Genomic DNA, 57,671 nt, shown 5'->3' on the forward strand with positions numbered 1-57,671 from the left:
TCTTCCATTATACTCCAGATCGTTTATCTCTGTGCGATGGTTGTGTGATTGCACGCTTAGAGTCATTGACTGTCTATGATGAAGAGGAAAAGCACTATCAATTAGGAAAGCCGGTTCGTACTGAATTAAGAGATATGGATGTAGTTCTTTTGCGCCAAGACCCGCCTTTTGATCTCAATTATATCACCACAACACATTTATTAGAACGTATTCATCCAGAAACACTTGTTGTGAATGATCCAGCATGGGTACGCAACAGTCCGGAGAAAATTTTTGTGACAGAATTTTCTGATTTGATGCCTGAAACGTTAATTACCAAAGATATTGAAGAAATAACTGCTTTTAGAGAAACATTTGGCGATATTATTGTGAAACCCCTTTATGGAAATGGGGGCGCTGGTGTTTTTTATTTAAAACAAGATGATCGCAATTTAGCATCGTTGTTGGAAATGTTTGCTGATATTTATCGTGAGCCTTTTATTGTTCAGCGTTATTTAGAGGCAGTACGAAAAGGAGATAAACGGATTATTTTGCTTGATGGTACGCCTGTTGGAGCCATTAATCGAATTCCGACAAAAACAGATGTGCGTTCTAATATGCATGTTGGAGGTCGTGCGGAAAATGTTGCGTTAACAAAACGTGATTATGAAATTTGTGAACGCATTGGTCCAGCCTTAAAGGAACGTGGTCTTCTGTTTGTGGGAATTGATGTGATTGGAGATTATATAACAGAAATCAATGTAACATCTCCTACAGGAATTCGTGAAATTAAACGCTTCTGTGATACAGATATTGCACATCTGTTTTGGGATATTGTTGAGTTCAAACGTTCAAATTAATTTATACAGGATTCAATCATGGTTTTGTTAAAAAAATGATCCATGTTGTTTTTTTATTTTGTTATGTTGCAAATGTGAACTAGAATGACTGTATGGTATACATTAAGAGGTTTTTATCCTCAATTTTTAGGGAGTTTATAGATGAGCAGAGTTTTATCAATTGGAGTGGGATTGATTTTTTCATTACTGCTATCAGCAAATGTAGGCAATGCACGAGATCAAATACAAGTTACTGGCTCATCTACAGTTTTACCTTATCAAAAGATTGTCGCTGAGACATTTGGGGAAATTTATCCTCATTTTAAGGTTCCTGTTATCGAATCGGGTGGAACAGGAGCGGGTATTAAGGAATTTTGCCGTGGTATTGGGGAGAATACCGTTGATATTGTGAATGCTTCACGAGCAATGAAATCGAGTGAATTGCAGTCTTGTTTTGAGGCTGGTGTGAAAGATATTGAGGAAATACGCATTGGATATGATGGCATTGTTTTTGCAACAGATATAAAAGGTCCTGATTGGAAATTACGGCCAGTAGATGTTTATAAAGCCCTTGCAGCTCGCGTTATTATAGATGGGAAGTTGCAGCCCAATAATGTTTTGAAATGGAGTGCTGTCAATAGTGCTCTTCCTGATTGGACGATAACAGCCTATATTCCTGGAGAAAAGCATGGAACGCGTGAAGTTTTTGAGGAAAAATTACTTGCTGTGGGCTGTAAAGAGAGTGGGGCAGTTGAGGTGATGAAGTCTTTAGGGATGGATGATAAGAAGATACATGCTGCTTGTATTGCGGTCCGTAAGGATGGAAAAGCGGTTGATATTGATGGTGATTATTCTGAAACATTGGCGCGTCTAACTTCAAATAAAACAGGGGTTGGCATTTTTGGTTTGTCTTTTTATCAAAATAATGCTGATAGGTTAAAGGTTGCCGATATTAATGGTTTTGCGCCAACAGTTGAGACAATTTCTAGTGGACAATATCCAGTTTCTCGTCCACTTTTTTTCTATATTAAGAAAGCACATTTAGATATTATTCCAGGTTTGCGAGAGTACGTTGACTTTTTCCTTTCTGAACAAATGATTGGTCCAGATAGTCCTTTGGCTGAATATGGTTTGATTGTTGCTCCTGAAAAAGAGCGCCAAGCACAGCGTTCTAATTTTTCTGCTGGTCGAATCATGATGTTGAAATAATTTTTATTGTCGTTTCAGAGTAAGAGTTTTCGGTGCTATTTTTTATAAAAACTGAAAGATAAAATGCGCATTTCCTTCATTGTTTTTTTGTTATTTCTTTTTGGATTTTGTGGCTTTTGTGTTTCTTATATGCGAGCACGTACTCTCGAATACAAACAACATAAAATGCATTCTCGTGCGTATTATTATGGCTGGTGGACTTTTTTGATCACTGTTATTCCAGCTTTTATTTTTTTAATTTTGTGGGATGCTGGGAGTATAATTTATTTAGAATATAATGCCTCTCGAGAACTTGGGGTGTATAGTGCGCATATAACAGAACCTGTCAATCATGAGCTGCTTTGGGAGATACTTCAAAATCTCGTCAAAATAATTCATTGCTTTGAAGGGGATCTCTCCACCGCTTCCTATAAGGAAGTGCAGGCACAATTACTTGCAAAAGGATTAATGTTGCCTCATGAAGCATCGGATGATGTATTCAAAATAGCGCGGTCATGGATTTTTTCTTCTCAAAAGCTTCAATTTATTGGTCATGGTTTCCTTTTTGCTATTGCCTCCTTTGGTTTTATCTATGGAATAATACAAATTGCACCTCATCAACGTGCGCGCAATAAGGTTGAATCTTTAATTATTATTGGATTGGCGTGTGCTTCTATCGTGGCAGTTTTGACGACAATAGCCATTGCACTTTCTCTGCTCTTTCAGACAATAAGCTTTTTTCAGTCTGTATCCTTTTCAAATTTCTTTTTAGGAACGGTTTGGGATCCGCGTTTTTCCGCAAGCGGTTCAAGCGATGAAGTTGGACAATTTGGTTTAATACCGCTCCTTGCTGGTACACTTTATATTGCATTTGTTGCTATGTTCTTTGCTGTACCTATAGGATTATTTTCAGCTCTTTATATGGCAGAGTATGCTTCTGCGCGATTGCGAGCAATTATAAAACCATTATTGGAAGTTCTTGCTGGCATCCCAACCATTGTTTATGGTTTTTTTGCTTTGAAGGTTGTCGGACCATTTTTACGTGACTTGTCTGTTTCTCTTTCAGGTGGGGGCGGTTTTATTATGGCACAAAGTGTTTTGACTGCTGGTGTTGTGATGGGAATTATGTTGATTCCTTTTGTTTCTTCTTTGTCGGATGATGTTATTACGGCTGTTCCACGCATATTACGTGAAGGTTCTTATGGTTTAGGTGCAACGCAATCTGAAACAATTAAAAAAGTCGTTATACCTGCAGCACTTCCAGGGATTATGGGGGCCATTTTGTTGACAGCATCGCGTGCAATTGGTGAAACAATGATTGTGGTTTTGGCGGCAGGTGTTGCAGCAAACTTAACACTCAATCCTTTCGAAGCAATGACCACCATGACAGTTAAAATTGTTAATCAATTGACCGGTGATTTTGAGTTTAATTCTCCACAAACTTTGGTGGCTTTTGCTTTGGGAATGACACTCTTTGTGATGACGCTCTTGATGAATATTCTAGCTCTTTATATTGTGCGTAGATATCGGGAACAATATGAATGAATGAAGATTTTTTCCCTCGTCGCAATATTAGTCTTAAGCGTCGGTATAGGGCTGAACGTCGTTTTCGTGCCTATGGTTTGATTTCTATTTTTATTGGTCTGTTTTTTTTATTTGCGCTTTTATGGTCGATTATGAGTCAAGGCTATACAGCTTTTTTTCAAAGTGAAATGACATTATCGATTTATTTGGATGAAAAGATTATTGATCCAAGTGGTCAACGTCAAACAAAACCACAAGTCCTCATAACCGCGAATTATCCGCTTCTTGTACGCAATGCTTTAGCAAAAAAACTCGGTGTTAATCAAAATGATCATGCTTCTCTGCGGGACATTAACCGTATGTTTTCAAATGGTGTACGTGTTCAACTGCGTGAAATGGTGACAAAAAATCCAAAACTGATCGGCACAATACAAAAAATCAAAGTTTTGGCAGCCGCGGATATTGATTCTGCTTATAAAGGGCAGATTGATCTGCATGTAGCAGAAAAAAACCGTAAAGTTTCTAATCGACAAGTAGAATGGATAAAGCGTTTAGCGCATGATGGTACGCTTTATAAGACATTTAATATTGGTTTTTTTACATTTGGCGCTTCAAGTCGTCCTGAGACTGCGGGATTAGGCGTTGCGATCATTGGATCTCTTTATATGATAGGCGTCGTTTTATTGGTGTCACTACCGATAGGCATAGCAACGGCTCTTTATTTAGAAGAATATGCACGCAAAAATAAATTTACAGACTTTATTGAGGTTAATATCAATAACCTTGCTGCTGTTCCTTCGATTGTTTTTGGTCTTTTAGGACTTGCGGTTTTTGTTAATTTTTTAGGATTACCACGTTCAGCCTCTTTTGTTGGTGGTCTTGTTTTAGCGCTCATGACTCTTCCCACAATCATTATTGCAACACGTTCTGCTTTGCGGGCTGTTCCTCTCTCTATTCGTGCAGCAGCTTTAGGGTTAGGGGCATCAAAAACACAAATGATTTTTCATCATGTTGTTCCTTTAGCAGCGCCTGGTATTTTGACTGGTACGATTATTGGAGTCGCTCAGGCTTTGGGTGAAACAGCACCTTTGCTTTTGATTGGAATGGTTGCTTTTGTTGTGAATATTCCTACAACGCCCATGGATCCGGCAACAGCTTTACCGGTTCAAATTTTTATGTGGGCGGGTGAAGCAGAGCGCGCTTTTGTTGAAAAGACATCGGGGGCTATTATTGTCTTAATGATTTTTCTTGCGATCATGAATATTTCTGCAGTTTTTTTACGTCGACGGTTTGAACGCCGCCAGTAATTTAAATAAAATAACAACTTTGATAAGATTTTTGTAAGGTGAGTTTTTGTTATGAAGATTAAAATGCGTGGTCAGGATGTAAAGGTTTCTTATGGGGATAAAGAAGCACTTCATGGTATTACCCTTGATATTCCTGAACATCAAGTCACAGCTTTGATTGGTCCCTCAGGATGTGGAAAATCGACTTTTTTGCGTTGTTTTAACCGGATGAATGATACGATTGAAGGGGCTAAAATAACGGGTCTTATCACTTTAGATGGAGAGAATATTTATGACCAGAGAATTGATGTTGTAGAATTACGGGCCCGTGTTGGAATGGTTTTTCAAAAGCCTAGTCCTTTTCCAAAATCTATATTTGAAAATGTTGCCTATGGTCCGCGCATTCATGGTTTGGTAAAAACGCGTTCTGAATTGCATGATGTGGTTGAAAAGAGTTTGAGGCAGGCTGGTTTATTTGAAGAAGTAAAAGACCGTCTTCATGATCTTGGAACAAGTTTATCGGGAGGACAACAACAGCGTCTGTGTATTGCGCGTGCCATTGCGGTTAGTCCTGAAGTTATTTTGATGGATGAACCCTGTTCAGCTCTTGATCCCATTGCAACGGCTCGGATTGAAGAGCTTATCGATGCGTTGCGGCAAAATTATACAATTGTTATCGTAACACATTCCATGCAACAGGCAGCACGTGTTTCTCAATATACGGCCATGTTTCATTTAGGGCATTTGGTTGAAGTTGGTGCAACTGAAATAATCTTCACTTCACCAAAAGAACAACGGACGCAAGATTATATTACGGGGCGTTTTGGATAGGTGAATTGAGGAGTGTAAGATATGTCTATGAACCATACCGTTCGTTCTTATGATGCAGAGCTAAAATATCTAAAAGCAAGAATTACAGAAATGGGGCACCATGCGGAAAGAATGATTGAACGTTCTGTTGCATCGGTTGTCTGTAGTGATCTTCAACTTGCAACAGCAGTGATTGCTGATGATTTGTTTTTAGATGAAGCAGAACGTGATATTGATGAAAAAGCGGTTGCTATTATTTGCAAGCGTCAACCAATGGCTGTAGATTTGCGTGAAATTATTGGAGCCATTCGTATTTCTTCTGATCTTGAGCGGATTGGGGATATGGCTAAAAACATTGCTAAAAGGACAGTTGCCCTTTCAGAAATACGTCAGTCCGCCTCCTTTTATCATGGGCTTGAAACAATTACAGCTTTAGCTCTCAATCAATTAAAAGAAGTTTTAGATGCTTATACGAGTCGTCGATTAGAGCGTGTTGACGCTGTGCGTGAGCGTGATGAGAAGATTGATGCTTTGTATACTTCTCTTTTTCGTGAACTTTTGACATACATGATGGAAGATATGCGCAATATTACGGTTTGTACGCACTTACTGTTTTGTTTAAAGAATATTGAACGAATTGGTGATCATGTTACCAATATTGCTGAAATGTTGCATTATATCATAACGGGTTATCATATGTCTTCTGATCGTCCTCGCGATGACCTTACGTATAAAGTTGGTGTAGGTGAGAAGAAAAGAGATTAAATTTTTCTGAGATTTTTAAAATTCGCTTGTAGATACAGTGAGCATTTTTTTTTACAATACAGAAGCTTTAAAAAGGACATAATACCATATGATGAAGAAACACATAGAAGCACCAAAGAGTTTTTTAGGCTAACATGGCAAATTGTTAAGTATTGATTTGACATTTTTGTATACTGGATGATACCATCATCTGGATTATAGTGGTTTTTTTTGATCATTTTGTTAAAAATTATATTAAAGGGGGGATCTGTGTTATTTTTTCAATATTGATGCAAAGAGTTTTGATATCCAAATCTTTTTCGTGTTTAGAATGAGCAGTCATATTATTTTATTGCGATTGAAACATGTGGGTTCTCTAGGCCTATATTGTGCTACGAGGAGTGACAATATTGATCTATAAATTAAGAGTATTTTATTTTTTATTTTGCATAGATAGTTTTTGATTACCACTTGTATTAAAATTTTACTGAGTGGTAACAGTTAGCTGTATACTTTATTGAGAGATACACCTAAAGCTCATTTTAAAATTTGAATAGCTCAGAGATTACAGGAATGTGTTGCCTAAAATGAAAAAAAATCGTTGGAATGTCTTTGTTACCTGTTGCGTAGCACCCCTGGTTGTTGTGGGGTGTGCTGCAAATCATTTAGATTCTGGAAAAGTAAATAATAAGAAGACAAAAACAGTTACGTACCCATTGACAGAGCGCCAATGCCTTATGCGCGCGATGTATTTTGAATCAAATCGCTCAAGTCGTGAAGGAATGATTGCCGTTGGGACGGTTGTTATGAATCGTGTTAATTCAACCGCTTATCCCAAGACAATTTGTGGTGTTGTTGGTCAATATAAGCAATTTGCGCCTGGTGTTTTAACGCGTCCTATGACGGAGAAAGCATCTGTTTCTCGTGTAAGAGAAGCTGCTGATGCAGTTTTACGGGGTGAACGAGATAAGAAAGTTAAACACGCTAAGTTTTTTCATACCGCTGGTTTATCTTTTCCTTATAAAAACATGCACTATGTTCATGTTGCAGGGGGGAATGCTTTTTATGAAAAGCGATCCCGCGATGGATCACTTCAAGTTCCTACGGATAATCGTCCTTATGATGTTGCTTACGCCTTTGCTCAGGAACGTTCTGGTTATGCACCAAGCTTTATCGATGAAGGCTTAGAAAGTAAGGGAGTAAAGGCAGAGAAAAGTACCTCTCCTTCAACAGCAGTAGCACAGTCTAAGACGGGACAACCTATGTCTTTTGCTATGATCCAGCTTGATAAAGTTCCCATTCCAGCCTATGCGCCTCGACCTCTAGCGAGGAAAGAGGAAAATAAAACAATTATGACGTTGCCTTCATCAGATCAGTTAAATGCAATTGTTGCAATGTTAGAAAAACGACACAGAAACTGGTAAGTTTTTGCGCGACCGAAGAAGAGTCTTACACCCCATTGCGGTTTATGAATTAAGTAAACTCTTTAGTAAGAGTAATACGCATAAATAGACGTAGAGAAAGAATTGATAAGGATCTAGAAAAATAATTTAGAATATGGTGGCGTAAGAATACATTTTATTTAAAGAAGGGTATAGGTAATGTATTTTGATATTCATGAGACAATTTCGCCTGAAATGCTTAATCGTCTTGCAGAAGTTACGGTAAAAGTAGGGTTAAATTTACAAGAGGGGCAGGATCTTGTTTTGACTGCTCCAGTTTCAGCATTACCTCTTGTTCGGCGTATTGCATATCATGCTTATAAGGTTGGTGTTGGTGTCATTACACCAATTTTTAGTGATGATATGTTATCGCTTACACGTTTTGAAAATGCCCATACGGCTAGTTTTGATAGTGCCCCTTCTTGGCTCTATGAGGGAATGGCGAAGGCTTTTGAAAATGGGGCCGCACGTTTAGCGATTGTTGGTGATAATCCGTTACTCCTTTCCAATCAAGATTTTGATAAGATTGCGCGATTAAATAAAGCCACTTCAATGGCTTATCAGCCGGCACTCAAGAAAATATCGAATTTTGCTATCAATTGGTCGATTGTTGCTTATCCAACAGCAGGATGGGCTGAGGCAATGTTTCCTTCTTTACCGCTTAATGAGGCGATTAAAAAATTAGCTGATGCAATTTTTTTTGCTTCACGTGTTACAGGAGAAGATCCGGTGCAGGCGTGGACTGTTCATAACGCAAATTTGAAGAAACGGTCATCTTGGCTTAATGAACAGCGTTTTTCTGCTTTGCACTTTACAGGACCAGGGACTGATTTAACAGTTGGTTTGGCAGATGATCATGAATGGCATGGGGGTGCATCCGTTGCAAAAAATGGTGTTGTTTGTAATCCTAATATTCCGACAGAGGAAGTTTTTACGACTCCTCATGCTTATAGGGTTGAAGGCTTTGTTCGCTCAACAAAGCCTCTTTCCTATCAAGGAACATTGATTGATAATATTGAAGTGCGTTTTGAAGCAGGGCGCATTGTTGAGGCCAGAGCATCAACAGGTCAGGAAGTTTTACAGCAGGTTTTACAAAGTGATGAGGGGGCAAGCCGATTGGGTGAAGTTGCCCTTGTGCCTCATTCTTCACCAATTTCTAAGAGTGAGCTCCTTTTTTATAATACCTTATTTGATGAAAATGCAGCCTGTCACATTGCTTTAGGACAGTGTTATTCCAAATGCTTTTTAGATGGAGCATCATTAACATCAGAAGAGATTACAGCGCGTGGTGGTAATAAAAGTGTTATTCATATTGACTGGATGATTGGTTCTGGTGAAATTGACATAGATGGTATTACGCAGGATGGTGTAAGAGTTCCTATCTTTCGTAAGGGCGAATGGGCTTAATTCTGTTATGCTGTAAAAGTAAAACACGTCATTTGAGGTTGATAGGTCTCCTTGACAGGGCAAGTGTTTCTAGGGTACGTAGATGAATATTCAAGATAGGGCTTGATCGTGTAAAAGCTTTCGTTAAATGAGTTACATGAGTATGAAGCCAAATAAAGTTCATTCAACAAGAATCACGGTTATTTACAGGACAGATGGGATAAGTTTTTATTCTTTGAGGATGGGGAAGGGATCAATTGCTCAGTGATACGACTGGAAAGTGCATAATTATTAAAGAGGAGTGATGCCAGAGCTTCCTGAAGTAGAGACAGTTCGTCGTGGACTTAAGTCTGTTGTTACTGATGCAAAGATAGTATCTGTCAAACTTAATCGTAGAGATTTGCGCTTTCCTTTCCCTGAGGACTTTTCTGAACGGCTTATTGGTAGAAAAATTTTAGAACTTGGTCGGCGGGCGAAATATTTATTATTTCACCTTTCTCAGGATGAAACGATTTTAAGCCATTTAGGAATGTCGGGGTCATGGCGTGTAGAGAATGATCTTTTAAGAAAAACTTTTTCAACGACCAATAAATTGGTTAAGCATGATCATTTTATTATGGATATTCAGACAAGGAATGGTGAAGTTTACCATCTTATTTATAATGATGTGCGTCGCTTTGGGTTTATGCTTTTAGTTGATACGGACAAGCTTTATAAACATCCGCTTTTAAATAAGCTAGGGCTTGAACCTATGAGTGATGCGTTTTCTGGTCGCTATTTACAAAAGGCTTTTGTAAATAAAAAAATGTCTCTCAAGGGGGTTTTACTGGATCAGTCTATCGTTGCGGGGCTTGGAAATATTTATGTTTGCGAGGCACTTTGGCGGAGTCGTTTGTCTCCACAGCGTGATGCATTTACATTAGCATCAAAAACGGTATATGCACGTGAGTTTTCCGATTCTTTAGCACAGAATATACGAAATGTGATTTCTGAAGCTATTTTATCTGGTGGCTCTTCTTTGCGTGATTATGTGCATATAGATGGTTCCCTTGGGTATTTTCAACATACTTTTTCAGTTTATGGACGAGAAGGTAAGGAATGTTTGGAATGTGGAACGCCTATACTACGTATTTTACAGGCTGGGCGTTCAAGTTTTTACTGCTCACAGTGTCAAAAATGAATAAGATATCTTGCAAAATCCTACAAGAGGCTTAAAGTTGGGTTCTTACAATTATATAAATATATGAGGCTTGAGAGGTTTTTTTATGCTGAATAAAGTACTAACACATCTTGATGGAAATATAGAAAAGAGCCTTGAACGCCTTTTTTCTTTTTTACGCTTTCAATCGATCTCTACAGACTCGGCTTATAAGGACGCATGTCGTCAAGCCGCTGATTGGTTAGTAGAGGATTTAAAAAGCATTGGTTTTGAGGCATCACGGCGTGATACACCAGGGCATCCAATGGTTGTTGGGCATCATCCAGGACCTTCAGAGGATTGTTTACATGTATTGTTTTATGGACATTATGATGTTCAACCTGTTGATCCGTTGAGTTTATGGGAGGATGATCCATTTACACCTTCTTTAAAAGAGAGAGATGGAGAAAAAGTTATTTGTGCTCGCGGCGCTTCTGATGATAAAGGTCAGTTGATGACATTTATTGAAGCGTGTCGTGCCTATAAGAAAGAAACAGGACAGCTTCCTGTTAAAGTGACTATTTTATGTGAAGGTGAGGAAGAGTGCGCTTCTCCTTCTCTTATTCCTTTTTTAAAAGCAAATAAAGATGAACTTAAGGCAGATTATGCATTGGTTTGTGATACATCCATGTGGGACGCGAATACACCCTCTATTGCTCTTTCTCTTCGGGGAATTATGGCGGAAGAGATTATTATTACAGCAGCGAATTGTGATTTGCATTCTGGTTATTTTGGGGGTGTAGCAGCCAATCCCATTCGTATTTTAGCAAAAATTTTGGCAGGACTTCACGATGAAAATAATAAGGTGACACTTCCTGGTTTTTATGAAGGTGTAGAAGAAACACCTCCACATATTTTACAATCATGGAATGCACTTAATTGTACTGCTGAAAATTTGCTTGGTCCTATCGGTCTTTCCGTTCCAGCAGGTGAAAAAGGACGAAACATTTTAGAGCTTGTGTGGGCACGTCCTACCATGGAATTTAATGGTATTAGTGGGGGCTATGAAGGGGAAGGGATGAAAACGGTTATTGCCTCTCAAGCGAGTGCAAAAGTATCATGTCGTTTAGTCCATAAGCAAGATCCAGAGAAAATACGCCAGGCGCTGCGTGATTACGTACGGAGCTCAATTCCTGCTGATTGTACGGTTGAATTTAAGAATTATGGTTCTTCTCCAGCACTTCAGTTGTCTGAAGATTCATCTTTTATCAAGGAGGCGAAGGATGCTTTATCACAAGAGTGGGAAGTTCCTGCTGTCTTGACAGCCATGGGGGGGTCGATTCCAATTGTTGCCGATTTTCGGTCAATTCTTGGTATGGAAACTCTTTTGGTTGGTTTTGGATTGGCTGATGACCGTATTCATTCGCCTAATGAAAAGTATAATCTAAAATCGTTTCATAAGGGGCAGAGGTCTTGGGCGCGCATTCTTACCGCTTTAGCAAAGAGGAGGGTGAATGGCTGAGATTCGCGTCCATCAAGGTGATTTGCCAAACCTAGACAATTATAAAACTGATGCTATTGCGATTGATACTGAGACTTTAGGATTACAACCACATCGTGATCGTTTGTGTGTTGTTCAGATTTCTTCTGGAGATGGGACTGCTGATATTATACAAATTGCTAAAGGACAAAAAAGTGCTCCTAATTTGGTCAAGCTTCTTAAAGATAACGCCGTCACAAAAATATTCCATTTTGGGCGTTTTGATCTTGCTATTTTAGCGCATACATTTGGTGTTATGCCAGAGGCTGTTTTTTGTACAAAAATCGCTTCAAAGCTCACACGTACCTATACGGATCGTCATGGATTGAAAGAAATTTGTAATGAATTGCTGAATGTGAATATCTCTAAACAGCAACAATCTTCGGATTGGGCGGCAGAAACGTTATCACAGGCACAAATTGAATATGCTGCATCGGATGTGTTATATTTGCATCGTTTAAAGGTTATATTTGAAGAACGTTTAAGACGCGAAGAGCGAGAAAATGTTGCCAAGGCATGCTTTCAATTTTTGCCTATGAGAGCTAAGCTTGACCTTTTAGGATGGGCGGAAGTTGATATTTTTGCCCATAGCTAACTTTAAAAATTGGCTTTTAATAGAAGTGAAGATGCAAGAGGACAAAATGCTGATATTGTGGGCGTTTTGTCCTTTTTTCTCTCATCTTTGATAACATAAGTGCTCTTTGATTTGAAGTTGAGGCAATAAAAGCTCTTTTAAAGAGAGGCTAGGAATATATGGTGGGTTGAAAGGCTTAAATCTCTAAAATTGGTATACAGCCTAATAGGGAGAGAATATGAAGCAATCAATGTAAAAACAATTCTCATTCTTATCATCACTAATTCTATTTTACGCCTTTCAAAAGTATCTACAGCAATATCTATTAAGGAATGCAGATTACGTATTGCCTCTGCTTTTATTTTTCACATTCTTTAGCGGAGTCACGCCCCTCAAGCAAAATACTCTCCTAAACGAAATATATTTGGGGTGCTCATTCATGTGTTTTTTTTAAGAAAGCTTTCTTAAGGCATCCACACCCATGACACGGCAGCGTTCATGAATGTGATATAACGATAAAGCTTCCAATATGATATAAAATCTATTGAGCACCACTATTTTTATGCTTATGGAGTTAAAAGCCACTACCATCACATATTTTGTCAACACCCAATTTTGTGACAAACCTTGGTACTCTTCATAAGAGGCGTTTTAAATTGTACAGTTTCACTCTACTTAAGCGTGCCCACTTGTAATATGCACAAATAATAAATGGTTTTGGTTAATTCAACATAAGAGAATTTTATGCTATTTGGGGGGATAATTCAATATAGATAACGCCATATTATCATTATAAATCAAAATGTTGTAGACTTAAGATATAAAAAATGATCACGATTATACTGAGCAATACAAAGAATGATATCTAGAAACAAGTTAGCAAAAGCATGCTTTTGTTCAAGTCAAAATATTATAATCACTTGCGTTTAAAGGGATTCATAAGAAAAAGTACCTTTTTCAAGACTTTTATCCATATATCAACTTCATTTATGATATGGAGGCGGATAATTTAACTTAATTGTACCATGAACAAATTTGAAATGGGATAAGCTTGTGATACTGAGAGCACTCATTCAATAGGGGGAATAATAAATTATACCTATAAATCAATAGGTTGATATGATACCTGTGACCTTTATTGTCCCACAGACGATACTTCGTGCTTTTATTCATTGCCAAACAAGTGTTTTCTATGTTGATTAGGCAGGGTAATTTGCATTTATTTTAAAATTAAAATGCTCCAAAGCTGTGTTTTTTTCAGAATTCTCACTTTTTATCTATAAACATGCTATTTTTTCTGGAAATTGGCAATGAAGACGCTAGGTAAAATCCATTATGGATATTTCTACGAGGTTAAATTTATGAACATAAAATATTTTATTACAGCTTTTGCTACTCTTTCTTCAATCTCTTTTGCTCAAGGGTCAGGCCTTTCGTCTTCTCACAAGTTTATAGAGGGCATATCTGCTGTTGTTCTTCCTAAAGATCTTTTTTTTAGGGAACAGTTGAGCAAGATCTTATCTGAAGTTGTTCAAATGGAACTTTCTTGCATAAATAACAGTCAATGCATGACAGCAGCGAAGTTAGTACCTGTGTCACATTCTGGTAAAAAAAAGTTTCCAAAACCTAAAAAAAGACCAGAAAAAAAAAGCCGGCCAAACTTATTTGAACGAAGTCCAATGAGTTATTAAAAAGTAAGAAAGCAACACCAGAAAGTTTATGTCTGGGAATTGAATAAAGGAGATATTGTTTATCGCTTTAAAACAGGGGGAGTTATTTATTTGCGAAGGGTATTATGATTATCTGCGGGGAATGAATGGTGCTGTTTGGGAAAGATAAGGGTAGGGAGGTTTTGGTGAAAGAATCCACTGTAGAATGGCGCCTGCCCGTTATAAATTTCATTGAATTATATAACGTGGAGATTTTGGATTATTCTATTATGTATGTCACAAATTCTCTCATTTGAAGTTTGGTTATATAAAGGCATATAAATCCCCTTTATTTAAGTGTTTTTAGGATACGAGTTGGATCAACAATAGGATTTGGTCCATACGCCCTTGAGTTAAGTAAATCACATGAGTGGGAAAACTAAGACAAGCCCGTTTAGCAAGAATTTTGGTTGTTTGCTGGCAGGTTTCAATTATAGACAAAATATTTTTTGTTTGTCTGTGATTTAAAATATCAGAGAGCTTTTCTGCCAAATTCATGATTTGTAAAGCAAGGTTTTGTTTGAAAACTTTAAGAAAAAGACTCTCATTTTTTCAGCTTGAGGGAGGTTTTCATATAAGTTTCAATGTTTATAAATTGTTTTTTCAATTTAGTTTATAAAGAGGATGAAATTGAGTGCCGACAAAGAAGGTTGAAGCTTTGAAAAAAGAATTTCTATAGGGTTGAGATAAAAAAGGTCAATCTTTCAAAAACAATAAATGCTTAAAGTAAAAACAAAGAGCGGGTAAATTGAATATGATTTTGTTGTAATCCATGAAGTATTTAAAACTTTGTTTATGTGCGGATACATCCTTTATAATAAAAAACTCTCAAAGAGCTATGCGTATTTTGTCTTCCAAATAATGAGCTAAACACATTGTTTGTATAAATATTTGTATGAATTTAAATGGCACAGTTGCATTTGACTTGTTCTCAAGATCGTAATAGTTTTCTCACTGTCCTTGATATTAAGAGCTCTCATAAGAAGTCATTTTAAACTTTTTTACGGTTTTACACGCACACACCTGCTCGTTTGTAATGTGGAAGTGGGTGGTTTTGGTTACTTTAAATAAAATGATTTAAGATGAGAGTATCTTTTCCATAGACAATAGCACATGCTTTCTACGGTGATGCCATAGTTTTTTTTAAATGCGTAAAGAAGAAAAATGTGGCGAGAGGAACGCATTTGTGCATGGGTATCGTTTCATTTTCATTGGCTACAGATCAAGCAATTAAGAGCACTTTGATTGGATTTTTGTTTTTTTTATAAGTGTATCATTTTTACTACAGATATCTGAAGTTTGGGCTCTATATGACATGACGTGTTCAAATAAATATTCAGCTATGGAGAAAAAATATGAATATGAAATGGTTAATAACAGCTTCTGCTTTCGCTTTTGTTTCAGTTTCAGCGGCGCAAGCAGCAGATGTTATTGTTCCCCCAAATCCAACACCGGTTGCTCCCGTTATTGTTGCTCCAACTTTTTCTTGGACAGGTTTTTACGTTGGTGGGCAGATTGGTGGTTTTTCGGGTAAAACGAAGATGGATATTCTTGCTAAAGGACAAAGGATTCCAGTAAATAATGATTATTTACCTAAATTATCTGGTTTTATGGGTGGTCTTTACGGAGGTTCCAATATCGATCTCGGCAATGGCCTTATTTTAGGTGTCGATACAGATATCATGTGGTCTAATAAAGATGACAAAAAGACAGGAGAAACATTTGTCATTACTCCAGATCAGTTCAGTTATATTAAGAAGATATTAAAAGACGCTTCAATTAATATTGATGAAAAGGCACTCAAAAATGGTGCTAAACGAACACACAGTTTCACTTTTAAAGAAAAGTGGGCTGGTGCAACGCGGGTACGTATTGGTTTTGCTGCTGAACGTATTATGCCTTATGTTGCTGGTGGTATTGCTTATACACAGCTTCAAGATAATATATCGATTTCCATAACAGGCAAAGATTCAGACAAAGATTCAGAGAAAGTCATAGCTTCTGGTGCTCTGTCCGATGAGACAAAGACCCTTGTTGGTTACACCCTTGGGGCTGGTGTTGATTTAGCTATGACCAATAATATTATTGTCCGTGCGGAATATCGTTACTCCGATTTTGGTAAAAAGAAATTCTCAAATGATAAATATGAGACTTCTTACAAAACCAATGATTTCCGTGTTGGTGTTGCTTACAAATTCTAACAGATGATCAGTTAAATAACAAAGAGGCTCTGTCAAGGAGAGAGCCTCTATCATTTTAATGTTGCTATATTATCACACATCCCATATTTTATCGTAGATATGAAAAAGGATTATTAGGGTTTTATTTAAAAAATTTTATAAACAATAAACAAAAATTACATTTAAAATCAATAATTTATTTATATTCACAGTTTATAGTTTCCCGTATAAAACGAAATTATGAAGTGATTATATCCTCGGCAAACTCTCCATTTCCTGTGACTGTGTCATTTTTACTACAGCTTTTCTCCGTGTTATCTTGTAGCACTGTGCTCATAATAAATTAGGAGCAAAGTTTATGAATATAAAATCTTTAGTAACAACTTCTGTTATCGCTATAGCTACAGCTTCTGCAGCACAAGCTGCTGATGTTATCATCCCTCGTGAAACAGCCCCAGCAGTGATTACAGCAGCCCCTGCCTATTCTTGGACAGGTTTTTATATCGGTGGTCAAGTTGGAAACTTTTCAAGTAAAGTTGATATATATGATTCAGAATCAAAAAAGAAAATTTCAGATAAAGATTGGACAGCTAAGCCTTCCGGTTTTATGGGTGGTATCTATGTAGGCTCTAACGTAGATCTTGGAAATGGTATTATTCTAGGTGTTGAAACCGATGCAGTCTGGGCAGACCGCGAAGAATCAAAAAGCTCTTCAACAGTCATTGGGACAGATGGTCTTGCTGATTTTAAAGATGAGCTTACAGCAGCTAAAGCTACGTATGCTTCAGGGAAAAAAATCGATGATATCAAGACGGATGACAAACGTGTAGAGGGGTTCTCTTTAAAAGAAAAATGGTCTGGTGCTACACGCGTTCGCGTTGGTTTTGCAGCGGTTGATCGTATTATGCCTTATGTTGCTGGTGGTATTGCTTATACACAGCTGCAGTGGGTCGATTTCCTTAAGGCAGAAACAGCTGGTGGTACTGAAGTCGCTTCTGCTAAGCTATCTGATCACTCAAAAACGTTTGTTGGTTTCACCATTGGTGGTGGTGTTGATTTCGCAATGACAGACAATGTTCTGTTGCGTGCTGAATACCGTTACTCAGACTACGGTAAAAAAGCATTTAAAAAGGATGGGGATAAAGTAGCTTACAGAACCAATGATTTCCGTGTTGGTGTTGCTTACAAATTCTAATTTCATAAAAACAAAGTTATAATTATGAAATAAATCTTTCAGAGGCTCTGTCAAAGATAGAGCCTCTACTTTTTCTGTGCTATATTATCACACATCCTATATTTATTTACGGATGTAAAAGATACTCTTCTTTTCTTAAAAATTTCTCATAAACGATAGATAATAATCACGCTGTGTATTCAAAGTTTTATCTATGTTTATAACCTGCAATTTCTTATACGAAGTGAAACTATGCAGTGATTTTATTTTGGATCATTCTCCATTTTTTATGATTATATTATTTTTTCACGACAAGGTTTCTTCGTTTAAACTTATAATACAGTGCTCATAAATAATTACCCAATTAAAAAATCCATTAAGCTCTTTCAGAAAGTTTCTAACCATTGCTGGTGTTTTTTTACAACGCTCAATATCAACTATAATACATTTCTTATTAATTGCTTGGTATGAAATATTGCCTATTGTACATCAGACTGAGTTCTCTCTTTCTTGTGGCCAATTTAGAGAGGCTATGCAATCAAATTCAAGTTTAGATTTAATGTTCTTACCCCATCTGTCGATAGAAAAGAAAGGGATCATGCCACCGCTTTGGGGAGAGAGCTTGTAGATTTTTTAGTTAGAGGATTAAAGTCGTAGGCATTGGCAATAAAAAGAAAAATAGCAAACCTCTTCAAGAGAGATATTTTCGACACTTTTATTACCAATATAAGTTTTCATCATAGTTTTTCAAAGTTCGTCATAAGAAAAAAACATATTCTTTACTATAGTAGCAATTATAAATTTATCATTATTGTTTTTTATTTCATGTGCAATTTCCCTATGGTGTAAATCACACTTTTGTTCTTGAAAAATTATTTTTGTTTTTAGAAAGAGGAGAGATGTCTTCAGGGATTCTCGTATTTTCGCAAATATAGGTTAATCCACAAATCTCGGTATATCTAGAAATCTTAACTTTACGTAAACTTCAGGATTTCCGTAAACTTGATCACAGATTTTAGAATAAAGATATATTTTTTACATTATCATAAACACGAGCATAATCATACCCTCAGTAATTATCATTATAAGATAGTTTTCTTCTTTTCAATATAACCACCTAGATCATCAGCCTTGATATAACCAAAATCACTTAAGGCACAAAAGTGGTGTAAAGTAATGCCATAAAAAGTAAGGGTTTTATTCGTAAATTTGTATTTTTACAGACTCTTGTTTATTAACAAGTACAGTTTTATTTACCATGTTAGAGGGCATTCTAGTGTTTTTTTTGATATAGTTTTCATAGTGAAATCATTGTCGTGATTTAAATTTTCCATTAACACTCTATAAGGAATACTGGGTGTTAGAAAACATGACATATAGTCCGTTACTATGCTGTTTTATTGTCAATTAACTTATGCATTTCTTAAATATTTTTTTCAAATCGATAGCTTAAAAATGTCCTCTATTCTAGTCAGTTTTTTCTATCAATTTTTATAGCTATAATTTTCTATAAATGGCTTGTGTATTTTTTTAATTTTTGCTTTTTATAAGATTAGAAATATTCTTATTCACGTACCTTAACGCCTAAAAGCATTACAACGCCTTCTAAAGGAAACCATAGTCCTTTTTTGGGGGGGTAGATACTGCATTACCATTCATAGTATTATTGTTGATGGGGGCAGGCATATAAAGAAGAGCTCCATAGCAGCAGTCACAGATCCTTATATTGGAAGATGTATAAGTCTTGCTAATATCCAGATTTTAATCAAGCAATTGACCAAGGTTTATTTGGATAAAGGCTATGTTACAGCGCGTTTTTATATTCCAGATCAAGATATCAAAAACAGTAAGACGCTCAAGCTTGTTGTTGTTGAGGGAAAGCTTTCGGATATTTATTACAATAGTTTTCCGGCTTCTGCTTACAATAATGTTGTGTGGAGTGCTTTTCCGGGGCTTAAAGGCCATATTCTCAATATGCGCGATATTGAACAGGGGCTTGATCAAATCAACAGGCTTTTTTAGCGCACGCTCAAAGTGAGCTTCTTTCGGGTGGTGAAGAGGGGAGCACCATTGTCAATATTAACAATCAATCGGATAAAGCTTTTAAGGTTACTGTTTTCCATGATAATTTAGGACAATCTTCCACGGGTTACGCCCGGTATTATGCGGGTTTAAAGCTAGAAAATATTTTAAGTCTCAATGATGCATGGGATTTTGGTTATCAACGGAGTCAAACAGATTATTGGAGTGGGAGTAAGCAAGAAGGCCATAGCAATAACATTTCAGCAAGTGTAAGTATCTCATACGGTTATTGGACCTTCGGTTTGAATGGCACTGTTTATAATTACCAAAGCATTATCCATGGCAATTTTACAGATATTGAGACGACAGGGGGTTCCAGTGAGTTACATGCCAGTACAAGTAGGGTTCTCCACCGCGATAGTGTTTCTTTGACGACTTTGAATTTAGCTCTTTCCTACAAAATAACCAACAATTACCTTCTTGGGAATAAAATTGAAGAGGGGAGCCGCCAATATAGTGTTGCCAATTTGAGGATATCACATTCTCGTCAGATGTTAGGAAAAACCTGGATTTTTGATATTAGTTATTTGCAAGGACTTTCGCTTTTTCATTCGATTAAAAAAACTGCTCCAGGAGCGGGGATACAGAGCCTCAATTTGCCAAATTTACTGGTACGATCAGTGTCATGATGCCCTTTCAGGTGAGTGGGTGGAATTTTGTCTTAAACAATTTTTTCAGTGGGCAATATTCACCGCAATAATTTATTGGCGGCAGAGCAGATATCTTTTGGGGGTGCTTCCAATGTTCGTGGCACGCGTGAGAGTTTTATTTTTAGCAATAACAGTTTTTTATCCGTAATGACTTGAGGCTGCGTACCATTCCGTGGCGCAACAATGGGGTTCTTAAAAAGACTTTTGGAGAACGTCGCCCTTATATTGGCTTGGACTATGGTCGTGTTTTTGCACAACCTTTGTATGATTTTACAAGCCGGCACCATCGTTATATTTGCTAGCTCCCAATGTCGCCAGACCTTGCTTAAGACGGTTCATAAGAGACATTTTTTAGTCTTTTTTATATAGTCTTTTCCTACCACTACAGCCCTGCTTTTGATGTGAAAGAAAATTTTTTTATTGATTTTAAGATAAACAGATTTGAAATAAAAGAATCTTACGATGTTCGAAGCTATCATTCAACATGCAAAACAGCAAATTATCATTATAAATCAATTTATTGTCATGAATGAACAGCTTGCCGGTTGGACTAGCGAGTGTTAAGCTTGCAGGGAGTATGATTTCTCTTGATGCCAGTTATTCCATATTTTCTGAAGCACATTTAAGCACAAAAAGTCAGACACATTTTTGCGCTTTTGTTTTTTATGATTTCAGATACAAATAGAACATTAAAGATATACTATGTTATTAAATAGATGAAACTTTGATGGTATTTGGGTAAAAAAGTCAATGATTATTTTACTATTTGGGCTGGCATTGATTTATCAATGATAAGCAATATTCTGTTATGTGTAGAATACTGTTATTAAGTTTAGGTAAAATAAATTTATAAAAAATATTACTATTAACAGTTATACGAAAATTGAATGAAAATGGACCCAACTTTAAGACACATAATTTTAGTATGATTTAGTTGATAAATTTTCATTAAGTGCAAAATTAAATAGTTAAGAAGCCTTGTTTTCATAATTTCTTTATTTTTTTGTGAGTGTGTCATTTTTGCTACAGATATTTCAAAAAAGATGCTCTATATACATTTCATTTTGGATATTTGGAGAGATTTTATGAATACAAAACGTTTAATAACAGCGTCTATTTTTTCTTTAATTTCAGCATCGACAGCGCTAGCTGCTGATGTACTGATTCCTCATCAGACAGCACCATCAACTCCTTCTTCTACTATTGTTGCGCCCACTTTTTCATGGACGGGGCTTTATTTGGGTGTCCAGGCTGGTGGCTTTTCGAGCAAGTCCGATATGGCTCTTGTCGATCAAGAAAAGGGTTTTCCACTGGATAAAGAGTTCTCTCCTAAACTTTCAGGTTTTGCTGGTGGTTTTTATGCAGGGTCTAATATTGATCTAGGTGACAGCTTTATTTTTGGTATCGATACAGATTTAATGATATCTGGAAAAAAACACACAAAGACTATTAATATAGGTACAGATGATAACGTTACAGTAGAAAAATCAGTGGGAAGATTCCGCAAATCAGCAGCAGCAAAAACTTCATCACAAACAACGGGGACACAAACACAAGGCACTACGGGAGTAGCACTTAATCCGTTGGTACCAGAAAAAACAACATCAGCCTCAGGGACTTCACCAGCGTCAGCTGCAGGATCTCCAGCAGCAGGCGCAAGAGCTCCATCATCTCAAACAGTAGAAACTAGCAGTCCTGGTAATGTTAATTCTACAATACAAGGAAAAACAGTGACGGTGGGAGGAGAACCAGGAGTTTCAACAGCATCATTAAAAACGCAATCTGCATCGCCAACGATGCAATCAGGCTCTGCCAAACAAGTGATGAGAACAGTACCATCGTCATCGGCATCATCGGCAAGAACAGATGCACGACAATCATCCGTAACAGTGGGAGAAACTGGATCAAGTTTAGCTGCATCTAAACCAACACCTGCACTTACTGGCACAGGAGCAGGAAGTCAAACATCAGGAGTAGCAGCCTCCTCTGTCTCACCAACAAAATCAGAAACAAGTCAGACAGTAGTAAAGTCTCCTACATCAGGACAACCATCGTTAGCGGAAAGAACAGTGCCAGCCGGGCCACTTACACTCGCGAGATCAGGATCATCTAATGGGTCAGAGACAAAAGCCTCCAACGGAACAAGTGGAACCCAACACGGGGGGCATCATAGTGCCCATGGTAGTGGACATTCTAATCCGCATGGTGCGTCTCACCCAGGTGGTCATGGCTCTGGTGCTAACCCACACGGTTCACATGGTGCTAACCCACATGCTTCCCGTCCTCATGGAGCACAGAGTGTACAAGCGGCGGATAAGAGTGATTCCAGCGTATATGGTATAGAGCAAATGAAAAAGATGGCTTCTGAACTTGGTCTTGAACAAGGAGATGAAGTTGAAACTTTAAATCATACTTTCAAGCAGAATTGGGGTGGTGCTACACGGGTACGTATCGGTTTTGCTGCTGATCGCTTTATGCCTTATCTTGCGGGTGGTATTGCTTATGGTCAGTTTCAAGACACTGTATCAGTATCTGTTAAGGGTGAGGATGGAACCGTTGTTTCTTCTAGAAACTTAACCGATGAAACTAAAACCATGATTGGTTACACTCTTGGTGGTGGCGTTGATTTCTCAGTGCTGGATAATGTGATTGTGCGTGCAGAATATCGTTACTCCGATTTTGGTAAAAAGAAACTTGCAAAGGAAAAACTTGAAATTAACTACAAAACCAATGATTTCCGCGTTGGTGTAGCTTATAAATTCTAATCTATTTTATAAGAGTGAATTTTTAAGAGGCTCCACTATCAGTGGAGCCTATATTTTTTTAGGATCATTTTTTAGTTTCTTTTTTTGCAAATTTCATGATAAAGCCCATAAAGTGTGATGATATATTTTCTTGATCGCTGCTTAATACGAATGATAAGCTCGGCTTTCCCTATAGATAAAAACCAGAGTTGCAGAGTTCAGGGAAGTTATGCAAAAATGAAATCGTAAAAGTGGACAGGAATATTTCACAATGACTGTGAAAAATGAAACAATAGATTATTCAAAAACTCTTTATCTCCCACAGACAAATTTTCCTATGCGTGCAGGGCTTCCGCAAAAAGAGCTTGAGTTAATGGCGCGTTGGGAAAATATAGGACTTTATGCACAATTGCGCCAACAAGCAAAAGATCGTCCATTTTATATTCTTCATGATGGCCCACCTTATGCAAATGGCCATATTCATATCGGGCATGCTTTAAATAAAGTTCTAAAGGATGTGGTTGTCCGTTCATTTCAAATGCGGGGGTTTAATGCAAATTATGTCCCTGGTTGGGATTGCCATGGGCTTCCAATTGAATGGAAAATTGAAGAAAAATATCGCGCACAAGGAAAAAATAAGGACGAGGTTCCTCTTAATGAGTTTCGTCAAGAATGCCGTGAATTTGCACAACATTGGGTAAGCATTCAAAGTGAAGAATTTAAACGCCTTGGTGTCGTGGGAGATTTTAAGGCACCTTATACCACAATGGCTTTTCAAGCAGAAGCACGCATTGCGAGTGAATTAATAAAATTTGCGATGTCAGATCAGATTTATCGTGGTTCTAAGCCGGTGATGTGGTCTGTTGTGGAGCGTACAGCTTTGGCAGAGGCAGAGATTGAATATCATGATCATGAATCAGAGGTGATTTGGGTTAAATTTCCGATTTTTGAAGCAAACTCTGATGATTTATATGGTGCTTATGTCGTTATTTGGACAACAACACCATGGACAATTCCAGGCAATCGCGCCGTGAGTTATTCTTCGCAGATTTCTTATGGTCTTTACGAAGTTGAAAGTGCTGAAAATGACTTTGGTCCTCAAGTGGGAGAAAAGCTTCTCTTTGCAGATGCTCTAGCCATGAGTTGTGCAGAAAAAGCCAAACTTGTTTTAAAACGCTTACGTGTTATTTCTGCTGACGAATTGAAAGCTCTTGTTCTTTCTCATCCGCTCAAAGGTTTGGCTGGAGCGTATAATTATAAGATTGCGCTGCTTGAGGGCTCCCATGTGACAGAGAGTGCGGGGACAGGTTTTGTCCATACAGCACCAAGCCATGGGCGTGAGGACTTTGAAATTTGGAATGATTATAAGCTTTTATTAGAGCAAGCGGGGATTGATACATCGATACCGTTTCCTGTTGATGATGCGGGTTTCTATACGAGAGATGTTCCGGGTTTGGGACCAGATCGTGAAGGGGGGCCAGCACGTGTTATTGATGATCATGGCAAAATGGGTGATGCCAATAAAGAGGTTATTAACGCTCTCATAAAAGCAGATAGGCTGTTTGCACGTGGTCGTTTAAAACATTCCTATCCTCATAGTTGGCGTTCAAAAAAGCCGGTCATTTTCCGTAATACACCACAATGGTTTATTTCAATGGATAAAGACTTGGGAGACAGTTCAACTTTACGCAGTCGTGCTTTAGAAGCTATTTCGAAGACGCGTTTTGTTCCGTCTTCTGGTCAAAACCGTTTATCTTCTATGATAGCAGATCGTCCTGATTGGGTTCTTTCTCGGCAACGGTCTTGGGGCGTTCCTATTTGTATTTTTGCTAATGAGGATGGTGTTGTTCTCAAAGATCAGCATGTAAATGAGCGTATTTTACAGGCTTTTGAAGCAGAGGGAGCAGATGCATGGTTTGCTGAAGGAGCACGTGAACGTTTTTTAGGTAATCGTGCGCATGAGCCTTGGGTTCAGGTTTATGATATTCTAGATGTTTGGTTCGATTCTGGAGCAAGTCATAGCTTTGTATTGGAAGATCGGGCTGATTTAAAATGGCCTGCAGATGTTTATTTTGAAGGTTCAGATCAACATCGTGGATGGTTTCAATCTTCTCTATTGGAAAGCTGTGGTACGCGTGCTTGTTCTCCCTATAAGACAGTGATCACACACGGTTTTACTTTGGATGAGAATGGTAAGAAAATGTCTAAATCCTTAGGCAATACGGTGGTTCCCCAAGAGATCATTAAAACATCTGGAGCTGATATTTTTCGTCTCTGGGTCATGACAACTGATTATTGGGAAGATCAGCGTTTAGGCAAAAAGATCCTTCAAACCAATGTGGATTCATATCGTAAACTACGCAATGCAATTCGTTGGATGCTTGGAACTTTAGCCTACGATGAAGGAGAAGAAATACCTTATTGTGCACTACCAGATCTTGAAAAATTTATATTACATCGGCTTTTTGAACTTGATCAATTGATTAATCATGCTTACGATGAATTTGATTTTAAAAAAATTATGCGTGCATTATTAGATTTTTCAATCATTGAATTATCGGCATTTTATTTTGATATCCGCAAAGATTCTCTGTATTGCGATGCACCTTCATCACAAAAACGGAAGGCCTCTTTGCAGGTTGTTCGTGAGATTTTTGAGCGAATGGTGACATGGCTTTCTCCCATGTTGCCTTTTACGATGGAAGAAGCTTGGTTAGAGCGTTATCCAGAAAGCCAATCGGTGCATTTGGAACAATTTCGCTCTGTACCAAAAGAATGGCAAAACGAATCTTTAGCTGAGCGTTGGAAAAAAATTCGACAGGTTCGTAAAGTTGTGACAGGAGCTTTAGAGCTTGAGCGTGCTGATAAGCGTATTGGATCCTCGTTAGAAGCTGCTCCTATTGTTTTTATTTCCAATCCAGTTCTACGAGAGGCATTAGAAAATGTAGATATGGCAGAAATCTGTATCACCAGTGCTCTCACAATTGTGCAGGATACAATGCCTTCTGATGCTTTTACTTTGAATGATGTTGAAGGTGTTGGGGTATATCCAGAGAAGGCGTTGGGGAAAAAATGTGCTAGATCATGGCGTTATACACAGGATGTTGGGAGTGATCCGGCTTATCCTGATGTCTCTGCTCGTGATGCAGCTGCTTTGCGAGAATTAAAAATTCTTGGCAAGATTTAAAGTTTTAGATCAAGGGAAAGAAATGCAAGGAGATTTCCCATATTGATGAATATTGTTTTTTATGGTAGGGAGTAAATTCCGTTGTTTTATCTGCAGGGGGGGAAATTTTGTGTATGGACCGTTCTCTTATAAATAGCGGGAATATTAATCAGCCATATACTTGGGAAATGGAATAAGCAGTGAGAAAACGTGAAGTAAAAATATTTCCAACAGGAATTTTAGGTATATGCTTTGTTTTAGCGGGATGTAATTTATCTGCTCCTACCTATGGGACAAATAAACCGGTTTCGATACAGTTTTTTGAAGATGTTGCTAATATTGCTTCATTAACACCAGTAAATAACAGCAGTCAGATTGTTATGAAACCCCGCCCAGAACTTGTGATACCAAGTCCTAGCGCACGCCGATTTTTACCGGTGCCCCAACAAGATAGATCTGTCAATAGAGGCGCAGCATCAAAACAGCATCAAGGAAGTCGTTCTTTTCCTCACAAAGGGTCTTCAGTTAATGGCTTTAGTAATGCAAAACAACGACAAGAATATTTACGTCGTCAAAGAGCACAAATTGGAAGTCCAAAATACCGTCGCTATCTCACAGAGCCGCCTTTAAGTTATCGCCAACCGGCAAAGACTGCTCCTATTACTCGCTAGGGAAAAGGAAAAATATTAAAATATGTGAGATATTCTTCCTATTACTTTATAAGACTAAATAAGACTAAGTCCTCCTTCACGCAGAGCTTTCCCTTTGCGGTAGTGGGGGCATGAAATAGCAATAGCATCGAGAGAGTGTGCTGTGTTTTCCTCATAAGAAATATTTCTCAAGGTTCTCAAATCTATTTCACACCATCGCTCGTTTGAAGGATATAACGGTAAATCCATTGTGCACAACCATCTTTATGCTTATGAAGGAGTAGGCTGTTATCATCATTGTTTTGCTAGCTTTTAATGTTGCGATAGCCCGCGGCAGTGGAGAGTTTACATAAGGTATATTTTTAGCCTTTTCTAAATTGTTTTTTATTCAGAAGGTAATCTACTTTGCGATGTGCTAAGAAGAGACTTTTATTGATTCACCATAAACAGCTTTGAAATGAGCATATTCTAGAATCTTTTGGACTTTATATTTTATAAATAAAGCAATGAATTATTTTATAAATGAATGAATCAATCTAATAGAAGCACTATGCAGTGTTAAAAGAGTGTTAGAGGAAAAATGCTTCAAAATAGCTTTCGCTATATCAGAAGGATTAATCATCTTTTTTAAGGAATAGAATGGTTTCTAAAGAGTAAAAGCTATGATAAAGAATTGTTTTTAGCATCGCTTTTGGATAAAAAAATCTTTAAGTAATTGAGCAGCTTCTTTTTCTTTAAAGCCAGAATAAACTTCAGGTTTGTGGTGGCAGGTTTGTTGCTGATAGAAACGTGGGCCGTTTTCTATAGCTCCTCCTTTGGGATCATTTGTTGCATAATACAGACGTCGTATGCGTGCAAATGAAATGGCAGCAGCACACATAGCACAAGGCTCAAGTGTTACGTAAAGATCGCAATCAGAAAGTCTTTCGCTTTGCAATGTTTCGCAAGCCATACGGATTGCACGCATTTCTGCGTGTCCTGTCGGGTCATAGGCAGATTTTATAAAGTTACCAGCACGTGCGATGATAGCTTTTCCACGTGTAATGATAGCGCCTACGGGAACTTCATCTTTTTTTGCAGCCCACTGCGCTTCCAAAAGGGCTATTTCCATGGGCGTTAAAGTCATAGTGTCCTTTCTACTGACGGCATAGAGAGTTTAAAGATTTTTCGATAAGGAATGTTATAGCATGAATAATTTATTACGCTTTTATAATGAAAGGAATACCTTTATTTTTTAAGTGTTTAAAACAAACTTGCAAATCAATGGATACGTTATTGTTGTTAAAGGATAGAAAATGATAAATGATTGTGCTACTCCCTTTTTCAGGATAAGCGGTATGGTGCATATGAATAATTTTCTGAACATACTGGCAAAAATTGGTTTGAAACGCAAATGAATGAAAATAATGAGAGTGAACGGATTGCTAAAAGGTTAGCGCGTGCGGGTGTTGCCTCGCGTCGAGATGCAGAAATGATGATTGTTGCAGGACGTGTTTCTGTGAATGGTATAGTTGTGACAACGCCTGCTTTTAATGTTAGCCGTTCTGATGTTATTAAAGTTGATGGCAAACCTTTACCTCCTATAGAACGAACGCGTTTATGGCTTTACCATAAACCAGCAGGGCTTGTCACCACGAACCGTGATCCGGAAGGTAGACCTACAGTATTTAGTCATTTACCAAAAGGAATGCCGCGCGTTCTTTCTGTTGGAAGGCTTGACATTAACACGGAAGGACTTTTGCTCTTAACCAATGATGGTGGTTTAGCGCGCGTATTAGAGCTTCCTGTAACGGGGTGGGTTCGCAAATATCGCGTTCGTGCTCATGGAAGAGTAAAGCAGAGCACGCTCGATAACCTTAAAAATGGTATTGCGATTAATGGTATTTTTTATGGTTCGATTGAAGCCTCAATTGAACGGGAACAAGGGTCTAACATATGGCTTTCTGTTGCTTTGCGAGAAGGGAAAAATCGTGAAATAAAGAATGTGTTAGGGGCATTGGGATTATCAGTTAATCGTTTAATCCGAGTCTCTTATGGCCCATTTCATCTCTCTGATTTAGAAGAAGGAGCCGTACAAGAGTTAAAAGGTCGGATGTTACGAGATCAGTTGGGAGAGCGTTTGATTATGCAGGCCAATGCTGATTTTGATGCTCCTATTCTGAAACCTTTTTCAAATTCTGCAGTTGTTGCGGAAAAGCAAAGACAGAAGGATGTTTCTGTTGCCAATGATGGTTGGGTTTTCTCAAGTGAAAGAGCGATACGGCGTAGCACGAGAGGTCGTTCTGTTGAGCATGGTCGCGCACGGTTAAGGACAAAGCCTTATGAAAATGAGAATAAAGGAAAAAGTGAGGAAGGAAAAGCGGAGCGTTTTTTACCGCGTTCTCGTCGTGCGAATGTTTGGATGGCTCCTGGTGCTCGTCCGCAAAGTGCACGGAGGAAACTGTCCTATAGTGAGGAGAAATCCCATGATCATAAAAGCGATTTGGCTGGTAGAAAATTCTTTCATCGAGGCAAAGAAAAATTAAAAGACAATCACTTGAAGAAAGAGAAGGGGGAGAGTTTTATTCAAAAACGTGGCAAGACATCTTACGATGAGACGCGTGTATTTGGTAAGAAAGATCACTTTTCTAAGGATAAAGAGAAAATGATAAGAGGTGGTCGTGATGAGTGTTCTTTTGAGAGAAAGAAAAAGGTAAAATCATTTCGTGATGCTTTGAAAAAATCTAAATCACATCAAGATGGTGCAAAAACTTTGAAGAGATTTGGAGGTCCGCGTGCGGATCATCGGCGGTAAATTTGCTGGGCGTGTTTTGTTTTCGCCTGTTGATCAGTCGATTCGTCCAACGAGTGATCGTACGCGAGAAAGCCTTTTTAATATTCTTTCTAGCCGTGAAGAACAGTTTTGGACCAATAAACGCATCCTTGATCTGTTTGCTGGTACTGGTGCTTTAGGCATTGAAGCCCTTTCACGTGGAGCAAAGGCTGCTGTCTTTGTTGAAAACTCGGTTGAGGGGCGTGGGTTGCTTCAAAAAAATATCGAAGCCTTTGAATTACAGTCGATCGGACGAGTTTTGCGTCGTGATGCAACCAAACTTGGTAAGATTGGAACAATGCTTCCATTTGATGTTATTTTTGCTGATCCTCCCTATAGCCGTTGTTTAGGTGAACGGGCTTTTGTAGAAGCTTTGCAAGGGGGATGGGCAAAAGCGGATACACTCTTTATACTTGAAGAAAAAAAAGATACAATCATTCATTTACCTGACGTTTTTTATCTAGCTGATGAGCGTTTTTATGGTGATACAGCAATACGTCTTTATAAATTACAATTGCTTACATCTTGAGAAAGCTCTTTTTTATTTGGTAGGATGAAAAAACTTCTTTACAGTTTCCTTTATTTTATATGTTTTTTTAAAGGTTAAGCAGAAAATCAATAAAAGATTTTAATGTTAAAGAAATTGATGTCTTTTAATTTTATTATGCTTTTTGTCTCAATCTCTCTATTTTTTGAAGCTTTTTTATAGCTCTAAGAGCAAACTTTTTACGATATACGCTCTTTATAATATAGAGAGATACCTTCTAATCTTCTGTCCAACCCAAATTGCTCTGAGGTGTAAATAGTATTGTACCTGAGTTAGCAGTATGTATTGCTGCTCATTTTTGTAAGTTATGGGCTGATTTATTAATCTCAGAGACATTAAAAGCAAAACGCATTATCAAAGCTTTCGTGTATTATGAACTTTACTACCAATCAATATTTTATCAACAGTTGAAAGCTTTAAGCTATGTAGTCTACATTGATGTTTTAAATGGTGCGTAAATCCTCTTTTTGTTATTGTATGGATTTAAAAAACACATATTTTTATTTAAGGTAGACAATAATGTTCATCTATACTGAACATTTGTGTGTTTATTTTATTAATATCGCTTGTTGATTTAATCATTCCCTATTAAGTGCACTTGAAAAGATTAAATATCTTATCGTTATGCAGTTTTAAGAGTAATTGATATATTACTCTTTATCACTGAAGAGACCGGGTTTTGTAAAAAGGGGAGGTCATCATGTTTAAATGGACCTATAGTGAAGAAATTAGTACACAAGCAAGTTCAGAGCAGATTTGGTCTATGTGGGAAGATGTAGCGACGTGGCCTTGCTGGGATAGTGAACTTGAATGGGTAGAGTTTTCTGGTGCTTTTAAAGAAGGCGCTGTAGGACGCATGAAACCTAAAAAAGGACCAATAGTAACTTTTACGCTTGATAAAGTCATAAAAAATGTTTGTTTTTCTGATTATGCAAAACTTCCTCTTACACGCATGAGTTTTGATCATGAATATATTTATTCAACCAAATCTGGTTCTTCAAATAACAAAATTCGTCATACCGTAACGATGTCTGGTTTACTTTCTCCTTTCTTTGGAATGATTATTGGATCAAAAATTAAGTTACATCTTCGCGATGCAATGATTGAAATGAGCAGACGTGCTCTTACTGAAAATAAAGCTCAATGAAATCAGTTATGAGTATATCACAAACCAATGAGCTTTTTAGTTCGCTATTGAGCACGTTATCAAAGCGTCTTAGGGGATTAATTTTTTCCTAAAGACCTTATAGAAGTCGTAAAATTTTATTTTTTATATAAAAACTTATAAGATGATTTTTTCATGGAAAATAAGAAAATTTTAGAAACTCTTTTCTTCTCTTGTGAAACTGTAGCCAGTATTGTCATTTCATTAGGAAAGAGCTTATAGAAGTAAAGCAATATCCAAAAAGATAAGTCGTTTTCTTGATTCTTGTGGAGACATTAAAGAATGCTATAGGAATGAAGGAGGTTATTTGACACTTCAGAAAACAAAAGGCATGTGTTTTAGGTTGTTTTATGCTTTTTGAATTTTTGAAGATTTTGGCTTAAATCCAAGAGTTATTGCTAAGTCTTCTATTTATTTACGAGTTTTTTTGGGTGATCTGATTGTGAGTTGCAGATTGGGCTTTTAAAATGATAAAGGCTGATGAGAAATCTTGAAACTAAAGAGATTTTACGACATATTGCATCTTTTCATAAAGAAGCTGAAAGGAAAGTGATTTAATGCATTAAAAAAAGAATGCATGAGACGTGCATAATTTTATGAATGAACAAACAAGAATTATATTCTGATGTATATGAATTTTTCAGAGTGCTGATCAATGTAAATAATAAAATATTTTAGGGAGTCTATGAATGGCTGACAAGAACCAGATTGAGAAAGCGGTTTCATTGGTTGAAGCGGCAAGGCGTTCTGGGGCGGATGCTGCTGATGCTGTTATTGTTCATGCGCATTCCACCAGTGTATCTGTTCGTTTTGGGAAAGTCGAATCGACAGAAGCAGCTGAGAGCAATGATTTTACTCTAAGGGTTTTTGTTGGAAAAAAAGTAGCAAGTGTTTCTGCTAATTTAGCGTCTTATCCGCAAGAACTTGCAGAACGTGCTGTTGCAATGGCTAAAGCTTCTCCTGATAGTTTATTTGAAGGTTTGGCAGATAAAGAGTGTTTAGTTAAGAATCCTAAAGATCTTGATCTTTTTGATGATTTTGTACCTAGCAGTCATTTTTTAACAGAGGATGCTTTAAAAACAGAAGCAGCAGCTCTGGATGTTAAAGGCGTAAGCAATTCTGGCGGCGCTGCAACAGCGTATGGCCGTAGTGGTTTTATTCTTGTGACCAGCGATGGTTTTTGTAGTGCCTATCGCTCCAGTTACTTTTCACGTTCTTGCAGTGCTCTTGCAGGGGAAGGGACACAGATGGAGCGGGATTATGATTATACAACAGCTTTACATTTTTCTGATTTAGAGGAAGCAGAAACTGTGGGAAAGAATGCAGGGCTTGGTGCTGTTAAGCGTGTGGGGGCTGTTCGTGCAGCAACAGGAGGCGTTAATGTTATTTTTAATCCGCGTACAGCTCGCGGAATTGCAGGGCATATCGCTTCTATGGTCAATGGAGCTTCTGTGGCTCGTAAAACGAGTCTTTTACAGGACTTCTTAGGTACGCCAGTGATGAAGCCTAATGTTAATGTAACTGATCAGCCTTTGCGATTACGGGGAAATGCTTCTCATCCTTTTGACGGAGAAGGGATAGAGGGGCAAACACTCAATATTATTGAAAATGGTATTTTAAAAAATTGGCTCCTTTCATCATCCACAGCACGTGAATTAGGGCTTAAAACCAATGGACACGGTGTGCGTTCGGGGTCATTGGTGCAGCCGACAAGTACAAATTTTGCTATTGAACCGGGTTTAGCATCGCCTTGCGATATGATAAAAGATTTAGGAAATGGATTTTATGTGACAGAATTATTCGGCCATGGCATTGATTTTATTACTGGTCAGTATAGTCGGGGTGCTTCTGGTTTTTGGATTGAAAATGGTGAAATTGCTTATCCAGTGAGTGAAGTAACACTAGGTTCTGATTTGCTCCATATGTTAGCACATTTAACACCTGCCAATGATATTGATCGGCGTTATGGGACAGCGGCTCCAACATTGTTAATTGAAGGAATGACACTTGCAGGAAAATAACACGCATCATTCTTCAGATTTAAATCTTTTGCGTGAGGTTTGTCGAGAGGCAGGAGATTTAGCAATGCGGTATTTTGGATGCACGTTGGATGTTTGGATGAAAGAGGGGAATTCACCGGTCAGTGAGGCAGATTTTGCTGTTGATCATTTTTTGAAAGAGAAGCTTCTTGGGGCACGTCCAAATTATGGATGGATTTCAGAAGAAACAAAAGATAATCGAGAACAAAAAAGTTATGAGCGCTCCTTTGTGGTTGACCCTATTGATGGAACACGAGGTTTTCTTTCTGGCAGTCCTTATTGGTGTATTTCGGTTGCTATTATTGAGAATGGTCGTCCTATTGTGGGTGTTCTACAATGTCCGGCTCAAGGAGATGTTTATGCAGCTGTCACGGGTGGAGGGGCAACATTAAATGAGATAAAACTTCCTCGTTTAGCCTTTCAGGCTCATCGAAAATATAAAATTTCGCTTGATAAATCGCTCGCACAAAAATTACCCGATGATTTTCTCAATCGAGTCAGTCTTTATCATTATCTTCCCTCTCTTGCTTATCGTATTGTTCTTGTTGCTCAAGACGAGATCGATATTGTATTAGTTCGTCCGAATTGTCATGAGTGGGATATTGCTGCGGCTGATCTTATTTTGCAGGAGTGTGGGGGGCGTTTTTTATCGCTTGATGCTCCTTTATTATTTTACGGAGTTGAACCTTATCAATATGGACTTTTAATTGCTGGTAAAAATAATTGCTGTCAGGATATGATAGATGTTGTTCATCAAGCAAAGTTAGTTTAATCACATAAAATCACGCTAAAATTATCTGAGTGATATGGAGGCACATATGACCAAAACCAATAAAAAAAAGCAATATTTACACCTTGTATTTGGTGGTGAATTAAAAAATCTTAAGAGTAATCAATTTAAGAATCCTGATGATTTAGATGTGGTTGGTATTTTTTCAAGTTATCAATCCGCTAAAGAAGCATGGCAGGCAAAGGCACAAAGCAGTGTAGATAATGCGTTACAACGTTATTACATCGTGGATTTACATCAGTTTTTTGATACTGAAACAGGCGATGCAGAATAAAGCTTGAATATTTGGTCATTATATCTGCTATCTTATATTCGTTTATCGTGCTCTCTCAGAGGCGTGTCCTTTAAGAAAAATAAAATACCATAGAAGAAAATGCTACTACTATTGTAACTCATATGATTTCTTAAGAAAATATTTCTCAAGGCGTCAAATCTATTTCATAGTGGTATTCGCGCAAGGGATAAATCTGTATATATATATCACTATCTTTTACGCTTAAAATATGAACAAATATGCAAGTTTTCATCTTTGTACATTTTGTCAAAATATTAGAATAAACTTTCGCACTTGGGATAGGGCATAAGAGGCATGCTTACTTCTTTTTTAAGTATTTTTTATCTATGCTCCCTCTATCTGTGGTGCGTAAGTAAAAGGTTTTGATTGCTTCAATATAAGGGGGCTGTAAATAATTGAAGGGCAAGTAACGCAATGGCAAATCATTATACATCAATATACTACCTAATTATACGAATATCGTGTGATTAAATTTCTAAATTCAATGTCAGAGTGCGTAAAAGAATTCAAAAAAGAGGTGGTATGTTTAAGTGCCTTTGGTAAAATATAGCATTTACAGATGACAAGATGGTTTGCACAGGTTTTTATTGTGAAAGCAATGAGGTTATTCCTTTATTTATAAGATAGATTTAGATGACAATTGCAAAGGCACAAAGGCGCGTGTTACTCATTTGTTATCGCTTTTTTTACATAAGCAGTATTGTCTCGGAATTTTTTGTTCTCAAGTTGAAATTTTTTTCTCTATTTTTCTTGATTGTGCAAAGATAAATATAGAATTTATAAAACAGTGTAAGCGTAACATGATTGTCATTGGAATAGAAAGTGTACAGCATGTCATGTTTATAAAAAAGTTTGAGTATTATTAACGTGTGAAATGCCTTTAAATCTGAGAAAAAATATAGCTATGAATGTGGATATTTCATATGGAAGAATGAAGAAAGCTGGAAAAAGACATTGTATAGTCAATGGCTTACCTATTCTATTGTATTTTGTATATATGCTATTCTTATAGGAAAATTAAAAAAGATGGGGATAAAATTATGTTCCTTTTCTCTTTGTGTCTTTAATTTTTTCATAGGAGAAATGTTTTTATCCAAGATACGGATAGCTTTAAAAAAATATGGATGTAAACCAATAGTGTTGATAAATTTTTTAATAAAATAAGCCTATAGATATCTCAAAACAGCTAAATGAGGTGATGTTAAATGGTAGAATTAAAGGCACATGTGGCTCTTTTAACCTATCGGGTGATTGGCTTTTGCTTATATCCTGTTATCCCTTTTTATTTGTTTTTTCGTGCTATTCGTGGAAAAGAAGAGTGGTGTCGCAAAAAAGAGCGTTTAGGTAAAAGCTCCCTTCTACGTCCTCAAGGTTCATTAGTTTGGTTGCATGCAGCAAGTGTGGGAGAAACACTTGCGCTTGTTCCACTTATTAATCATATTTTATCATTAAAAATAAATGTGTTATTGACAACGGGGACGGTAACATCTTCTTCTCTTGTAAGAAAACATTTTGGGAATCAATTGATTCATCAATATGCGCCTTTGGACTTAGATTTTGTCGTGCGGCGTTTTATTCGTCATTGGAAGCCTGATCTTGTTTTGGTTTGTGAATCAGAAATTTGGCCTCTGCGTATTAAAGAACTAGCCAAAATGCGTATTCCGCAGATTCTTGTTAATGCCCATATGTCTGAACGTTCTTTTAAAGCGTGGCAAAAACGACGCGTTTTTGCCAAACATATTTTTAAGGATATTGATTTGGCGATTAGTCAAAACGAAAGAGATGTCGTTTATTACCATACACTTGGCGTAAAATCTGTTATGTTTTCTGGTAATCTCAAGGCTGATGTTTTTCTTGTTGAGGATCAAGCATTGCTTGCACGTTACCGTAATGCTATCGGAAACCGTCCAGTTTGGGCCGCTATTTCAACACATGAAGGGGAAGAAGAAATAGCTTTTGAGGTTCATAAGATTGTTAAAAATTATTTGCCAGATTTATTGACAATTATTGTACCACGTCATCCTGAACGTGTAGAAGATCTTATCAAAAAATGTGATAATCAGAGTTTACGTTTTATTCGGAGAAGCAGAAATGCTATTCCAGATATGAATACCGACATTTTATGGGGAGATACGATTGGAGAAATGGGACTTTTTCTTCGTTTATCGAAAGTTTCTTTTGTTGGTAAGTCGTTATGTGAAAAGGGGGGACATAATCCATTGGAATTGGCTTTGCTGGATTCTGCTATTTTAACGGGACCTCATGTTTCAAATTTTCAAGAGATGTTCGAACAATTTTTAACGCGTGATGCAGCATATACGGTTCAAGATACAAAACAGCTTGCAATTCAAGTGTATAAACTTTTAACAAATGAAATATTGCGAAAAGAAATGGTTGATAAGGCTCATGAGGTCGCAAAGGGTATGGCAGGTGCGCTTGATCGTACATTAAAGATTTTAGATCCATTTTTACAACCCCTTGTCATACAAACAGGTTTACGTCAGCGTCAGGGTGGATATGCATATTAACGCCCCTCATTTTTGGTGGAAAAATAAAAGCTTTTTGCGTTTTTTATTAGCTCCAATTTCATGGGGATATGGTTATTTTGCACATCGTTTTATGGCAAGACAGCCTCCCGTGATTGATCTTCCGGTTTTATGTATTGGAAATTTTACATGCGGTGGTACGGGTAAAACACCAGTTGTTATTGCTTTTGCCAAAGTAGCTAAAGAACTTGGTTTTGTTCCTGGCGTTGTATCACGTGGTTATGGTGGAGATGTCAAAGGAGTGCATCTTGTAAATGATAAAGATGACACTGCCCGCGATGTTGGAGATGAAGCTCTTTTACTGGCACAGCATGCTTTTGTCGCTGTATCGGCTAATCGTTATGCTGCAGCACAACGGCTGAAAAAAGAGGGATGTAATCTTATTTTAATGGATGACGGTTTTCAAAGCCGCCGCCTTTATATGGATTATGCGTTACTTGTTGTTGATGCGATGCGTGGTTTGGGTAATGGAGCTGTCTTTCCAGCAGGACCTTTACGTGTCCCATTAAAAACGCAATTTTCTTTTATGGATAGCGTTTTATTGATTGGTCACCAAGATGGAAGTGACAATGTTGTTTTTCTTGTTGCGCAGACTGGAAAGCCTTTGCATCGTGCTCATCTTAAGGCAATTGCTTCTGATGAGGTTTCAGGAAAGTCATTTTTAGCATTTGCAGGGATTGGTAATCCAGATAAATTTTTTCAATCCATTAAAGAATTGTCTGGTCATGTGGTACAAACTTATACCTATCCAGATCACTATTTTTTCACTGATAAAAATTTAACAAGCCTTGTACAAAAAGCTCAAACGCACAATTTATGGCTAGCGACAACAGCTAAAGATTATATCCGTATACAGACAATTCATACGCAAAAAGATTTGAAAAATCTCATTGTTTTTGATGTAGAAGTTGATTTTCTGCAAAAGGATTTCTGTCGCATACTCCTTGAGGAGGTCATAACCCGCTTTAGAAAACGTTCCTATGAATTTTCCTATCAGAAGGGCAAAGGCTAAGTTTATAGCTTTTAAGGGGCTATTCTTTTTGTGTTTTTAACAATTGCTTGAGGTATGGGTTGCATTCAAGTTCACGGTGATAGGAAATTTCACAACTAGCATATGCTTCTTGGCGGTGATGATTCCAATATTTTAAATCATCTATAGGGATTTTTTGCCCGCTAACGGCACAAATGGTATAGGTCCCATATTCCACAATGTCATATCCATTATTAGAATAACGGACTTTTGCTTCGCGTTCACCATTGGAAAACATTTTAGTTCCTTTTTATTTGACAGTATTATTCAAAAAAATGCCATAAGATATATTATAAAGTCGAGAGTTAATTAAAAAATATTTTTTTTGTCAAAATGGTTAAGCATTTATTTTCTGCCAAAAAGCCGTTCTATATCTGCTAATTTAAGTTCAATATAAGTAGGGCGTCCATGATTACACGTACTTGTATTGGGTGTTGCCTCCATTTGCCGTAACAGTGCGTTCATTTCTTCGGGATGTAAAAGGCGTCCTGACCGTATTGAGCCGTGACAAGCCATCGTTGCGGCAACATAATTAAGCATTGCTTTTAAATTGTTTGTTGTATCATACTCAGCAGCTTCATCAGCAAGATCTTTAATAAGGGCTTGCACGTTGATCTCTCCTAACATAGAAGGTGTTTCGCGTACAAGAATTGCACCAGGTCCAAATGGTTCTATTCCTAATCCAAATTTTTGCAAAGCATCTTTGTGCGTTAAGAGGCATGTTGCATCCTCTTCAGAGAGTTCTACAATTTCAGGAATCAGTAATAATTGTGAAGGAAGTGGTTTGGTATAAATGGCATTTTTAAGTGCTTCATAAACCAATCGTTCGTGCGCAGCATGCTGATCGACAATGATCAAACTATCTTGAGTTTGGGCGATAATGTAGTTTTTATGGATTTGTGCTCTGGCTGCACCTAGAGGATAAGATAACTCTTCTGATGAAGGTATAGTGCTTGGGTAGGTAGCACCACTTGGTGTATTTAAGCCCTCTATAATAGGCGTGGCATCTTCTTTTAAACCAAAAGAGCTGGTATTCTCCAATGGTTTGTGAATCATTGAAGCGGCGGCAAAATGATGAGACTGCGGGCTATAAGAAGGGGATTGGTGAGCGTTTTTTAAATTGCCTAATGGTTGTTGTATCAACGGCTTTTGTGTTTGAAAAGCTGTAAGCATTGCTTCAGAACGAGTTGAAGTCGGACGAATACCAGATTGCTGCAATGCTTCACGAATTGCTCCAACGATTAAACCACGAATTAATCCTGGATCACGGAATCTCACATCAGCTTTGGCTGGATGAACATTAACATCGACCTCGGTAGGAGGAAGATCAATAAAAAGAATAGCGACAGGATAACGATCCCGTGTCATGACATCAGCGTAAGCACCTCGAATTGCTCCCCATAGAAATTTATCACGCACCGGACGTCCATTAACATAAGCAAATTGATGAAGACTATTATTTCGGTTGAAAGATGGCAAACAAGCAAACCCCGTTAAGCGTACGGATTCGCGTTCAGCATTCAGTGCAATACTGTTAGGGGCAAATTCTTTTCCCATAATTTGGGTAATACGTTGTAATTGTCCTTGAGTATTATTTTCTGTCGCAAACAGTTCCATAGATGTTCTGTCTAGTCCTGAAAGAGAAAAACGGATATGTGGGAATGCGATAGCAATTCGCTTAATCATATCATTAATAGCATTTGTTTCAGCCCGATCAGTTTTCATAAATTTTAACCGTGCAGGCGTGACAAAGAAAAGATCTCGAACTTCAACAATTGTTCCCAGATTTGCAGCAGCTGGTTTGGGTCCTATAATTTTTCCTGCAGTCACGGAAATTTCAGCAGCATTCTCAGCCTCTTTTGTCCGTGAAATGAGTTTGAGTTTAGCAACAGAACCAATAGAAGGGAGGGCTTCTCCTCTAAATCCAAGGAAACAGATATTGTGTACGTCATCGGTAATCTTTGAGGTACAATGGCGAGAAACAGCTAAAGTTAACTGATCAGCAGAAATCCCACAACCATTATCACTTACCTTTATAAAATTTTTTCCACCATTTGCTGTAATAATTTCAATGCGTGTTGCACCGGCATCAATAGCATTTTCAACAAGTTCTTTAACGACATTTGCCGGTCGTTCAATAACTTCACCAGCGGCGATTTGGTTAATAATATTTTCGCTAAGATGGCGTATAATCATATAAATTCTAACAGGACTCTTAAGGGGGTTATAGAAAATTATGATAACATCATTTGTGTAACATTCAAGAATGGGAAGGTATAAGATGTCTTATTTCTAAACGTTTCTTATTTTTTCAAGAGCGTATTATACTAAATGTTTTTCATTGTTCGAAATATCAACAAATTACTTGGAAAAAATAGAAAAAATAATTTTTATCATCCTAAAATAACTTGCACCAATTTATCATCTAAGTCAAAAAAGAAACAGTGTAAAAAGGGAAGGCAACATATATGGCGCGTCTAAGCGGTATTTTAGCAGATAGAGATATACAAGCTTTGATTGATAATAACTTTCTGAAAGCGCACAGTCCGTTTGATAGGTCTCAAATACAACCAGCAAGCCTTGATCTTCGTTTAGGGGAGAAAGCTTATCGTATCCGTGCTTCCTTTATGCCGGGCCTTGAGGCAAAAGTTTTAGATAAGCTTGAACGGTTAAAGTTGCATGAGTTTGATTTACGAGATGGCGCTGTTTTGGAAACAGGGTGTGTTTATATTGTTCCGCTTTTGGAAAGTTTGGCTTTACCAGAGTTTTTATCTGCTATTGCCAATCCCAAAAGCTCTACGGGACGATTAGATATTTTTACACGGGTCATTACGGATAATGCTCAAGAGTTTGATAAAATTTGTGCTGGTTACCATGGTCCGCTTTATTTGGAAATTAGCCCACGAACATTTCCGATTTTGGTGCGTACTGGCTCGCATTTATCACAGCTTCGATTTAGAAAAGGACAAAGTTATTTAAATGAAACTGAGCTGTATGCTTTACAAAGGCAAGAAACGCTGATATCGGATGATCTTCCTAATATTAGTGCTGGAGGTATTGGACTTTCCATTAATTTAAAAGGAGACAAAAACGGGCTTATAGGCTATCGTGGTAAACATCATACAAGTGTTATTGATATTGATAAACGTGCCGCTGCCCGAATTTTAGATTTTTGGGAGCCTCTTTTTGATCGTGGTCAAAGGGAGCTGGTTCTTGATCCTGATGAGTTTTATATTTTAGTCTCACGAGAGTTTGTTCATGTGCCTCCGCTTTATGCCGCAGAAATGACCCCTTTTGATCCCTTAGTGGGTGAGTTTAGGGTACATTATGCAGGTTTTTTTGATCCAGGGTTTGGGCATATGGAAGCGGGCGGTAAAGGAGCAAGAGCGGTTTTAGAAGTGCGGAGCCATGAAGTTCCTTTTATCTTAGAGCATGGTCAAATTATTGGTCGTTTGGTCTATGAGCATATGCTTAATCGACCATCAGCCCTTTATGGGCATGATGTTGGGTCACATTATCAAGCACAGGGTTTAAAATTGTCTAAGCATTTTAAATGAGTTGAAAACGGTGAATTTTGATAAAATATATGTAGGAAATGTATTTTAAGTAAGAAAATGTTATTCTTCACAAAACCGGTACTAAACATTCTATTTTCAGTTTTAAAAGTCATAATAATTGCACTCTCATTTTAGAGGATATGAGAGACACTTTTACTTCTTTTTTAACAGTTTCTATCCATGAGAGGTTCGTTTTTGCTGAACAAAAGAATAATTTTGATTCTTACTCAATATGTCATGCATATATATTATGATAATAAATCGACCAGTTAATAAAATCCGATATAACAATAATGGATTCTGCTTTTAAAACAGACATGCAAGAATTAGATGCTTTTATTAACTTCATTTTCTAGAGCTTAAATATTTTATTCCGTATAGAACTGATCATTAAGAGCTAATAATTAATTTTTACTACAATTCAGTAATAGTTTTTAATGAGGAATGTTCTAAATTTAGGAACTCATTTATAGTTATTGGCGGAGAATTATTAGAGAGGAAGCCCTTTTATTTCTATGAAGATTAAATTTTTTGATGTACGTCACAGATTTATTTCAAGTATGCATAAATACTTTATAGCTTTGGGAGAGGAGAAAATTATCGTTTATACTTAATGAGTATAGACTTCATCTTATTATAAAAGATAGTATAAATAATCTTTAGAGGGAGAAATAACTTAAAATCATACCGAATCAAAGGGAGAAGCAATCACTTTTGAAGAGATACTTATTTACAGGAAGTGTAGTACTTCAATTGCACATGAATAATATATGAGTGAGTATATTATTGCTCCTATTCCGTACTGTGAGGTTTAAAATTTGGGACAGAGAAAGAAAGACGTTGTTTTTATCAATGAGTTTTTTTAGAAAGTTGCAATCTCTGTTACCTCTATCTATTCAATAGAGCGTTTTAGGAAGATATCAAATAGGAGATTGGGGCTCTTATATTTTTTTAGGATGTCTTCTCTTTTTATTTAGGAACAATGGTGTCATCAATGATTATTTCTTCAACATTTGATTATCGCAAGGCTGCAAAGCGTCGTCTTCCTCCCTTTCTTTTTCATTATATTGATGGTGGAGCTTATGCTGAAGAAACGATGCGACATAATTGTACAGATCTTCAAGCACTTGCACTACGTCAAAGGATTCTAAGGCAAGTTGGTACTGTTGATCTTTCAGTCAAACTTTTTGATCAGACACTTAATTTACCGGTTATTCTTGCTCCTGTTGGGCTAACGGGCATGTATGCACGCCGTGGTGAGGTACAAGCTGCGCGTGCAGCCGTTGCAAAAGGGATTCCTTTTACTCTATCTTCTGTTTCAGTTTGCCCTATTGCAGAGGTGCAGGAAGCCGTTGGAGATGCATTTTGGTTTCAACTTTATGTTCTCAAAGATCGTGGATTCATGCGTGATGCATTAGAGCGCGCTTGGGCATCTGGTGTTCGCACGTTGGTTTTTACAGTTGATATGCCAGTTCCAGGGGCCCGTTACCGTGATGCGCATTCAGGGATGTCTGGTCCTTATGCTGGATTACGCCGTTTTTTACAAGCTTTTACACATCCACATTGGGCTTGGGACGTTGGTATTATGGGGCGCCCCCATGATCTTGGAAATATTTCCACTTATCTCAAAAAGAAGATTGCATTGGATGATTATGTTGGTTGGATTGGTGCAAATTTTGATTCATCAATTAGCTGGCATGATCTACAATGGATTCGCGATTTTTGGAAAGGAAAAATGATTTTAAAAGGTATTCTTGATCCAGAAGATGCGCGGGAAGCAGTACAATCTGGTGCTGATGGAATTGTTGTTTCCAATCATGGTGGACGCCAACTCGATGGTGTCTTATCAACGGCACGAGCATTGCCAGCAATTGCGGATGCTGTAAAGAGTGATTTAGTTATTTTAGTGGATTCTGGTGTGCGCTCTGGTCTTGATGTAGTACGCATGATCGCACAAGGCGCAGATGCTGTTATGATTGGTCGTGCTTTTGTTTATGCACTTGCAGCAGCAGGTGAGAAAGGTGTTACTCACCTGCTTGATCTTTTTGCCAATGAAATGCGGGTAGCTATGACATTGACAGGTGCTCAGACAATCAAAGAGATTACGCACAAAAGTTTAGCGAATACAGATGTTTTTAAGCAATGAAAGTTATATTTTTATACTACTTTTAGAAAAAGAAAATTTTTTATAAAAGAGCATCATTGTATATGTAAATATATATTGGTGGTTAACGTTAAAGAAAAAGGTCAAAAATCTCTTCTATAAATTGACAATAAATACCCAATAATAATAGTAAAAAGTACAAATAACACTTCATAAATCTGTTATTCACTTTGTTAAAACGCATTCTAAGGATAAAAAGGAAAAAGCGCTGCGAGCAAAGGAATAACAACTGTTGATATAGAAAAAATAGGTATAAATAATGCTGTAAGTATTTTTCCTCTCCTATTTATAAAAAACATAATACACTATATTTATTTAATATAAAATTAAGCACATACAGTTTATAACTAACTTTACTTTAAAATAAAAATATATTATTTAATAATTTATAAATTATAGTGAAAATAGAGATATATTGTAGACTATCTATAGTATTTATACTTATATTAATGAATAATATATTATATGGACATGGTATTGTTTTTTATAGAATATGTTTTTTAATCTTTTTAAAAATGTATCCACTAGAAAGCAAGACAATGCAATTTAATGTTTTTATCAGTCTCTTTTTTTGCATCCTCAATGATTTATGATGCGTTTAAACTGGACGAGCGTATTAAGATGTAGTTTCATGTTTTTTGTATCTTATGTCATTGCTAACATAGTTTTCATTATACCTTCTTGACTTATTCTATAACTTGCTAAAACAATCCTATTAGCTTCCATTATAGATTGGCTCATCCGGTATTTCTAACGATACAAATTTGCATACAATGCTTATATTTCATAAGTAATCTCGTAATTGCTTCTCCAAGTTCCCCATGAATGCTATGTTCTTTATAAACAACGATAGATTTGTGAGATTTACAGAGTTCTAATATAAATGCAATCATCTAAAGATTGGATTGTTGTTACACTTACAACTGTTGATATAATTTCATATTTTTTGATAACAGAATCTTTGTGATATTGATTTTTACAGCATTACTTAAAGCATGATTATGAATATTTTTAATAGCGTGCTTACTTAAACCTATATAAATGGACGCAGGATTACTAAGAGTAGAAAGAATTGCGATTTCCATTTGATCGAATGATTACGACGTAAGTAATTGGATAATATTTATTTTATCATTAAATGAAAAAGAAAAGTTTTTCTCTCTTTTAAATAGAGGACGGGTTATCACTTAGCCATTAGGGGGAGTTTGTAAGAAACTTGTTTGATGTAAGACAATTTAACATCGCGGCCATTTTTTATCATTTGAAGTCGTAAAAAGATGGCTACAATAGATAAAAAATGATTGGATATAAAAAACTATATTTCTGTTAGTTTCACACCAGTTGCTGATATTGGTGACAAAAAAATTTTACAAAAACAATCATCAAAATTTATTTGAGGATGTTTCTTATAGCATATACATAAAATCTTTTGTCGGGGTATTTTCTTTAGACGGAAATTCATTCTATTCGCTGAAATCGGCAAAAATCTTTCAAGTAATGCCGTAAACTTTTTGGAGGATATTATAACGCTACGATTGTTCTTTTATGAAAAGGTTAGCGTTTAAACGAATTGCTGTGAATTGTTTCAACGCTTAATGAAGAAAGAAGCAGAAATTTTTACGAATTTAGAAGGGAGCAAAAAACTTTATCTTTACAAGCGTATGAGTAGTGAGAAGATAACCAATCTCATACGATGAGAGTTGAAATCCATTGTCGCATTCGGTTTAAACTTTTCCAATTTGAAGGTATACTGAAACTTATTGACGATCCTTTGGCAAGTGTTCGCATTGAACATTTAAGTTGGCCCTGTTTCTATTGTACGTTTTAGACGTCCCAATACCTTGTTTTTGACTCACCCTATTGTGGTATTAAAGGTTATTATGGAAAGTATTTGTGTCAGCGGAAGAATTATCAGATGATGGCATGTTTTTTTATAAAGAAAAGTGCCTTTTGGCTTTAAACAATATGCTAGAAGTTTTAAAAACTTTTAGTTAATTTCATAAAAGAGATTATACCACCTTATATAGATTGCTCTTAAAATAATACAATTTCTGTTAACGAACGGAGCATTACCAATTTTGATTTCTAAAACAGAGAAACAATATGAATTAAAGTTTTTTAATTTCGAAAGTCTGTTGAGAATTTTTCCATAATCTTTTGAAAAAAGTAAACTGATAGAAGGATTTGTATCAAAATAGAGAAACTTTTCTAGCAAGTTACGAATAAATTTAAAAATATATATTGAATATAAAAAATGTTACAACGTATCAGCAGAGAGTGCATTAGAAATGAGAGTAAAAGTGAATAAAGAGGCACAAGGATACATTTCTACTATCTTTTATAATCCACTAAAAATAAAAGTTAAAGCAAAATTTTATATCAAAAATTAAAGGAGGTCTAAAGAACGGCCCCAAAAAGGTGAATGGGCAATGCGTGAAAAGGTGGATAAGAAGGTAAATTAGAAGACTATTTCATAGATTGATCAGCAGCATTCGTAAAGTTTTTCCTCAAGATAGATATTGTGATAGAAGAGGGGGGGTGAATATTTGAAAAATAATATGCATCTTTGGTTATTTCATTATACACATCACGACAAGCGCTATGAAATGGAGTTTGATCTTATCACAAGATTTTCTTTAAAAAAGGCACAAGAACCTGCAAGACATTATAATAATATTTTCAAAGAAGGTACTGGTATTATTGTTTTCAAGAAATTATGCTGGCGCTTTTTTAAAAGTAAAAAGCTGAATTAAAAAATGAAGGCGAAAACGGGCGTTTACTTTCTCCATTGGGATTGTATGTTATTTAGCAGATAGAAAGCAGCTTACCTATAGAAAAATCATATTATCCGCAATGCTCTTGCACCACTTTAGCATGAAAAAGAAAATATAGTGCGAAAATATTTACTCTATCTTTAAAAGCATTGTGGTAAAAAATTGAAACAACGTCATTTACAAAAAGCCAATATCTATGTAGAATTTTGCGGATTGCTTTTTTAGGCAGAGACAGATTTTTAGAGATAACTCTTGCTGAAGACAACTTCTTATATCAAAAGATCTTTTAAGGGCAATTCACAGCATATTTTCTTCTCTTGTCACTCCAATAAGATCAAATAGACTACATAAAGTGTTTTAGCCCATTAAAAGTCTGCTTTTAATTTGAATGGATTCATCTCTTTCAAATTTTTTCATTGATGAATGTTTCAGAGGAATGGCATTTTTATTACTTCACTTTTCGTGTATGTTTCCACCCACATAGACGCTCACCTTGTTCGTTATGTTTTAAGATATCTCTTGCCAAATTTGGACTAATGGCATTAATGTCTTGTCGATTCAAATAAATTGGCAGCCATCCAATACAAGAAGTTCGTTCATTCGTCGCGCATCCAGTTAGAAAGCTTATTGCGCACATCAGCATCACTTTTCTTGTTAATTTCATTTTCTACCTCAAGGCGTGTTTTTGCTGTATTAAAAGCTTCTTTTGTTTGTTTTTGCTTCTCAACTTTTTTCCCAAGGAAAAAGGCTTTCGCTAAAGCTATAAAAAAAGCTGCTATGATTGCTGATGTTGTCGTCAGATATTTCTTTATCCATAAGATCATAGGCGATGTTCCTGAAAACGTTTAGCAATATATATCATCGCTGTACAAGCAGCTAAAACCATAATGCCTGCTAAAGCCCATTGGACAGGACCATTTCCTGCAAAAAGTCCTCCAAGCCCTGAAAAAGAGCCTATAATTGGTGCAAGAGCTTCTATTTTACAAATCCCCGTTACGCCTTCTGGTTCTACAACATGATAATTAGGCGCAACACGAGCTCCTTTCGCCCATAACCCTGCTTCGGCTGCCCGACGATTGACAAGACCTTGGATACGTTTCCCGCCTACTCTTGTCCATTTTTGCAATTCAGTTGGTACCGCTTCATATTCATTGTTATTGAGCTTTTTTAAAAGTGTAGATTTGCAAAAAGCTGTTATTCCTACATTATATGAAAATGACACTAAAGCTGCGAATTGTTCATCACTTAAAGGAACAGTAACAGCTTTTTCAACAGCGACCTCACACTCTTTCAAATCCTGACAAAGGATTCTCTCAGCCTCTTTTTCTGTAATTTGCATGTCTTTATGGACACTTGGGGTGCCAGCTGCACTTGTATGCCCATAGCCAATTGTCCATATTCCACCAGAATCCTCATAGGCCTTTAAACGTAAACCCTCCCATTGCTTAATCAGTGCAAGCCCTTCTGTTGATATTTTTCGCATTATTCTTAATCCTATAATAAAGCCTACATAAAGCAGGACGTGAATTCAAAACTTACATCTATTCAATTTTAAAGCACAAAAAAGCTAGAGGGTTTAATTGAGATAAAACCATCTTAATGAACTTTATTAAAACTCATATAACTTTTTATTATAGAAAAACTCCTTAAATAATATTCATTTTGTATTAATTATTTTCCTTTTAAGCCTAAACACAATAATTTTTAACAAACCACTTTATAAATTTATAATCAGATACTTCACATATAAATATAATTTATCTAGAATAACTTAGAGGAAAATTATTTAAAAAAACAAATACTTTTAGTAAAGAACCTCTTTTCAAAAAAGTAAGGAATATAATAATTAATGAAATAATAGGCATTGATTCTTAAATAATTTCATAATCCATAATTTATCCCATAGAAACTTTTATAAAAACAAAAAAGGCACTAAAGTTAAACACTCTCTACCTATAAATTATCTTAGAATCAATATATCGAATACATAACGTATTATACATATTTAATCAAAAAAGCTATAGTTAATTTAATTGTTCTTTGTTTTTTCTCTAGTTTCTTAATTTACCTAAAAAAATACCTTCATAAAGGATTTCGAATGAACTGTTACGTAAATTTTTTTATAAATAAAATATATCTACATGAAAACATAGTGGGATATTTTATCTCTCTCTTATAGTCTGTTCCTAACTGAAACAATATATTAGAGGAGCATATTCAATCTATAGATCAATGATATTTAATAACTTTTAAAAGAATATTGTACTGTAACAAACTTGAACGGTAAGTTTTGGTTATGTATTTTTTCATATGTATAACGCCTTCATCTTCTTCATATGAAGCGTTTTGGTCAATAATATTATCTTGTCTAGTGTTGTATTAGCTAGGTTTCCAACAACATCTTAAACCAATTAATCAAGCTTTTGAAATCTTTTTAGGTGCAATAACACAAGGTATACAAAAGATTTTTATAAAAGCTACTTGAAGTTAGAAAGGGAATTGTTCCCTCCCAGCATTTTCACCTATTTACATAACATAAAAAATAGAAAGATAATAATATGCTTTGTGATAATGGTGATAGATATGTTTCACCCCATGAATGTGCACAGCTTTTTAGTATATCCACAAACGATACGTATTTAGAGGCTTCAAAGCGTTACTTCCAGAGGCATATAAGTGAGGTAGAGCCGTAAGATGGAGAAAAAAGATGTTAGCTTTTACTTAGAAAAGTACGGAGAAAATAATAACAAACTAAGTAAAATTATATAAGCCTCAAGAGATAGTCTAAAAGGTGGAGAAAAACAGAGAATCAAAAGAAAAGCTTTCAATGTATTAAAAACAAAAAGTGGTGCCGCATGCCGGATTCGAACCAGCGACCCCATCATTACGAATGATGTGCTCTACCAACTGAGCTAATGCGGCATAGGTTTGTGAGTCAATAAGACAAAACTAATTTGAGGGTAATAGCTAAAAGTATGTATAAAAGCAAGTATGCGTTTTTTTCAATAATTTATAATATGTGATAATAATTGAAGGACGAGAACTGTATAAAATTCATGGAAGCAGTATTCTTGTGATTGTAATGCTATAAAATGTTTCCCGCCGATTTATGATAGTGTTCAAATGAAGAAGCTGTGAAAACCTAGATCTTTACGATAAAAAATGGTGTTAAGATATCTTGGTAAAGATAAAAATGTTTTTTGATTCTAAGATAAGAAAGAAATTTATTGAATAAGTGCTCAGGAAACTAAAATTTATCATAAACCTTATATAATGCGAAAATAAGACGAAAGAAGTTGGTTGAAGCTACTTTTCAATTTTGTAGGAAAAAAAGAAGGAAAGTTAATAAAATTAATCATGTTTTTTATTTTAAGATGGTGTCTGAACATGTCGGATGAAAATCGGCTGATAGAATGAGAAACGAAGTTAGCTTATCAAAAGAAGTTCATTGAGGATCTTTCTCGTGTGGATACTGATTAATGGAAAGTTTTGGATGAGATATCTAAAAAGTTAATGTTTTAGCGAGACAATTTTCAGATTCAGAGGAGAGCAGCCTTATTGAAGCTGTTATTTTGCCATTTTCTCAATAAAGCAATATGCTGATTTATAATTATATCTCTATTCAACTTGAATTAAAACTTTGAATACCGTAAGCTTCTCTTATTTTAAATCTCCCCTATGTTGAATAAGCCAAACAATGTTTTTTGCAGGTTACAAGCGGGAGAAGCCCGCGTGGATAAAAACTAATAAGAAAGGGCTAAAAATATCTCTTATGAATCATTTCAAATACCAAGGGGTGTAGCAACGTTTTAGGGCTTGAAAAGTATGTGAAGGTGTTGGCTTGTTACTCTACCAGTGTAAAGATTGAGGTGCTGAATGGATTTACCACTACATCATTCATGGTTGATGTCATGAAATAGGCTTGGGCATATTGAGAGATGTTGTTTTAAAACAAGCGTGTGAATGTGTAACCCAATGGTATTTTATTTTATGTGAGGGCTATGCCCCTATGAAGACACTTTTTATATATGATTTCTAGTACTAAACTTAAGAAAGCTTTTTAAGTACAAAATGCAGCTACAGAAAAATCTAGAGGCTTCAATCTATTTCAATTTTCCTATGCAGGATTTTCTTATAGGCGCGGATTAAATTTATTTGTTAATTTCTTTGAATTGATGCAAATAAAATGATGTGGTCGCTATCGATTAAAAATCATGATTAAATATATATACTTACTATAATAAAGCGTTTTAACCCGTTTTTATAATCAAATGGCTTGTAGTTGTGTTGATAGGGTAAGGGACTCTAGGCTACATCGGTAGTGTATAGTACAGTGAGCTCTAGAAACCTTTTTCAAATTTAAATGTATCCTCCATTATATGTATATGATATTTTTTGAAAAGGTTTTTGTTTTTCGTAAGTTAAGATACAAAATATTATCGCTAAAGCAGCAAAGATAATCCATGCTGGTAGATAAGTGAGAGTAATACAAATGGAGGATAAAAAATCAGGCATTATCTTACATAGAGATTGATTAAGGTTATAGATATCTGTTTGCAGAAGATTTACTAGAATTTTATTAAGGGGGGTTATCGTCCAATGTGATGTGATGACGGAGTGTGCATTATCAATAACGAGCGCTATAATTGTTAGTGTAACAAAAATGAAAGCCATTAATTTTAATAAAGAACGAAGCATATTTCTTCCTGTAGTTTTAATGGAACATTCACATAATGCACAGAAAGATAAGGAGTTGCATTATGACAAAAAAAATAGATTTATGTTCTGTTTTATAATTTCTATTGAAAAAAAATATGTTGAAGATATTATCGCCCCTTCGTGTAAAGATTACAATCAATATTGAGGGGGGAGTGAAGAATAATGCTTAAGAATGCGGATAATGAATTGAAGCGTAATCTTCAAAATCGCCACATTCAAATGATTGCTTTGGGTGGTGTTATAGGGACGGGGCTTTTTTATGGATCAACAGAGGCAATTCAATTGGCGGGTCCTTCGGCTATTCTAGCTTATCTTGTCGGGGGGCTGGTGATATATTTCATTATGCGAATGCTTGGTGAAATGTCTGTAGAAGAACCAACATCGGGTGCTTTTAGTTTTTTTGCTTATAAATATTGGGGGAGTTTAGCAGGTTTTGTAACAGGTTGGAATTATTGGTTTCTTTATATTCTCGTCAGTATGACTGAACTTACAGTGATTGGATTTTATCTAGATCATTGGATTCTATTTGATCATTGGAAGTCATCTTTTATTGTACTTTTGTTTGTCACATTAGTTAATTTATCTAATGTTCGTTTTTATGGCGAATTTGAATTTGGTTGTGCTTTAATCAAAGTTGCTGCTGTTATTGGTATGATTATTTTTGGGATTTTTCTCATTGTCACTGGAATAGGGGGAAATCAAGCGAGTATCCATTATCTCTGGGATCAAGGCGGTTTTTTTCCTTATGGAATTATCGGGGTTATTTTAGCAACTTCTGTAGTAATGTTTTCTTTTGGAGGAACCGAGCTTATTGGTGTTGCTGCTGGAGAGGCCTCTAATCCACAAAAAACAATTCCGGCGGCTATCCGTCAAGTTATGTGGAGAATTATAATTTTTTATATTGGTTCTATCAGCGTTATTATGATAATCAGCCCGTGGAATATGATTGGAAAAAATAGTAGCCCTTTTGTTACAATTTTTGAAACTGTAGGAATTCCTGCTGCGGGTCATATTTTGAATTTTGTGGTTATTATGGCGGCTATTTCTGTTTATAATAGTGGCATTTATTCGAATGGTCGTATGCTTTATAGTTTAGCGATACAAAAAAATGCACCACATATTTTTAGTAAACTGAATGCTGCTCGTGTTCCTTATGTTGCTATCCTTTTCTCATCGTTGTGTACGGCAATAATCGTCGTTATTAATGCTTTCGTTCCTGATAATAGTTTTATGCGAATTATGGCTCTTGCAACTGCTGCTGCACTTATTACTTGGGCTATTATTGTTATTGTTCATTTGAAATTTCGAAAGGCCCATAAGAACAGAAAAAGAAACTTTATTTATGCGTTTGGTTTATATCCTTACGCGAACTATCTTTGCTTATGCTTTCTTGTTTTATTATTTTGTATAATGCTTATAAGTGGGTTTGGGAAAAATGGATTAATGGCTCGACTTTTGAATATGGTAGGAATAAGAATACCTTTTTTTGAGACATATATTCCTGTCCAGATGCCTGATATGAGTTTGGCAGTTATTATTATTCCTCTATGGTGCTTATTTTTACTTTTAGGCTATAAGCTTAAGCGATAACAATAGCTGGAGTAATATAAAGGGTTTGATTGGAATAAACCTTGGGAATTATAAAATTTGATAAGGTAACACAAGTCTTTGGTGAGTTGTGTGTTTTAAAGAATATTACTATACAACTTACCGAAAGGCGTATCGCCATTATTGGTGCAAATGGTTCTGGAAAAAGTACATTTGTTCGTCTTATCAATGGGCTTCAATTACCATCTCAGGGGTTTGTAAGTGTTGATGGGCTTGATACAAAGCGCGATGCAAAGGCGGTAAAGCGTAAAGTAGGGTTTGTTTTTCAAAATCCTGACAACCAAATTGTTTTACCCCTAGTGGAAGAAGATTTATCTTTTGGTCTTAAAAATTTGAAGCTTAGTAAAGATGAAATTAAGGAGCGTGTAGATGAAATTTTACAGCGCTATGATCTTCAAGCTTTTAGAGATCACCCAGTTCATTTATTAAGCGGTGGACAAAAACAACTTGTTGCCATTTCCAGTGTAGTAGCAATGAAACCAGACTATATTGTTTTTGATGAGCCAACGACATTACTTGATTTACGAAATAAACTCCGTGTTGCACAGGTTATAGAAGAGTTATCACAAACAGCGATTGTTGTATCACATGACTTGGAATTTCTCAAAAAATTTGATAGAGTGCTTGTTTTTGAGAGAGGGGAGATAGCAATTGATGATGTACCTTTTGTTGCTATCAAGGAATATATAAGAAGAATGTCATGATCGGTTTATATATTCCAAGGGATACATTTATTCATAGTTTAAGTCCTGGAGTTAAGTTATTATTTCTTACGGTATGTGGAACTTTTATAATAATGGTTTCATCTATACCACTTCTTGGACTATTTTTATTACTTTTAGTCTTATTCTATAGAATCGCCAAGATCCCTTTTCGTACTGTGATAAAGCAGTTTAAATCGGTAGGATTACTTTTAGTTCTTCTCTTTGCATTTCAGACTCTTTTTAGTAGTCTGCTTACAGGGGTCGAGGTCCTATTACGCCTTATTATTCTTTTTTCTTTATCATCACTTATTTCATTTACAACAAAAGTTTCAGATATGGTGGCTTCAATTGAAGCAGGGCTTCAGCCATTTCGGTATTTTGGTATAAATCCATCAAAAGTAAGTATGGTTATCTCTATGGCTATCCGCTTTATTCCTCTTTTGAGGGAAAAGTTTACTGAAGTGCATGAAGCACAGCAAGCACGTGGACTGAATACGAATATTGTCGCTCTTGCAATACCTTTAATTATACGAACCATAAGAATGGCTTCAGAAGTAGCGGAAGCATTGGAAGCGCGTTCTTATGATACTGATATTATTGATAAAGTATCTAATAATAATCAAAGCTTTTCATAATGAAAGGATAATAAATGAATACAAAAGACTTAGCCTATGTTGCTTTATTTGCTGCTATTTATGCTGTTTTGGGTCTTTTCCCACCTATCCATCTTCCTTTTTTGCTGGGGGTACCTATTACAGCTCAGTCGATGGGACCGATGTTAGCAGGATCTATACTTGGAGCAAAAAGAGGGGCTTTAGCGTCACTTCTTTTTCTTGTCCTTGTTGCGATTGGACTGCCTCTATTGCCTGGTGGTCGTGGTGGAATCAGTGTCTTTGCAGGAATTGCTAGTGGTTATCTGATAGGTTTTCCATTCGCTGCTTTTTTTATTGGTTTAATGGTTGAATTGTTTTGGCAACGGTTAAATCTTATAACATTATTTGTGATAAATGCTGTAGGTGGTATAGGAGTTGTCTATGCTTTTGGTGTTCCATGGACAGCATATATGACGAAAATCTCTCTACTAAAAGCTTTAATAGCGTCATCGGTTTTTTTGATAGGCGATAGTTTAAAAGTACTGATTGCATCCTTTGTTGCGCTTGCAATTAAAAAATCTGTTCCTCTCATTTATAAAAAGAAAGAGTAGTCTTTATTTTGGATATATTTAAATTATCTTGAGATATTTCTCGTGCTGTAAAATGTATTCTTAACTCAGAATGTTGTTGTTAATCAATGGTAACAATAACTAAAGATTATTTCATAATGAAGGAATGGTTTAGTGAATACAAAAGATCTAACCTATATTGCTCTATTTGCTGCTATTTACGCAGTTTTAAGTCTTTTTCCATCTATTCATCTGCCTTTTTTGCTGGGGGTACCTATTACAGCGCAGTCTATGGCTCCGATGTTATCAGGATCTATACTGGGAGCAAAAAGAGGAGCTCTAGCATCGCTTCTTTTCCTTGTTCTTATTGCAATTGGATTGCCTCTATTGCCAGGAGGGCGTGGTGGAATCAGTGTGTTTTCAGGTGTCACCAGTGGTTATTTAATCAGTTTTCCATTTGCGGCATTTTTCATTGGCTTTATGGTTGAGTTATTTTGGAAACGGTTAAACTTTATAATATTATTTTTGATAAATATGGTGGGTGGTATTGGAATTGTCTATTCTTTTGGAATACCTTGGGTGGCTTATATGACACAGGCTTCTTTGCTAACAGTTTTAATAAGTTCATTAGGTTTGTTAATTGGTGCTTTTATAAAAGTTCTGATTGCATCTTTTGTCGCGCTTACCATTAAAAAAACCGTTCCTCTCATTCATTCAAAGACAGGATAGTTATAATTTTAACTGAAGCTTTGTATTACATTGCATGAGAAAGATAGAATAAAAATAGCAATAAGATCAATCCCTCTTTATTTTAATGAAAAGGTATATCCAGTACAGAATAATTTATTATCTTATATGTTTATTATAAACTTTAATTTTGTTTAAAAAATATATAAAATTTATTTAATAATAATCAATATAAAACAGTTTTTTTCACATTTTATTAAATAAAAGTTATAAATAAAATATATCTAATAGTAGTTTAATTTATATTATAAATATGTAATTTTTAGTTATAAAAATAGAATACATTATAATTTTTTATTTTTTATTAAATATAATATAGACATAAAAATAGAATTGTGTTAATTCCATTATGAATATTTATTAATGGAGGTAATTTATAAAAATGGTTATAAAATATTTCTTTGCCATATGTGCTATATTGTTAACTTTTTTATCTGTTGTGAAAGCATCTGAATATACAACTTTAGTAGAACGAACATCTGTTACTGTTAATACTCCTATTTATAAATCAAATTTATTTTTTAGTAAACAGAGCAGTCATTTATTAAATAAAGTTATTTTACTAACTCACCCTAGTAATCATAATGTACTTTTTGAAAATATGACTTATTTTTTTCAAACAGCAAAACGTGTATATATTAATTTAGGAATATACTTATATTCTTCAATATTTTCTATATTCAAATGGTAGATTATTAATTTTTTATAGATAAAAATAATTATTATCATAATATAATAGCTAACATGATATTTAAGTACTTATAATAATAAACAAATTATGTACATCTATATTATAAGTACTTTATTTATTATAGCAATAGGTTACAGTATATAATTATTAAGTTATGAATTAATAAATTTTTATAATAAGTTTTAAAAAAATACTTATATTTTTGTAAAACAATGAGAATAATTATTTTTGAACTTTACACCAATTGATTTTAAAATTTTATCTTGTTGAAAGAGTAGTGTAAGTTTTATTTTTGAAAAAAGGTTTATAAATTTTTTAGAGAAAAGGATGTTGGCTAAGTACAAAGTGGTCAATCGTTTGATCATTTTCTTTTAATTTGGCTTTCCGACTTTCAAAAGGCATTTCTCAAGGCACGTTACACCTATTTTGTGACGATGCTTGTGAATGCTATAATACTAAAGCCTCCACGAATAATATATTTGGACACCAGTATACGAAGAGAAAGTTGATACCATTATATATTTTTGTCAGTTTTAATGTTGCTATAGCTCTTGGCACTCTGAGATGGTTCATAAAGTGTTTTCTATTCACATGCTAGCTCCCCTTGCGATGTGTAAGAAAGAGATTTTAAATGAGAGATCTATGATATTCAGGTTTTTCAATTAACAGACAAAACGATAAATCATTATGAAAAATTAATGTATTTTATGTTTAAAAGGATTTAATATAAATTTAAGAAACTTTTGTGAAAACGCATTATCGCTTTCTTTGATGCTTTTAATAGTTTTTTACTGAAGATTTCGTATTTCTTAGTTCTTAGAAAGAGTAATTATCCCTGTTGGATAACTTTGATAGAGATAATCCCATTAATATAGCAGATATCATCGAAAATTTTCAGGACCAAATTAATGTTGAAGTATAATAATTATAATAAACTTAGAAAGATTTTTTAAGAATTCATTTTGTTAAAAACAAAAGAACTTTGAGTATTCGAATCAATGAACATACCTTGAGAAGAAGTCTTGACTCCACAATAATTAAGAGACACGCTGGAAAATCCTATTCCCTTACTTTTATTCACGCATCCCTCACCTTTAAAAATACTAGTGAAAACAATAAACTGTTAGGAATAAAAAAGAGAGTGGTGCCCAGACGCGGATTCGAACCACGGACACGCGGATTTTCAGTCCGCTGCTCTACCTACTGAGCTATCTGGGCATGCTTCATAAAAAATATAGAGCGTGTGCGGTTATAACATTAAAATTTTCTCTGTCCAGTCATCAAAAGAAAAATAATTGATTTTTTAATAAATTCATCTCCCTATTCTAGAGAGTTAGCAATGAATCTTCATCGTAAAATAAACTTGATAGGTATGTTGTGATAGATTAGTGTACTGTTATCAGAATGCTATCTTATCGTGGTGATAATACGAAAAAAATTAAAAGAATCAATTTAGAGGCATGATTAAGAAAGATTTTTTTACAAAGTTTCCGTGAATTTTAAGCCTACGAAATAA

The 57,671-nt window shown here is 35.9% G+C and carries 38 protein-coding genes, 2 tRNA genes and 1 pseudogene (1 of these 41 cut by a window edge); 33 read left to right on the forward strand and 8 right to left on the reverse strand.

What is annotated here, in order from left to right; genetic code table 11:
• The 18 genes and pseudogenes from gshB to D1092_RS00740 all read left to right on the forward strand — a co-directional run.
• Positions 1-839, forward strand: partial view of a glutathione synthase gene (gene gshB / locus D1092_RS00645; protein ID WP_120121731.1) — the 3' portion only. The gene continues 100 nt to the left of window position 1, outside the view; 839 of the gene's 939 nt are visible here — the last part of the coding sequence; the start codon falls outside the window, past its left edge; the stop codon is at positions 837-839.
• Positions 840-980: 141 nt separating this feature from the next.
• On the forward strand, positions 981-2,027 hold the full coding sequence (locus tag D1092_RS00650; RefSeq protein ID WP_120121732.1) for a PstS family phosphate ABC transporter substrate-binding protein: 1,047 nt from the start codon (positions 981-983) through the stop codon (positions 2,025-2,027).
• Between the two features lie 63 nt (positions 2,028-2,090).
• Positions 2,091-3,551, forward strand: a complete 1,461-nt coding sequence (gene pstC / locus D1092_RS00655) for a phosphate ABC transporter permease subunit PstC (protein ID WP_120121733.1) — start codon at positions 2,091-2,093, stop codon at positions 3,549-3,551.
• A complete protein-coding gene (gene pstA, locus D1092_RS00660) occupies positions 3,548-4,837 on the forward strand; it encodes a phosphate ABC transporter permease PstA (RefSeq protein ID WP_120121734.1) in 1,290 nt (429 codons plus the stop codon). The genes pstC and pstA overlap by 4 nt, the downstream gene beginning before the upstream one ends.
• Before the next feature lie 51 nt (positions 4,838-4,888).
• Entirely contained in the window at positions 4,889-5,647 is a 759-nt protein-coding gene (pstB, locus tag D1092_RS00665; protein ID WP_120121735.1) for a phosphate ABC transporter ATP-binding protein PstB, read from the forward strand.
• Positions 5,648-5,668: 21 nt separating this feature from the next.
• Positions 5,669-6,391 carry a phosphate signaling complex protein PhoU gene (phoU, locus tag D1092_RS00670; RefSeq protein ID WP_120121736.1) on the forward strand — a complete coding sequence of 241 codons (723 nt, stop codon included), beginning with the start codon at positions 5,669-5,671 and terminating at the stop codon, positions 6,389-6,391.
• Positions 6,392-6,957: 566 nt separating this feature from the next.
• Entirely contained in the window at positions 6,958-7,794 is an 837-nt protein-coding gene (locus tag D1092_RS00675; RefSeq protein ID WP_120121737.1) for a cell wall hydrolase, read from the forward strand.
• A 177-nt stretch (positions 7,795-7,971) separates the two neighbouring features.
• Positions 7,972-9,219 (forward strand): aminopeptidase, encoded by a 1,248-nt coding sequence (locus tag D1092_RS00680; protein WP_120121738.1) that lies wholly within the window; start codon positions 7,972-7,974, stop codon positions 9,217-9,219.
• Positions 9,220-9,502: 283 nt separating this feature from the next.
• Entirely contained in the window at positions 9,503-10,378 is an 876-nt protein-coding gene (gene mutM, locus D1092_RS00685; protein ID WP_120121739.1) for a bifunctional DNA-formamidopyrimidine glycosylase/DNA-(apurinic or apyrimidinic site) lyase, read from the forward strand.
• A gap of 85 nt (positions 10,379-10,463) precedes the next feature.
• Positions 10,464-11,858, forward strand: a complete 1,395-nt coding sequence (locus tag D1092_RS00690; RefSeq protein WP_120121740.1) for a M20/M25/M40 family metallo-hydrolase — start codon at positions 10,464-10,466, stop codon at positions 11,856-11,858.
• Complete coding sequence (locus tag D1092_RS00695) at positions 11,851-12,471, forward strand: ribonuclease D (protein WP_120121741.1); 621 nt, start codon at positions 11,851-11,853, stop codon at positions 12,469-12,471. Before D1092_RS00690 ends, D1092_RS00695 begins: the two co-directional genes overlap by 8 nt.
• Before the next feature lie 1,340 nt (positions 12,472-13,811).
• On the forward strand, positions 13,812-14,141 hold the full coding sequence (locus D1092_RS00700) for a hypothetical protein (protein ID WP_241436166.1): 330 nt from the start codon (positions 13,812-13,814) through the stop codon (positions 14,139-14,141).
• 1,373 nt (positions 14,142-15,514) lie between these two features.
• Entirely contained in the window at positions 15,515-16,360 is an 846-nt protein-coding gene (locus D1092_RS00705) for an outer membrane protein (protein WP_120121743.1), read from the forward strand.
• Between the two features lie 337 nt (positions 16,361-16,697).
• Positions 16,698-17,534 (forward strand): outer membrane protein, encoded by an 837-nt coding sequence (locus D1092_RS00710; protein WP_120121744.1) that lies wholly within the window; start codon positions 16,698-16,700, stop codon positions 17,532-17,534.
• A 1,550-nt stretch (positions 17,535-19,084) separates the two neighbouring features.
• A pseudogene (locus D1092_RS00725) lies at positions 19,085-20,520 on the forward strand (ShlB/FhaC/HecB family hemolysin secretion/activation protein); the annotation flags it as partial.
• An 810-nt stretch (positions 20,521-21,330) separates the two neighbouring features.
• On the forward strand, positions 21,331-23,010 hold the full coding sequence (locus D1092_RS00730; protein WP_120121745.1) for an outer membrane protein: 1,680 nt from the start codon (positions 21,331-21,333) through the stop codon (positions 23,008-23,010).
• 250 nt (positions 23,011-23,260) lie between these two features.
• Complete coding sequence (gene ileS / locus D1092_RS00735) at positions 23,261-26,176, forward strand: isoleucine--tRNA ligase (protein ID WP_120121746.1); 2,916 nt, start codon at positions 23,261-23,263, stop codon at positions 26,174-26,176.
• A gap of 179 nt (positions 26,177-26,355) precedes the next feature.
• The gene (locus tag D1092_RS00740; RefSeq protein ID WP_120121747.1) at positions 26,356-26,826 is read left to right on the forward strand and encodes a hypothetical protein; all 471 of its coding nucleotides are present in this window, start codon (positions 26,356-26,358) and stop codon (positions 26,824-26,826) included.
• 54 nt (positions 26,827-26,880) lie between these two features.
• On the opposite strand, the gene D1092_RS09395 is transcribed toward D1092_RS00740, so the two are convergent.
• Both D1092_RS09395 and D1092_RS00750 read right to left on the reverse strand, forming a co-directional pair.
• Complete coding sequence (locus D1092_RS09395; protein ID WP_167309291.1) at positions 26,881-27,054, reverse strand: hypothetical protein; 174 nt, start codon at positions 27,052-27,054, stop codon at positions 26,881-26,883.
• A gap of 430 nt (positions 27,055-27,484) precedes the next feature.
• Positions 27,485-27,931, reverse strand: coding sequence for a nucleoside deaminase (locus D1092_RS00750; protein WP_120121748.1), 447 nt, complete (start codon positions 27,929-27,931; stop codon positions 27,485-27,487).
• Between the two features lie 267 nt (positions 27,932-28,198).
• Here D1092_RS00750 and D1092_RS00755 point away from each other — a divergent pair, with 267 nt between their 5' ends.
• The 8 genes from D1092_RS00755 (at position 28,199) to lpxK (ending at position 38,011) form a co-directional block, all read left to right on the forward strand.
• Complete coding sequence (locus D1092_RS00755; protein WP_120121749.1) at positions 28,199-29,599, forward strand: pseudouridine synthase; 1,401 nt, start codon at positions 28,199-28,201, stop codon at positions 29,597-29,599.
• Positions 29,580-30,146, forward strand: a complete 567-nt coding sequence (rsmD, locus tag D1092_RS00760) for a 16S rRNA (guanine(966)-N(2))-methyltransferase RsmD (RefSeq protein WP_120121750.1) — start codon at positions 29,580-29,582, stop codon at positions 30,144-30,146. Before D1092_RS00755 ends, rsmD begins: the two co-directional genes overlap by 20 nt.
• Positions 30,147-30,864: 718 nt before the next feature.
• The gene (locus tag D1092_RS00765) at positions 30,865-31,311 is read left to right on the forward strand and encodes an SRPBCC family protein (protein WP_120121751.1); all 447 of its coding nucleotides are present in this window, start codon (positions 30,865-30,867) and stop codon (positions 31,309-31,311) included.
• Positions 31,312-32,018: 707 nt separating this feature from the next.
• Complete coding sequence (locus D1092_RS00770) at positions 32,019-33,350, forward strand: TldD/PmbA family protein (protein WP_120121752.1); 1,332 nt, start codon at positions 32,019-32,021, stop codon at positions 33,348-33,350.
• Entirely contained in the window at positions 33,337-34,140 is an 804-nt protein-coding gene (locus tag D1092_RS00775; RefSeq protein WP_120121753.1) for a 3'(2'),5'-bisphosphate nucleotidase CysQ, read from the forward strand. Before D1092_RS00770 ends, D1092_RS00775 begins: the two co-directional genes overlap by 14 nt.
• 46 nt (positions 34,141-34,186) lie before the next feature.
• The gene (locus tag D1092_RS00780) at positions 34,187-34,432 is read left to right on the forward strand and encodes a DUF4170 domain-containing protein (RefSeq protein WP_120121754.1); all 246 of its coding nucleotides are present in this window, start codon (positions 34,187-34,189) and stop codon (positions 34,430-34,432) included.
• Between the two features lie 1,226 nt (positions 34,433-35,658).
• Positions 35,659-36,981, forward strand: a complete 1,323-nt coding sequence (gene waaA, locus D1092_RS00785; RefSeq protein WP_120121755.1) for a lipid IV(A) 3-deoxy-D-manno-octulosonic acid transferase — start codon at positions 35,659-35,661, stop codon at positions 36,979-36,981.
• Positions 36,971-38,011, forward strand: coding sequence for a tetraacyldisaccharide 4'-kinase (lpxK, locus tag D1092_RS00790; protein ID WP_120121756.1), 1,041 nt, complete (start codon positions 36,971-36,973; stop codon positions 38,009-38,011). The genes waaA and lpxK overlap by 11 nt, the downstream gene beginning before the upstream one ends.
• A 19-nt stretch (positions 38,012-38,030) precedes the next feature.
• Here the strand turns inward: lpxK and D1092_RS00795 are convergent, their stop codons facing one another.
• On the reverse strand, positions 38,031-38,267 hold the full coding sequence (locus D1092_RS00795; protein ID WP_120121757.1) for a DUF2093 domain-containing protein: 237 nt from the start codon (positions 38,265-38,267) through the stop codon (positions 38,031-38,033).
• A 107-nt stretch (positions 38,268-38,374) separates the two neighbouring features.
• Entirely contained in the window at positions 38,375-40,225 is a 1,851-nt protein-coding gene (gene mutL, locus D1092_RS00800) for a DNA mismatch repair endonuclease MutL (RefSeq protein WP_120121758.1), read from the reverse strand.
• Positions 40,226-40,497: 272 nt separating this feature from the next.
• Here mutL and D1092_RS00805 point away from each other — a divergent pair, with 272 nt between their 5' ends.
• Both D1092_RS00805 and lldD read left to right on the forward strand, forming a co-directional pair.
• Positions 40,498-41,586 (forward strand): 2'-deoxycytidine 5'-triphosphate deaminase, encoded by a 1,089-nt coding sequence (locus tag D1092_RS00805; protein WP_120121759.1) that lies wholly within the window; start codon positions 40,498-40,500, stop codon positions 41,584-41,586.
• Positions 41,587-42,580: 994 nt separating this feature from the next.
• Positions 42,581-43,732 (forward strand): FMN-dependent L-lactate dehydrogenase LldD, encoded by a 1,152-nt coding sequence (lldD, locus tag D1092_RS00810; RefSeq protein ID WP_120121760.1) that lies wholly within the window; start codon positions 42,581-42,583, stop codon positions 43,730-43,732.
• 3,388 nt (positions 43,733-47,120) lie between these two features.
• Here lldD and D1092_RS00820 read toward each other — a convergent pair.
• The 3 genes from D1092_RS00820 to D1092_RS00835 all read right to left on the reverse strand — a co-directional run bounded on the left by D1092_RS00820 (position 47,121) and on the right by D1092_RS00835 (position 49,446).
• Positions 47,121-47,348, reverse strand: a complete 228-nt coding sequence (locus D1092_RS00820; RefSeq protein WP_120121763.1) for a hypothetical protein — start codon at positions 47,346-47,348, stop codon at positions 47,121-47,123.
• Complete coding sequence (locus D1092_RS00825) at positions 47,345-48,007, reverse strand: lysozyme (RefSeq protein WP_120121764.1); 663 nt, start codon at positions 48,005-48,007, stop codon at positions 47,345-47,347. Before D1092_RS00825 ends, D1092_RS00820 begins: the two co-directional genes overlap by 4 nt.
• 1,363 nt (positions 48,008-49,370) lie before the next feature.
• Positions 49,371-49,446: transfer RNA gene (locus tag D1092_RS00835), tRNA-Thr, on the reverse strand.
• A gap of 1,959 nt (positions 49,447-51,405) precedes the next feature.
• Between D1092_RS00835 and D1092_RS00845 the strand changes: the two genes are divergently transcribed.
• The 5 genes from D1092_RS00845 (at position 51,406) to D1092_RS00865 (ending at position 55,446) form a co-directional block, all read left to right on the forward strand.
• A complete protein-coding gene (locus D1092_RS00845) occupies positions 51,406-52,833 on the forward strand; it encodes an amino acid permease (protein ID WP_120121766.1) in 1,428 nt (475 codons plus the stop codon).
• A gap of 41 nt (positions 52,834-52,874) precedes the next feature.
• Positions 52,875-53,555, forward strand: a complete 681-nt coding sequence (locus tag D1092_RS00850; RefSeq protein WP_120121767.1) for an energy-coupling factor ABC transporter ATP-binding protein — start codon at positions 52,875-52,877, stop codon at positions 53,553-53,555.
• The gene (locus tag D1092_RS00855; protein ID WP_120121768.1) at positions 53,552-54,190 is read left to right on the forward strand and encodes an energy-coupling factor transporter transmembrane component T family protein; all 639 of its coding nucleotides are present in this window, start codon (positions 53,552-53,554) and stop codon (positions 54,188-54,190) included. Before D1092_RS00850 ends, D1092_RS00855 begins: the two co-directional genes overlap by 4 nt.
• A gap of 14 nt (positions 54,191-54,204) precedes the next feature.
• The gene (locus tag D1092_RS00860) at positions 54,205-54,759 is read left to right on the forward strand and encodes a biotin transporter BioY (RefSeq protein ID WP_120121769.1); all 555 of its coding nucleotides are present in this window, start codon (positions 54,205-54,207) and stop codon (positions 54,757-54,759) included.
• A gap of 132 nt (positions 54,760-54,891) precedes the next feature.
• Positions 54,892-55,446 (forward strand): biotin transporter BioY, encoded by a 555-nt coding sequence (locus D1092_RS00865; RefSeq protein ID WP_120121770.1) that lies wholly within the window; start codon positions 54,892-54,894, stop codon positions 55,444-55,446.
• Positions 55,447-57,297: 1,851 nt separating this feature from the next.
• On the opposite strand, the gene D1092_RS00875 is transcribed toward D1092_RS00865, so the two are convergent.
• Positions 57,298-57,373 (reverse strand) — tRNA-Phe (locus D1092_RS00875).
• Positions 57,374-57,671 lie beyond the last annotated feature (298 nt).

It is taken from the genome of Bartonella krasnovii (assembly GCF_003606345.3).
GTDB lineage: Bacteria > Pseudomonadota > Alphaproteobacteria > Rhizobiales > Rhizobiaceae > Bartonella > Bartonella krasnovii.

Coding starts and splice junctions, on each gene's coding strand:
- D1092_RS00650 (WP_120121732.1), top strand. CDS start 981: ATGAGCAGAGTTTTATCAATTGGAGTGGGATTGATTTTTTCATTACTG.
- pstC (WP_120121733.1), top strand. CDS start 2,091: ATGCGCATTTCCTTCATTGTTTTTTTGTTATTTCTTTTTGGATTTTGT.
- pstA (WP_120121734.1), top strand. CDS start 3,548: ATGAATGAAGATTTTTTCCCTCGTCGCAATATTAGTCTTAAGCGTCGG.
- pstB (WP_120121735.1), top strand. CDS start 4,889: ATGAAGATTAAAATGCGTGGTCAGGATGTAAAGGTTTCTTATGGGGAT.
- phoU (WP_120121736.1), top strand. CDS start 5,669: ATGTCTATGAACCATACCGTTCGTTCTTATGATGCAGAGCTAAAATAT.
- D1092_RS00675 (WP_120121737.1), top strand. CDS start 6,958: ATGAAAAAAAATCGTTGGAATGTCTTTGTTACCTGTTGCGTAGCACCC.
- D1092_RS00680 (WP_120121738.1), top strand. CDS start 7,972: ATGTATTTTGATATTCATGAGACAATTTCGCCTGAAATGCTTAATCGT.
- mutM (WP_120121739.1), top strand. CDS start 9,503: ATGCCAGAGCTTCCTGAAGTAGAGACAGTTCGTCGTGGACTTAAGTCT.
- D1092_RS00690 (WP_120121740.1), top strand. CDS start 10,464: ATGCTGAATAAAGTACTAACACATCTTGATGGAAATATAGAAAAGAGC.
- D1092_RS00695 (WP_120121741.1), top strand. CDS start 11,851: ATGGCTGAGATTCGCGTCCATCAAGGTGATTTGCCAAACCTAGACAAT.
- D1092_RS00700 (WP_241436166.1), top strand. CDS start 13,812: ATGAACATAAAATATTTTATTACAGCTTTTGCTACTCTTTCTTCAATC.
- D1092_RS00705 (WP_120121743.1), top strand. CDS start 15,515: ATGAATATGAAATGGTTAATAACAGCTTCTGCTTTCGCTTTTGTTTCA.
- D1092_RS00710 (WP_120121744.1), top strand. CDS start 16,698: ATGAATATAAAATCTTTAGTAACAACTTCTGTTATCGCTATAGCTACA.
- D1092_RS00730 (WP_120121745.1), top strand. CDS start 21,331: ATGAATACAAAACGTTTAATAACAGCGTCTATTTTTTCTTTAATTTCA.
- ileS (WP_120121746.1), top strand. CDS start 23,261: ATGACTGTGAAAAATGAAACAATAGATTATTCAAAAACTCTTTATCTC.
- D1092_RS09395 (WP_167309291.1), bottom strand. CDS start 27,054: ATGGATTTACCGTTATATCCTTCAAACGAGCGATGGTGTGAAATAGAT.
- D1092_RS00750 (WP_120121748.1), bottom strand. CDS start 27,931: ATGACTTTAACGCCCATGGAAATAGCCCTTTTGGAAGCGCAGTGGGCT.
- D1092_RS00755 (WP_120121749.1), top strand. CDS start 28,199: ATGAATGAAAATAATGAGAGTGAACGGATTGCTAAAAGGTTAGCGCGT.
- D1092_RS00765 (WP_120121751.1), top strand. CDS start 30,865: ATGTTTAAATGGACCTATAGTGAAGAAATTAGTACACAAGCAAGTTCA.
- D1092_RS00770 (WP_120121752.1), top strand. CDS start 32,019: ATGGCTGACAAGAACCAGATTGAGAAAGCGGTTTCATTGGTTGAAGCG.
- D1092_RS00780 (WP_120121754.1), top strand. CDS start 34,187: ATGACCAAAACCAATAAAAAAAAGCAATATTTACACCTTGTATTTGGT.
- waaA (WP_120121755.1), top strand. CDS start 35,659: ATGGTAGAATTAAAGGCACATGTGGCTCTTTTAACCTATCGGGTGATT.
- lpxK (WP_120121756.1), top strand. CDS start 36,971: ATGCATATTAACGCCCCTCATTTTTGGTGGAAAAATAAAAGCTTTTTG.
- D1092_RS00795 (WP_120121757.1), bottom strand. CDS start 38,267: ATGTTTTCCAATGGTGAACGCGAAGCAAAAGTCCGTTATTCTAATAAT.
- mutL (WP_120121758.1), bottom strand. CDS start 40,225: ATGATTATACGCCATCTTAGCGAAAATATTATTAACCAAATCGCCGCT.
- D1092_RS00805 (WP_120121759.1), top strand. CDS start 40,498: ATGGCGCGTCTAAGCGGTATTTTAGCAGATAGAGATATACAAGCTTTG.
- lldD (WP_120121760.1), top strand. CDS start 42,581: ATGATTATTTCTTCAACATTTGATTATCGCAAGGCTGCAAAGCGTCGT.
- D1092_RS00820 (WP_120121763.1), bottom strand. CDS start 47,348: ATGATCTTATGGATAAAGAAATATCTGACGACAACATCAGCAATCATA.
- D1092_RS00825 (WP_120121764.1), bottom strand. CDS start 48,007: ATGCGAAAAATATCAACAGAAGGGCTTGCACTGATTAAGCAATGGGAG.
- D1092_RS00845 (WP_120121766.1), top strand. CDS start 51,406: ATGCTTAAGAATGCGGATAATGAATTGAAGCGTAATCTTCAAAATCGC.
- D1092_RS00855 (WP_120121768.1), top strand. CDS start 53,552: ATGATCGGTTTATATATTCCAAGGGATACATTTATTCATAGTTTAAGT.
- D1092_RS00860 (WP_120121769.1), top strand. CDS start 54,205: ATGAATACAAAAGACTTAGCCTATGTTGCTTTATTTGCTGCTATTTAT.